At 72.2% G+C, this 52,588-nt stretch carries 50 protein-coding genes; 30 read left to right on the top strand and 20 right to left on the bottom strand.

Annotation, left to right across the window (positions count from 1 at the left end; translation table 11 throughout):
• Positions 1-252 precede the first annotated feature (252 nt).
• Genes ABT034_RS31245 through ABT034_RS31235 form a run of 3 tightly spaced genes read right to left on the bottom strand, consistent with a single transcriptional unit; the run spans position 253 to position 3,124 of the window.
• Positions 253-1,068, bottom strand: coding sequence for an ABC transporter ATP-binding protein (locus ABT034_RS31245; RefSeq protein ID WP_351220437.1), 816 nt, complete (start codon positions 1,066-1,068; stop codon positions 253-255).
• Positions 1,065-2,123 carry a FecCD family ABC transporter permease gene (locus ABT034_RS31240; protein ID WP_351220436.1) on the bottom strand — a complete coding sequence of 353 codons (1,059 nt, stop codon included), beginning with the start codon at positions 2,121-2,123 and terminating at the stop codon, positions 1,065-1,067. The genes ABT034_RS31245 and ABT034_RS31240 overlap by 4 nt, the downstream gene beginning before the upstream one ends.
• Positions 2,120-3,124: a FecCD family ABC transporter permease gene (locus ABT034_RS31235; protein WP_351220435.1), complete on the bottom strand. Its 1,005-nt coding sequence runs from the start codon at positions 3,122-3,124 to the stop codon at positions 2,120-2,122. The genes ABT034_RS31240 and ABT034_RS31235 overlap by 4 nt, the downstream gene beginning before the upstream one ends.
• 112 nt (positions 3,125-3,236) lie before the next feature.
• Here ABT034_RS31235 and ABT034_RS31230 point away from each other — a divergent pair, with 112 nt between their 5' ends.
• A complete protein-coding gene (locus tag ABT034_RS31230) occupies positions 3,237-3,869 on the top strand; it encodes an HAD family hydrolase (protein WP_351220434.1) in 633 nt (210 codons plus the stop codon).
• Here ABT034_RS31230 and ABT034_RS31225 read toward each other — a convergent pair.
• Positions 3,857-4,135 (bottom strand): hypothetical protein, encoded by a 279-nt coding sequence (locus tag ABT034_RS31225; protein WP_351220433.1) that lies wholly within the window; start codon positions 4,133-4,135, stop codon positions 3,857-3,859. The two genes, ABT034_RS31230 and ABT034_RS31225, sit on opposite strands and share 13 nt — an antisense overlap.
• Positions 4,136-4,276: 141 nt before the next feature.
• On the opposite strand from ABT034_RS31225, the gene ABT034_RS31220 reads away from it, so the two are divergent.
• On the top strand, positions 4,277-4,660 hold the full coding sequence (locus ABT034_RS31220; protein WP_351220432.1) for a cold-shock protein: 384 nt from the start codon (positions 4,277-4,279) through the stop codon (positions 4,658-4,660).
• A 25-nt stretch (positions 4,661-4,685) separates the two neighbouring features.
• Here the strand turns inward: ABT034_RS31220 and ABT034_RS31215 are convergent, their stop codons facing one another.
• The 4 genes from ABT034_RS31215 to ABT034_RS31200 form a co-directional block, all read right to left on the bottom strand.
• Positions 4,686-5,540 carry a 1,4-dihydroxy-6-naphtoate synthase gene (locus ABT034_RS31215; RefSeq protein WP_351220431.1) on the bottom strand — a complete coding sequence of 285 codons (855 nt, stop codon included), beginning with the start codon at positions 5,538-5,540 and terminating at the stop codon, positions 4,686-4,688.
• Between the two features lie 22 nt (positions 5,541-5,562).
• Positions 5,563-6,327: a futalosine hydrolase gene (locus ABT034_RS31210; protein WP_351220430.1), complete on the bottom strand. Its 765-nt coding sequence runs from the start codon at positions 6,325-6,327 to the stop codon at positions 5,563-5,565.
• Positions 6,328-6,334: 7 nt separating this feature from the next.
• Complete coding sequence (locus ABT034_RS31205; RefSeq protein WP_351220429.1) at positions 6,335-6,817, bottom strand: DUF2771 domain-containing protein; 483 nt, start codon at positions 6,815-6,817, stop codon at positions 6,335-6,337.
• A gap of 99 nt (positions 6,818-6,916) precedes the next feature.
• Positions 6,917-8,296, bottom strand: a complete 1,380-nt coding sequence (locus ABT034_RS31200; RefSeq protein WP_351220428.1) for an MFS transporter — start codon at positions 8,294-8,296, stop codon at positions 6,917-6,919.
• Between the two features lie 438 nt (positions 8,297-8,734).
• Here ABT034_RS31200 and ABT034_RS31195 point away from each other — a divergent pair, with 438 nt between their 5' ends.
• Entirely contained in the window at positions 8,735-9,664 is a 930-nt protein-coding gene (locus ABT034_RS31195) for a DUF3027 domain-containing protein (protein ID WP_351220427.1), read from the top strand.
• A 138-nt stretch (positions 9,665-9,802) separates the two neighbouring features.
• Positions 9,803-12,952, top strand: a complete 3,150-nt coding sequence (locus tag ABT034_RS31190; RefSeq protein WP_351220426.1) for a sacsin N-terminal ATP-binding-like domain-containing protein — start codon at positions 9,803-9,805, stop codon at positions 12,950-12,952.
• 18 nt (positions 12,953-12,970) lie between these two features.
• Here the strand turns inward: ABT034_RS31190 and ABT034_RS31185 are convergent, their stop codons facing one another.
• The 5 genes from ABT034_RS31185 to ABT034_RS31165 all read right to left on the bottom strand — a co-directional run bounded on the left by ABT034_RS31185 (position 12,971) and on the right by ABT034_RS31165 (position 17,634).
• Positions 12,971-13,534, bottom strand: a complete 564-nt coding sequence (locus tag ABT034_RS31185; RefSeq protein WP_351220425.1) for a dihydrofolate reductase family protein — start codon at positions 13,532-13,534, stop codon at positions 12,971-12,973.
• A 522-nt stretch (positions 13,535-14,056) separates the two neighbouring features.
• Positions 14,057-14,389 carry a DUF6422 family protein gene (locus tag ABT034_RS31180; RefSeq protein ID WP_351220424.1) on the bottom strand — a complete coding sequence of 111 codons (333 nt, stop codon included), beginning with the start codon at positions 14,387-14,389 and terminating at the stop codon, positions 14,057-14,059.
• A 15-nt stretch (positions 14,390-14,404) separates the two neighbouring features.
• Complete coding sequence (locus ABT034_RS31175) at positions 14,405-14,647, bottom strand: hypothetical protein (RefSeq protein ID WP_351220423.1); 243 nt, start codon at positions 14,645-14,647, stop codon at positions 14,405-14,407.
• A gap of 87 nt (positions 14,648-14,734) precedes the next feature.
• The gene (locus ABT034_RS31170) at positions 14,735-17,143 is read right to left on the bottom strand and encodes a cation-translocating P-type ATPase (protein ID WP_351220422.1); all 2,409 of its coding nucleotides are present in this window, start codon (positions 17,141-17,143) and stop codon (positions 14,735-14,737) included.
• 179 nt (positions 17,144-17,322) lie between these two features.
• Positions 17,323-17,634 (bottom strand): DUF2530 domain-containing protein, encoded by a 312-nt coding sequence (locus ABT034_RS31165; protein ID WP_351220421.1) that lies wholly within the window; start codon positions 17,632-17,634, stop codon positions 17,323-17,325.
• A 151-nt stretch (positions 17,635-17,785) separates the two neighbouring features.
• Between ABT034_RS31165 and ABT034_RS31160 the strand changes: the two genes are divergently transcribed.
• Complete coding sequence (locus ABT034_RS31160; RefSeq protein WP_351220420.1) at positions 17,786-19,231, top strand: NCS2 family permease; 1,446 nt, start codon at positions 17,786-17,788, stop codon at positions 19,229-19,231.
• Here ABT034_RS31160 and ABT034_RS31155 read toward each other — a convergent pair.
• A complete protein-coding gene (locus ABT034_RS31155) occupies positions 19,201-19,470 on the bottom strand; it encodes a hypothetical protein (protein WP_351220419.1) in 270 nt (89 codons plus the stop codon). The two genes, ABT034_RS31160 and ABT034_RS31155, sit on opposite strands and share 31 nt — an antisense overlap.
• A 190-nt stretch (positions 19,471-19,660) precedes the next feature.
• On the opposite strand from ABT034_RS31155, the gene ABT034_RS31150 reads away from it, so the two are divergent.
• Together ABT034_RS31150 and ABT034_RS31145 are read left to right on the top strand one after the other, a co-directional pair.
• Positions 19,661-20,104 (top strand): MarR family winged helix-turn-helix transcriptional regulator, encoded by a 444-nt coding sequence (locus tag ABT034_RS31150; protein ID WP_351220418.1) that lies wholly within the window; start codon positions 19,661-19,663, stop codon positions 20,102-20,104.
• Positions 20,105-20,131: 27 nt separating this feature from the next.
• A complete protein-coding gene (locus tag ABT034_RS31145) occupies positions 20,132-21,469 on the top strand; it encodes an MFS transporter (RefSeq protein WP_351220417.1) in 1,338 nt (445 codons plus the stop codon).
• Between the two features lie 221 nt (positions 21,470-21,690).
• Here ABT034_RS31145 and ABT034_RS31140 read toward each other — a convergent pair whose 3' ends face one another.
• Positions 21,691-22,197 (bottom strand): GNAT family N-acetyltransferase, encoded by a 507-nt coding sequence (locus tag ABT034_RS31140; RefSeq protein WP_351220416.1) that lies wholly within the window; start codon positions 22,195-22,197, stop codon positions 21,691-21,693.
• A 126-nt stretch (positions 22,198-22,323) separates the two neighbouring features.
• On the opposite strand from ABT034_RS31140, the gene ABT034_RS31135 reads away from it, so the two are divergent.
• The 4 genes from ABT034_RS31135 (at position 22,324) to ABT034_RS31120 (ending at position 28,815) form a co-directional block, all read left to right on the top strand.
• Positions 22,324-24,537, top strand: a complete 2,214-nt coding sequence (locus ABT034_RS31135; RefSeq protein ID WP_351220415.1) for an FG-GAP repeat domain-containing protein — start codon at positions 22,324-22,326, stop codon at positions 24,535-24,537.
• A 78-nt stretch (positions 24,538-24,615) separates the two neighbouring features.
• The gene (locus tag ABT034_RS31130) at positions 24,616-26,910 is read left to right on the top strand and encodes an FG-GAP-like repeat-containing protein (RefSeq protein ID WP_351220414.1); all 2,295 of its coding nucleotides are present in this window, start codon (positions 24,616-24,618) and stop codon (positions 26,908-26,910) included.
• 93 nt (positions 26,911-27,003) lie between these two features.
• Positions 27,004-27,606, top strand: a complete 603-nt coding sequence (thpR, locus tag ABT034_RS31125) for an RNA 2',3'-cyclic phosphodiesterase (RefSeq protein ID WP_351220413.1) — start codon at positions 27,004-27,006, stop codon at positions 27,604-27,606.
• 219 nt (positions 27,607-27,825) lie between these two features.
• Positions 27,826-28,815, top strand: a complete 990-nt coding sequence (locus ABT034_RS31120) for an aldo/keto reductase (RefSeq protein WP_351220412.1) — start codon at positions 27,826-27,828, stop codon at positions 28,813-28,815.
• A 21-nt stretch (positions 28,816-28,836) separates the two neighbouring features.
• On the opposite strand, the gene ABT034_RS31115 is transcribed toward ABT034_RS31120, so the two are convergent.
• Positions 28,837-29,379: a MarR family winged helix-turn-helix transcriptional regulator gene (locus ABT034_RS31115; RefSeq protein WP_351220411.1), complete on the bottom strand. Its 543-nt coding sequence runs from the start codon at positions 29,377-29,379 to the stop codon at positions 28,837-28,839.
• Positions 29,380-29,470: 91 nt separating this feature from the next.
• Between ABT034_RS31115 and ABT034_RS31110 the strand changes: the two genes are divergently transcribed.
• Positions 29,471-29,884: a carboxymuconolactone decarboxylase family protein gene (locus ABT034_RS31110; protein ID WP_351220410.1), complete on the top strand. Its 414-nt coding sequence runs from the start codon at positions 29,471-29,473 to the stop codon at positions 29,882-29,884.
• Here the strand turns inward: ABT034_RS31110 and ABT034_RS31105 are convergent.
• Both ABT034_RS31105 and ABT034_RS31100 read right to left on the bottom strand, forming a co-directional pair.
• The gene (locus ABT034_RS31105) at positions 29,868-30,581 is read right to left on the bottom strand and encodes a GDSL-type esterase/lipase family protein (protein ID WP_351220409.1); all 714 of its coding nucleotides are present in this window, start codon (positions 30,579-30,581) and stop codon (positions 29,868-29,870) included. The two genes, ABT034_RS31110 and ABT034_RS31105, sit on opposite strands and share 17 nt — an antisense overlap.
• A 95-nt stretch (positions 30,582-30,676) precedes the next feature.
• Complete coding sequence (locus tag ABT034_RS31100; protein ID WP_351220408.1) at positions 30,677-31,519, bottom strand: alpha/beta fold hydrolase; 843 nt, start codon at positions 31,517-31,519, stop codon at positions 30,677-30,679.
• 117 nt (positions 31,520-31,636) lie between these two features.
• On the opposite strand from ABT034_RS31100, the gene ABT034_RS31095 reads away from it, so the two are divergent.
• Positions 31,637-32,635 carry an SdiA-regulated/phytase-like domain-containing protein gene (locus ABT034_RS31095; RefSeq protein ID WP_351220407.1) on the top strand — a complete coding sequence of 333 codons (999 nt, stop codon included), beginning with the start codon at positions 31,637-31,639 and terminating at the stop codon, positions 32,633-32,635.
• 91 nt (positions 32,636-32,726) lie between these two features.
• Positions 32,727-33,095, top strand: coding sequence for a cupin domain-containing protein (locus ABT034_RS31090; protein ID WP_030550082.1), 369 nt, complete (start codon positions 32,727-32,729; stop codon positions 33,093-33,095).
• 75 nt (positions 33,096-33,170) lie between these two features.
• Here ABT034_RS31090 and serC read toward each other — a convergent pair whose 3' ends face one another.
• A complete protein-coding gene (gene serC / locus ABT034_RS31085) occupies positions 33,171-34,289 on the bottom strand; it encodes a phosphoserine transaminase (RefSeq protein ID WP_351220406.1) in 1,119 nt (372 codons plus the stop codon).
• A 51-nt stretch (positions 34,290-34,340) separates the two neighbouring features.
• Between serC and ABT034_RS31080 the strand changes: the two genes are divergently transcribed.
• Positions 34,341-37,199, top strand: a complete 2,859-nt coding sequence (locus ABT034_RS31080; protein ID WP_351220405.1) for an FAD-binding and (Fe-S)-binding domain-containing protein — start codon at positions 34,341-34,343, stop codon at positions 37,197-37,199.
• A 331-nt stretch (positions 37,200-37,530) separates the two neighbouring features.
• Positions 37,531-37,842: a pyrimidine/purine nucleoside phosphorylase gene (gene ppnP / locus ABT034_RS31075; RefSeq protein WP_351220404.1), complete on the top strand. Its 312-nt coding sequence runs from the start codon at positions 37,531-37,533 to the stop codon at positions 37,840-37,842.
• Positions 37,843-37,934: 92 nt separating this feature from the next.
• Here ppnP and ABT034_RS31070 read toward each other — a convergent pair whose 3' ends face one another.
• On the bottom strand, positions 37,935-38,804 hold the full coding sequence (locus ABT034_RS31070; protein WP_351220403.1) for a LysR family transcriptional regulator: 870 nt from the start codon (positions 38,802-38,804) through the stop codon (positions 37,935-37,937).
• Positions 38,805-39,034: 230 nt separating this feature from the next.
• On the opposite strand from ABT034_RS31070, the gene ABT034_RS31065 reads away from it, so the two are divergent.
• The 14 genes from ABT034_RS31065 to ABT034_RS31000 form a co-directional block, all read left to right on the top strand.
• Positions 39,035-39,943 carry an EamA family transporter gene (locus ABT034_RS31065; protein WP_351220439.1) on the top strand — a complete coding sequence of 303 codons (909 nt, stop codon included), beginning with the start codon at positions 39,035-39,037 and terminating at the stop codon, positions 39,941-39,943.
• Between the two features lie 94 nt (positions 39,944-40,037).
• On the top strand, positions 40,038-40,889 hold the full coding sequence (locus ABT034_RS31060) for an MBL fold metallo-hydrolase (RefSeq protein WP_351220402.1): 852 nt from the start codon (positions 40,038-40,040) through the stop codon (positions 40,887-40,889).
• A gap of 524 nt (positions 40,890-41,413) precedes the next feature.
• Positions 41,414-41,794, top strand: coding sequence for a VOC family protein (locus ABT034_RS31055; protein ID WP_351220401.1), 381 nt, complete (start codon positions 41,414-41,416; stop codon positions 41,792-41,794).
• 52 nt (positions 41,795-41,846) lie between these two features.
• Positions 41,847-42,191: a hypothetical protein gene (locus ABT034_RS31050; protein WP_351220400.1), complete on the top strand. Its 345-nt coding sequence runs from the start codon at positions 41,847-41,849 to the stop codon at positions 42,189-42,191.
• A gap of 719 nt (positions 42,192-42,910) precedes the next feature.
• Positions 42,911-43,072 (top strand): hypothetical protein, encoded by a 162-nt coding sequence (locus ABT034_RS31045; protein ID WP_351220399.1) that lies wholly within the window; start codon positions 42,911-42,913, stop codon positions 43,070-43,072.
• Positions 43,073-43,391: 319 nt separating this feature from the next.
• On the top strand, positions 43,392-43,577 hold the full coding sequence (locus ABT034_RS31040; protein ID WP_351220398.1) for a DUF1272 domain-containing protein: 186 nt from the start codon (positions 43,392-43,394) through the stop codon (positions 43,575-43,577).
• Between the two features lie 81 nt (positions 43,578-43,658).
• Positions 43,659-43,958, top strand: a complete 300-nt coding sequence (locus ABT034_RS31035; protein WP_351220397.1) for a hypothetical protein — start codon at positions 43,659-43,661, stop codon at positions 43,956-43,958.
• Positions 43,959-43,992: 34 nt separating this feature from the next.
• Positions 43,993-44,655: a M15 family metallopeptidase gene (locus ABT034_RS31030; RefSeq protein WP_351220396.1), complete on the top strand. Its 663-nt coding sequence runs from the start codon at positions 43,993-43,995 to the stop codon at positions 44,653-44,655.
• A gap of 92 nt (positions 44,656-44,747) precedes the next feature.
• Positions 44,748-45,587, top strand: a complete 840-nt coding sequence (locus ABT034_RS31025; RefSeq protein ID WP_351220395.1) for a TIGR03084 family metal-binding protein — start codon at positions 44,748-44,750, stop codon at positions 45,585-45,587.
• Positions 45,587-47,278: an acyclic terpene utilization AtuA family protein gene (locus tag ABT034_RS31020; RefSeq protein ID WP_351220394.1), complete on the top strand. Its 1,692-nt coding sequence runs from the start codon at positions 45,587-45,589 to the stop codon at positions 47,276-47,278. The genes ABT034_RS31025 and ABT034_RS31020 overlap by 1 nt, the downstream gene beginning before the upstream one ends.
• Positions 47,279-47,366: 88 nt before the next feature.
• The gene (locus ABT034_RS31015) at positions 47,367-48,968 is read left to right on the top strand and encodes an acyl-CoA carboxylase subunit beta (RefSeq protein WP_351220393.1); all 1,602 of its coding nucleotides are present in this window, start codon (positions 47,367-47,369) and stop codon (positions 48,966-48,968) included.
• A 17-nt stretch (positions 48,969-48,985) separates the two neighbouring features.
• The gene (locus tag ABT034_RS31010) at positions 48,986-50,980 is read left to right on the top strand and encodes an acetyl/propionyl/methylcrotonyl-CoA carboxylase subunit alpha (RefSeq protein ID WP_351220438.1); all 1,995 of its coding nucleotides are present in this window, start codon (positions 48,986-48,988) and stop codon (positions 50,978-50,980) included.
• A complete protein-coding gene (locus ABT034_RS31005) occupies positions 50,977-52,110 on the top strand; it encodes an acyl-CoA dehydrogenase family protein (RefSeq protein WP_351220392.1) in 1,134 nt (377 codons plus the stop codon). Before ABT034_RS31010 ends, ABT034_RS31005 begins: the two co-directional genes overlap by 4 nt.
• A 163-nt stretch (positions 52,111-52,273) precedes the next feature.
• A partial coding sequence (locus tag ABT034_RS31000; RefSeq protein WP_502973097.1) for a hypothetical protein occupies positions 52,274-52,588 on the top strand: 315 nt, incomplete at its 3' end.

The following is a 52,588-nucleotide window of genomic DNA, read 5'->3' as shown; positions in this document are numbered from 1 at the left end:
CACCCGGTGCGCGCCGCACTGCTTGGTGCGGGTCCGGGCACAAGGGGCGGAGGCGCCGCCGAGGGCGCCGTCCCGTGTGCCCACCCGTCCCGCCCAGCGGGACGATTGCCCACACGGGGGTGGGCGAGGGGGGCGACGGGACGATTGCCCACACGGGGGTGGGCGAGGGGGGCGACGGGGCGGTTGCCCACACGGGCGGTGGGCGACGGGGCGACGGGGCGGTTGCCCACACGGGGGTGGGCGCGGGGCCCCTCAACCCCCGGCCTGCTCCGGCACGTCCGCGCGCCACGGCTCCCCCGGCACCACCAGCGGTGACCCCGTCACCGGGTCCGGGACCACCATCGAGCGGAGCCCGAAGACGTCCCGTACCAGCGACTCCGTCACGATCTCCCCCGGCGCCCCCTCCGCCACCACCCGCCCCGCCTTCATGGCGATCAGATGGTCGGCGTACCGCGCCGCCTGGTTCAGGTCGTGGAGGACGAGGACGACGGTGCGCCCGCGCAGCCGGTTCAGGCGGCGGACCAGGTCGAGGACCTCCACCTGGTGGGCGATGTCCAGATAGGTCGTGGGCTCGTCGAGGAGCAGCAGGTCCGTCTCCTGCGCGAGGGCCATCGCGATCCACACCCGCTGCCGCTGCCCGCCCGACAGCGCGTCGACGGACCGGTCGGCGAGCGCGGTCACGTCCGTTCGGGCCATGGCGTCGGTGACGGCCCGCTCGTCCTCCTCCGACCACTGCTTCCACCAGGCCTGGTGCGGCTGCCGCCCCCGCGACACCAGGTCGGCGACGGTGATCGCCTCGGGCGCCACGGGGGTCTGCGGAAGCAGCCCGATGGAGCGGGCGATCTGCTTCGTCGGCAGCTTCGCCAGCTCCTCCCCGTCGAGCAACACCGCGCCACCGGCCGGCTTGAGCAGCCGCCCGAGCGCTCGCAGCGTCGTGGACTTGCCGCACGCGTTGGGCCCGACGATCACCGTCACCTTCCCGTCGGGGATCGCGAGGTCCAGCTCGTGGACGACGGTGCGGTCCTCGTAGGCGAGCGTCAGCTCGCGCGCGGTCAGCCTGCTCGTCATGCCTTGCCTTCCGTACGGCTCCGGACGATGAGCCAGATCAGATACGGGGCGCCGATCGCCGCCGTGAGGACACCCACCGGCAGTTCGACGGGGGAGAAGAGCCGCCTGCCGACGAGGTCGGCGAGGACGACGACCGCGGCGCCGGTGAGCGCCGAGCAGAGCAGCGGGATCTGCGCGGTCCGCGTCATCCGGCGGGCGATCTGGGGAGCGAGCAGCGCCACGAAGTCCACCGGCCCCGCGACACCCGTCGCCACGGACGCGAGGACGACCCCGACGGCGACGAGCCCGAGCCGGACCCGCCCGAGCCGTACGCCGAGTCCGGTCGCCGTGTCGTCGTCGAGGGACACGGTCCGCTGGGCGCGGGCCGCCCAGAGCACGGCGGGCAGCAGGAGGAGCAGCGTCCAGCGGATGGGCGCGGACTCGTCCCAGCCGCGCCCGTTGAGGGAGCCGGTCATCCAGATCTGCGCCTGCTGGGCGACGAGGTAGTCGCCCTTCGTCATGAACAGGGTGGTGAGGGACCGCAGGGCGATCGCGAAGCCGATGCCGATGAGGACGAACCGGGTCGCGTGCAGCCCGCCGCGCCACGCGAACGCGTACACGAGCGCGGCGGCGAGCACCCCGCCCGCGACCGACAGGTACGGCAGGACGGTGTACGAGGTGAGGCCGAAGGTCATCGCGGCCACGGTGACGGCCCCGGCGCCCTGGCTGATGCCGATGATGTCGGGGCTGGCGAGCGGGTTGCGGGCGACGGTCTGGATGAGGGCGCCCGCGATCCCGAAGGCCGCGCCGACGGCGAGGGCGACGACGAGCCGGGGCGCGCGCAGCTCCTCCACGACGAACGTCGAAGGTGACGCCTCCCCGAGCAGGACGCGGAGGACCTCGGAGGGTTCGACGAACCGTTCGCCGACGCAGAGGTACGCGACGCTGGACGCGGCCAGGAGCAGCAGCAGGCCCACGGCGACGAGGGCGGAGCGCCGGTGAAGCAGGAAGGAGGCGCGTCCGGCGCGCACGATCCCGTACCCGGCGGGCCTGGTTCTCAGGTCCACGGCGGTCACGCCGGCACCGCCTTCCGCCGTACGAGCGTGACCAGGAACGGAACGCCGATCAGCGCGGTCATCACCCCGGCGGGCACCTCGCCCGGCGGGAACACGATCCGCCCGGCGACATCCGCCACGAGCAGCATCACCGGACCGATGACGGCGGCCATCGGCAGCACCCAGCGGTGGTCGGAGCCGACGACGGCCCGCGCGATGTGCGGGACGGCGAGGCCGACGAAGGCGACGGGCCCGGCGGCGGCCACGCCCGCCCCGGTGAGGACGGTCGCCCCGACCCCGCCGACGATCCGCACGGTCGCGACCCGCTGCCCGAGCCCCTTGGCGACGTCCTCGCCGAGCGCGAGCGCGTCGAGCCCGCGCGCGACGGACACGACGAGGACCGCGCCGATCAGCAGGAACGGCCAGATCTGGCCGACGAGCTGCGCGTCCCGGCCGTCGAGGGAGCCGATCTGCCAGAACCGGAACTCGTCGAGCGCGGAGGCCCTGGTGGTGAGGATGCCGGTGGTGACGGACAACAGCAGCGCGTTGATCGCGGCCCCGCCGAGCGCCAGCTTCACGGGCGTCGCCCCGCCGCGTCCGCCGGAGGCGATGGCGTGGACGGCGACGGCGGCGAGCGCGGCGCCCGCGAACGCGAACCACACGTACCCGGTGAGGCTGTGCACCCCGAAGAAGGCGATCGCGAGGACGACACCGACGGAGGATCCCTGGCTGATGCCGAGGATGCCGGGGTCGGCGATCGGGTTGCGGGTGATGCCCTGGAGCGCGGTGCCGGCGAGGGCGAGCGCGGCGCCGACCATGAGCCCGATGAGGGTCCGGGGGACGCGGAGCTGCCGTACGACTTCGGCGTCGGGGCTCGTACCGCCGTGCAGCAGTGCGTCGAGGACCGTGGAGGGCGCGATGGGGCGGGCGCCGACGGCGAGGCTGAGGAGGACGGCGAGGAGCAGGGCGACGAGAGCCGCCGAGGTCGCGAGGACCCGTCTGGTACGGAAAGCGGCTGGCATCAGGACCCATCGGGTGGCGCGTCGGGCGGTGCGGGGTTCGGTAAGGCTTGGCTCAGTGTAAGCAGCACCGAGATTCGAACATCAGAGCCCGATGTCCCCCAGAATGGCCACTATGCATACCCCGCCCTCCGCCCCCGCGACCTCCCTCACCGTCGGCTTCGACCTCGACCTGACGCTGATCGACACCCGCCCCGGCATCAAGGCGGCCTGGCAGGCCTTCGCCGCCGAGACCGGTGCCGTGATCGACGCGGACCTCGTCGTGACCCGCCTCGGCCCGCCCCTCGAACACGAGATGGCGTACTGGTTCCCCGAGGAGCACGTCCCGGAGATGGTGATCCGCTACCGGGCGCTCTACCCCTCGTACGCCATCGAGCCCTCGCACCCGATGCCGGGCGCCCGGGACGCCGTAGAGGCCGTCCGCGAGGCCGGGGGCCGCACGATCGTCGTCACCGCGAAGAACGGCCCGCACGCCGAGCTGCACCTCGCCCACCTCGGCATCGAACCGGACGCGGTGGCCGGCGGCCTGTGGGCCGAGGGCAAGGCGGAGGCCCTGCGCGCCCACGGCGCCCAGGTGTACGTGGGCGACCACGTCGGCGATGTCCGCGGCGCCATGACGGCGGGCGCCCTCTCGGTGGCCGTGGCCACCGGCCCCTGCGCGGCCGAGGAACTGAAGGAGGCCGGCGCGGACGTGGTCCTGCCGGACCTGACGGACTTCCGCCCCTGGTGGGAGGGCTACCGGGCCTGAACCGGCGCCGCCGGACCGCCCCGCGCCTGCCGCCGCTGGGCGGCGATCGCCCGCAGCACCCCGGCGCCGGCGACGAGGAACCCGACCCCCATCAGCATGGAGACGGTGTACGCCACGGTGGGGAACGGGTCGGTGCCGAGGAACAGCGGAGCCACGGTGACCAGCGTCGCTACCGCGCCGACGGCGAAGAGGATCACACCGGCCTTGACGAGGCCGTCACCCGGAGCGCTGTCGTTCGCCGGTGCGGCGTGGGTTTCAGTACGCATCCGGCCAGGGTAGTTCCCAGGCCACAGGAACACACCGGCACCGTCTTGTCACCGGCCGCCGGACCATTAGCCTTGGTGCCGACGGGTCGGCCGACCCGCTGTTTGCCATACCCATCGACGAGTACGAGGACGAGGACAGACGTGCCTACCGGCAAGGTCAAATGGTTCAACAGTGAGAAGGGCTTCGGCTTTCTCTCCCGTGACGACGGCGGCGACGTCTTCGTCCACTCGTCGGTACTCCCTGCCGGAGTCGACGCACTCAAGCCGGGGCAGCGGGTCGAGTTCGGGGTCGTCGCCGGTCAGCGCGGCGACCAGGCGCTCACCGTCACGATCCTCGACCCTACGCCGTCCGTCGCCGCGGCCCAGCGCCGCAAGCCCGACGAACTGGCGTCCATCGTCCAGGACCTGACGACGCTCCTGGAGAACATCACGCCCGCGCTCGAGCGCGGCCGCTACCCGGAGAAGGCCCAGGGCGCGAAGATCGCCGGCCTGCTGCGGGCGGTCGCCGACCAGCTCGACGTGTAAGTCCGGCCACGGGAACTGGGTCCCGCTACGGGAAAGCGAGCGCGTCCGGGCCGAGGGGCGGTACGAGCCCCTCGGCCGCGGCGCGGGTGAGCAGCCCGCGGACCGCCGCGTAGCCGTGCTCGCCGAGGTCGGCCGTGAACTCGTTGACGTAGAGGCCGATGTGCTGGTCGGCCACCTTCGGGTCCATCTCCTGCGCGTGCTCCAGGACGTACGGCCGTGAGGCGGCCGGGTCGTCCCAGGCCATCCGCACCGAGGCGCGGGCGGCCGCGGCGAGCCGCTCAAGGGTCTCGGCGCCGAGCGAGCGGCGGGCGACGATCGCGCCGAGCGGGATCGGCAGACCGGTCGTGGACTCCCAGTGCTCGCCCATGTCGGCGAGGCAGTGGAGCCCGTAGTTCTGGTACGTGAAGCGGGCCTCGTGGATGACGAGCCCCGCGTCGACCTTCCCGTCCCGCACGGCGGGCATGATCTCGTGGAACGGCATCACGACGACGTCCCCGACCCCGCCGGGCACGCTCTCGGCCGCCCAGAGCCGGAACAGCAGATACGCGGTGGAACGCTCGCTCGGCACCGCGACCGTCTTCCCCGCGAGGTCCGCGCCGGTCCCCGCATCGCGGGTGAGGACGAGCGGCCCGCAGCCCCGGCCGAGGGCGCCGCCGCAGGGCAGCAGCGCGTACTCGTCGAGGATCCACGGCAGCACGGCGTACGACACCTTCAGGACGTCGTGGGTGTCGGTGCCGCTCTCCGCCCAGCCGTTGGTGACGTCGATGTCGGCGAAGGTCACGTCGAGGCGGGGGGCGCCCGGGACGCGGCCGTGGGCCCATGCGTCGAAGACGAAGGTGTCGTTCGGGCAGGGCGAGTAGGCGATCTTCAGCTTGGTCACGACGGCTCCAGCTCCAGCTTGGTCACGACGGCTCCAGCTCCACGAAGACGGTCTTGCCGAGCAGCCGGAAGGCGTGCCCCAGCGACTCCAGGGCCTCGCCGATGCGCCACGCGGCCCGGTCGCGGGGGCCGACGGCGTTCGACACGGCCCGGATCTCGACGACGGGGACCCCGTACCCGGCGGCGGCCTCGGCGACGCCGAAGCCCTCCATGGCCTCGGCGGCGGCCCCCGGATGGCGTTCCGCGAGCTCGGCGGCGCGGCCGGCGGTGCCGGTGACCGTCGAGACGGTGAGGACGGGTGCGACGGTGTGCGGCAGGCCCCCGGCGGCCAGGGCGGCGGCGATACGGCCGGTCAGGGCCTCTGGCACGGGGTGCGCGGACCGCCCGAAGCCGAGCTCCTCGACGGCGAGGAACCCGCCTGGGGTCTCGGCGCCGAGGTCGGCGGCGACGACGGCCGCCGAGACGACGACGGAGCCGAGCGGCGCGCGGGAGGGGAATCCGCCGGCGATCCCGGCGGAGACGATCAGGTCGTAGGGGTGGCGGGGGTCCATGAGGGACGCGTACGCCAGAGCGGTCCCGGTCGACGCGGCCACGGCGGCGGGTCCGACCCCGCCGACGAGGACATCGATCCGGCCGGAGTCAGGGCCCGGGTGACGGCGCAGCACGAGGCCCCCCGGCAGCGGAAGGAGCTCCGCGTCGCCGGGGCCGCCGAGACCGTGGCCGAGGCCGGCGGCGACGGAGTCCGCCTCCGCCGCCACGGCCGTCACGATCAGGATCCGGTGGGGCACCGGAGGATCAGGATTCCTTCTTCAGCTGGAAGTGCCAGACACCGGTCAGCTTCTTGCCGGTGTTCTCGACGATGGTCACCTGGGTGTTGTCGGTGGCCTCGGCGCCGGGCTGGGTGGAGAAGAAGGCGCTGGCCGGAATGGTCCGGTACGTCTTCTTGTACGGCTCGGGCTCGGCCTGCTGGCCGCCGAGGAAGATCGTCCAGCCGTTGTCCGCGATCTCGGGGTCCACCCCGAAGCGGATCTTGTCGTCCATCGCCACGGTGATGGACTTCTCGGCCTTCTTGTTGAGGCACTGCTGGATCTGCGACTCCTTGATGGCCTCGCCGTCGTTGTAGCAGGAGGCCTCGGAGTGGATCGAGTCGGTCCCGACCGTCACGGTCGCGAGCGGAGTCGGCTTGTCGCAGGCGGAGAGGACGAGGAGGCCGGCCGAGACGGCCCCGAGGGCGACGGCGGCCCGGCGGCGCGAGCCGGAGAAGAACGCAACGGTCATGAGCCGAAGGCTATCGGGCCGCCGGGCCCGCGCCACGCGGGGGTACGGCGTGCCGCCCTCCCGTACGAAACGGGCCCGCCCCACCCGGTGGGACGAGACCTACGCCACCCGGGCCTTCGGGCGGCCCTTCGACCCCGGGCGGCGGCGGGCGGCGGCGAGCAGGCCGCGTACCGCGAGCAGCGCACCGAGGCCGAGGATGCAGGCCGCGACGGACATGCCGAGGGTCCCGTTCAGCGGCAGCGCGATCCCGATCGCGCCACCCACCACCCACGCCATCTGCAGGGCCGTCTCCGAGCGCGCGAACGCCGACGTCCGTACGACCTCCGGCACGTCCCGCTGGATCAGCGCGTCGAGGGACAGCTTCGACAGGGCCTGGGTGAGACCGGCGACCGCGCCCAGGACGGCGACCATCACCCCGCCGAAGAACACCGCCGCACAGACCGCCGTACCGAACACCACGCTGATCATCGTGGCGATGATCACCTCGGGCCCGTGGCCCCGGTCCCGGAGCAGCGAGCCGACCGCCGTCCCGCACGCGTTGCCCACGCCCGCCGCCACACCCACGATGCCGAGCGACACGGCGGCGCTCTGCCCCGACAGCGGATGCTCGCGCAGCAGGAACGCCAGGAAGAAGATCAGGAAGCCGGACAGCATGCGCTGGGCCGAGTTCGCCGCGAGACCGCGAAGAACCGAAGGACCGACCGTCCGCAGGCTCGGCTTCTTCTCGCCGTGCGTCAGCAGGTGCGCCCGCCGCTCGCCCTTCGCCGAATCCACCTTCGGCGGCATCCGCCACGCCCAGAACGTTCCGAGCAGGAACAGCACACACGCCCCGTACAGCGGCCAGCCCGGCCCGACCATCTGAAGCCCCGCCCCGATCGGCGCGGCGACCCCCGTCGCGAGCAGCCCGGCAAGAGTGACCCGGGAGTTCGCCTTGACCAGCGAGAACGTCGGTGGGAGCAGCCGTGGCACGACCGCGCTGCGCACCACCCCGTACGCCTTCGAGGCCACCAGGACCCCGAGCGCCGCCGGATACAGCTCGATGCCCCCGGTCGCCACCGCCCCCGACATCATGATCGCGAGGACCGCGCGGGTCAGCATCGCCCCCGCCATCGCCGCCCGCCGTCCGTGCGGGATGCGGTCGAGGAGCGGACCGATCACCGGGGCGAGGAGCGTGAAGGGCGCCATCGTGACGGCCAGATAGAGGGCGACCCGGCCGCGGGCCTCGTCCGTCGGCACCGAGAAGAAGACCGTGGACGCGAGAGCGACCGTGATCATGACGTCCCCGGCGCCGTTCACCGCGTGCAGCTCGATCAGTTTCCCGAGCCCCGACTCGCCCGCGCCGTGCGCGTGCGTCGCCTTCCTGATGCCCCGCGCCGTGCCCGTGAAGGGCAGGTGCAGGGCACGACCGACCGACCGGCCCGCTCGGCGGAGCGGTCCGGCATGATCTTCGGATCGTGCGGGAGACCGTGCGGCTGCCACTCCGTCATAGTGCCCCACCGGCACGCCGGACGAACCGTGGCGCGGCGGACGAGCCCCCTCCGACCGCCACGCCGGACGAACCGTGGCGCGGCGGGCAAGCCCCCTCCGACCGTCCTCCAGCCGTCCTCCGACCTCCTCGCGCGGCCCTCCGATCCCCCCTCCCGCTGTCCATGATCCGGGCCACTTGGGGCGGGCATGTGGGCTGAGGCCCGCGAACGGGGTAGCGTGCGTAGCGCGTCACCGGCGGAAGCTCCCGGCCGCGCGCCTCTTCGGCATCCCGCAGAATGGATGACGATAGGTGTGCCCGAGACACGCGAGACAAGTCGGGTGCGCGGACGTCGATGCGGCCCCCAGGTCCGCTCCGCCCGCCGCCCGTGGCTTCGCTCCCGCCCCTCGGCCGGCGCACCCGTGAGACGGCGTAGGAGAGAAGCGAGACCTGTGAGTGCTGCGACGACGCGAAGCGGTACCCCGCGTACCCCGCGAGCCACGCGTATCCCCGACCGCCTGTGCGCCGAGGCCGTAGACCTCGCGCGGGAGGCCGCCGAGGAGGCGGCCGCGCCCGGCATCGTCGGCGCACACGTCGACGTCGTCGCGGAGGGCGACCGTGTCGTCACCCACTACTTCGAGTCCAAGGAACCCGGCTACCGGGGCTGGCGCTGGGCGGTCACCGTCACCCGCGCGTCCCGCGCGAAGAACATCACGCTTGACGAAACCGTCCTGCTGCCCGGCTCCGACGCCCTCCTCGCCCCCGAGTGGGTGCCCTGGAGCGAGCGGCTGCGCCCGGGCGACATGGGCCCCGGCGACCTCCTCCCCACCGAGGAGGACGACCTGCGCCTGGAGCCCGGCTACACGGGCGAGGACGCGCCGCCGCCGAACTCGGCGCTGTCCGAGGAGCTGACGGACCACCTCGACGTCGAGGACGCGGAGATCGTCACCCGCGTGCCCTCGCGTACGGCCATCGCCGCCGTCGCCGAGGACCTCGGCATGCGCAGGGCCCGCGTCCTCTCCCGTTACGGGCTCCACCTGGCCGCCGACCGCTGGGACGAGGCCTTCGGCCCCCGGACCGCGATGGCCCAGGCCGCCCCCGCGACCTGCGAGTCCTGCGCCTTCCTGGTGCCGCTGGCCGGCTCCCTCAAGCAGGGCTTCGGCGTCTGCGCGAACGAGTTCGCGCCCGCCGACGGCCGGGTCGTCTCCCTCGGATACGGCTGCGGGGGCCACTCCGAGGCCGCGATCATGCCGACGCCGCCGCGCCCGGCGCCCCCGGTCCTGGACTCGATGGCCACGGACGCCTTCCCCCTCCGCCCCGCCAAGGACTCCGGCTCGACCACCGAACCGGACGACTCGTCGGAGGACCTGGGCCACTCGTAGCCGCAGCCGCCCGTCCACCGATCCGGAACCGGGCCGGGCGGCAGGGCGCCGACGCGTCACGCGGCAGGGCGAGGGCGGCGCGCGCGGTACCTTCGGGCCCGGGACTTCAGGTCCCGGAAGCACCCCCCCGCCCCCAGAGTGGAGTCAGACGTGAGCGTCAGCGTCCGGACGACGACGACCGACGACGAGACCGACCCCTTCGGCACCGCCCGGCTCCGGCAGGGCGTCCTCGACGCCTGGGGCGCCTCCCCCGCCCGCTTCCGGGAGGACGCCAACGCCGAGGAGGACCTCGCCCTCGGCGGCTACCGCGACCGCCTCGTCGTCGAACTCGCCCAGAACGCCGCCGACGCCGCCGCCCGCGCCGGCGTCACCGGCCGCCTCCGCCTCACCCTCCACCCGGCGGACCAGGACGGCCCCGCCGTCCTCGCCGCCGCCAACACCGGCGCCCCCCTCGACGCCCCCGGCGCCGAATCGCTCTCCACCCTCCGCGCCTCCGCCAAGCGCGAGCAGACCCACGGCGCCGTCGGCCGCTTCGGCGTCGGCTTCGCCGCCGTCCTCGCCGTCACCGACGAGCCCGCCGTCCTCGGCCGCCACGGCGGCGTCCGCTGGTCCCTCGCCGAAGCCCGCGAACTCGCCGCCGACACCGCCCGGCACAGCCCCGGCCTCGGCGACGAACTGCGCCGCCGCGACGGCCACGTACCCCTGCTCCGGCTCCCGCTGCCCGCCGAGGGCACCGCCCCCGACGGCTACGACACCGTCGTGGTGCTCCCCCTCCGCGACACCGCCGCCCGCGACCTCGCCGAACGGCTCCTCTCCTCCGTCGACGACGCCCTCCTCCTCACCCTCCCCGGCCTCGCCGAGATCGTCGTCGAGACGGCGGAGGGCGTACGCACCCTGACCCGCTCCGACGACGACGGCTACGTACGCGTCGAGGACACGGCCACCGGCACCCACCGCTGGCGGACCGTCACCCACGGCGGCCCCCTCGACGCCGACCTCCTCAAGGACCGCCCGGTCGAGGAGCGCCTCCGCCCCCACTGGTCCGTCACCTGGGCCGTACCCGTGGACACCGAGGGAGCCCCCCGCCACCCCCGTACGACCCCCGTCGTCCACGCCCCCACCCCCACCGACGAACCCCTCGGCATCCCCGCCCTCCTCATCGCCTCCCTGCCCCTGGACACCGCGCGCAGGCACCCGGCGCCCGGGCCGCTCACCGACTTCCTGGTGCAGCGCGCGGCCGACGCGTACGCCGAACTCCTCGCCGACTGGCAGCCGATCACGACCGCCACCCTCGACCTCGTCCCCGGCCCCCTCGGCAAGGGCCCCCTCGACGGGGCGCTGCGCGAGGCGATCCTGGACCGGCTGCCGCGCGTCGCGTTCCTCGCGCCCGCCGCCCCCACCGAGGAACTCCCCGCGCTCCGCCCGATCGAGGCCGAGGTCGCGGAGGGCGCGGGCGCGGAGACGGTCGACGTCCTCGCCGAGGTCTTCCCGACGCTCCTCCCGGCGGGCCTGGAGCGGCGCCCGGAACTCCGCACGCTCGGCGTCGGCCGCGTACCCCTGACCGAGGCGATCGACCGCCTCGCCGGGGTGGACAGGCCCCCGACGTGGTGGTGGCGCCTGTACGACTCCCTCGCCGGCGTCGACCCGGACCGCCTGACCGGCCTCCCGGTCCCGCTCGCGGAGTCCGAGGAGGGCGCCCGGATCCGTACGGCGATCGGCCCCCGCCAGGTCCTCCTGCCGCAGGACAGGACCCCCGCCGAACTGACCCGGCTCGGCCTGAAGGTCGCCCACCCCGAGGCCGCCCACCCCCTCCTGGAGAAGCTGGGCGCCCTGCCCGCCACGCCCCGCGCGGTCCTGACGACCCCGCAGGTACGGGCGGCGGTCGCGGCCTCCCTCGACGCGGGCGAGATCTGGGACGAGGACGGGGACGCGCTGGACGCGGACGAACTCGCGGACACGGTCCTCGCGCTCGTACGGGACGCGGAACTCGACCCCGGTGAGGAGCCCTGGCTCGGCGCCCTCGCCCTCCCCGACGACGAGGGCGAACTCTCCCCGGCGGCCGAACTCGTCCTCCCGGGCTCGCCCTTCGCCGCCGTCATGCGCGAGGACGAACTGGCGTACGTGGACGCCGACCTGGCCGCCCGCTGGGGCGAACAGCCCCTCGCCGCCGTCGGCGTCCTCGCGACCTTCGCCCTGGTCCGCGCCACCGACCTGCTCCTCGACCCGGACGAGGTGGAACCGCGCGAGGGCGACTACCCGGAGCCGGACGACGCCGGGCTCCTCGACGCGGTCGACGTGTGGTGCGAGGACGTCCTGGACCGGCTGCCGGAGTCGCCGGTGCCGCCGGTGGCGACGGAGATCGTGGCCGTACGGGACCTGGACCTGGTGGACGACGAAGCCTGGCCGCAGGCGCTGGCCATGCTCGCCCAGCCACCCCTCCGGGACGCCCTGACCCAGCCTGTACGGGTCCTCCTGCCGGACGGCACGACGGAAAACGTCCGCTCGTACACGGCCTGGTGGCTCCGCGACCACCCGGTCCTGGACGGCCGGCGCCCGGCGGGACTGCGCGCCGCGGGCACGGATCCGCTCCTGATCGGTCTGTACGACTCCGCCGACGCGACCGGCTTTGAAGACGAGCAGGTCCTCCGGGCCCTGGGCGTACGCACGTCGGTCGCGTCACTCCTCGACGAACCGGGCGGCGCGGCGGAACTCCTGACCCGCCTGGCGGACCCGTCGAGGGAGGTGTCACCGGTCCAACTCCACGCCCTGTACACGGCCCTGGCGGACCTGGACCCGGAGCAGGTGACGCTCCCGGACGACCTGCGGGCCGTGGTGGACGGCACGCTGACCGTCGTGGACGCGTCGGAGGCCCTGGTGGCGGACGCCCCGGACCTCCTGCCCCTGGCGGGCGGCCTGCCGCTGCTCCCGGTGGCGCCGGCGCGGGCGGGGGACCTGGCGGAACTGTTCCAGGTGCGGCGCCTCAGCGAGACGGTGGAAGCGGAGGTGACGACGGAGGGCGAGGAACACGAGGTCCCGGACGCCGTCCGCATCCTCCTGGGCCCCGCCACCCCCACCACGTACATCGAGCACGAGGAACTCCGGGCGGCGGGAACGGAACTGGACTGGCGCCGCACCCCGGACGGCGTGGTCCACGCCTCCACCCTGGAAGGCGTGGCGGCGGGCCTGGCCTGGGCGGCGGGCCAGTGGCCCCGCCGCTTCGAGGTGGCGGCGCTCCTGGAGGACCCGTCGAGGACGACGGAACTGGCGCGGGACCGCTGGTTCGACTGAGCCCGTGCGGGTCCGGGCCTAGCGAGTCACGCGGTAGCGCAAGTAGTGGACTCCTGACGCGAAGGTGCGGGTCTCGACGAGTGCGAGATCCACCCGGCGCTCGTCCCGGGGAAAGAACGGAATGCCACCGCCGACGAGTACCGGGTGGACCACGACCCGGTACTCGTCGATCAGACCGGACGCGGCGGCCTCGGCGGCGAGAGTGGCGCCGCCGATCGCGATCTCGCCGTCCCCCGGCTCGGCCCGCAGCCGCTCGATCTCCTCGGCGAGGCTGCCGGAGGCGAGGCGGGCATGGCCCTGCACGGTGGACAGCGTGGTGGAGAACACGACCTTGGGGAGCGGATTCCAGAGCGCGATCCACTCGCGCGCGGAGTCGTCGAGCGAGGGATCCTGGTCGGCGGTCTCCCAGTACAGCATCGTCTCGTACAACCGCCGCCCCAACAGGTGAACGCCGACCCCCCGAATCTCGTCGATCCAGAACCGAAAGACCTCGTCGTCGGGAGCCGTCCAGTCGAAGGTCCCGTCGGGCCCGACGATGTAGCCGTCAAGAGAGACGCCCATCGAATAGGTCACGCTACGCATCAGAAGTCCTCCTGGGTAAGGGCTTCGAAAGTACGACCGCGGAGAAGAATCTCCCGCACCAACGCCCCGAATTCCGCCGTCTGGGCCCGATTGCGGGGCAGGCCGGCGCTACCGCGCTGACGGGGGAGGGGCGGGGGCGGCGCGGGAGGCACAAAGGCCCAGCCCCCGGGCGGGCTTCTGGTGCGGCCGCCCTCTTTCCGAGTGTGGCGTCCTCTACAACCGCGGCCCCGCTGGTCTGTCTGAGTGGGTGGTGGTCGTGGTGGATTTCCTGCACCAACTCGGGGATTTACGTCTCCGGGCCTCCCTTCGGGGCTAGTTACCGGGGGTAGGACGGAGTTACCCAACTGCGCCGCCTCTTTGGGGCCTCTTCCCCCCCCACCGGGAGTGACCAGCGGGGCCTGAAGCCCCGCCAACTCAACGACCGCGCACCCCGAACCCACCCGGACCGCGCCCACCCACCCCCGCCACAAACCAAGCCCCCACCCACCCCGCTGCACAGAAGAAAGCTCGGTTGAGTGGCCGTCAGAGCGACTCGTGGGCCTTCCGCGGGTGCCCGCAAATGCGGATGATCGCGCCCTCGCCGAAATCCGGACCCGTGAAGTCCTGGTACTGGCTGAAGCAGAAGTCCGAGTCGCCGCGGAATCCCGGGCATCCGCAGGTTCGGATCGGAGTTCCGGGCGAGATCCTCGCGGTGCAGATGTCCAAGGCTCCGATTCCCGCTGACGCGGGACCTGGGTCGATTCCGGACCGGGTGAGCATGTCGGCAGCCGCGACTCGTGCGTGGCGGACCAGCCGCGCCGCCTCCTTGAGGGCTTGCACCTGTTCGTCACTGAGGCCGTCGGTCGGATAGGACATCATGGCTCCCGTCGGTCACTGCTCGTCGACGCGCTCGCACACGACGAATCCGGGCTCGATCTCCGAGCATTCGAAGACCGGTTGGGGGATCCCCACCGTCAGCGTCGTGCCCATGTCCTCTTCACGACCCGCTGGGTGGTACGCGAGCGAGAAGTGCCGGTCCGCCTCGGGGTACTTCTCCAGCAGACCGCGAAATTCCGCGATCAGTCCGTCGAACTCCTCCGGGACGGTGTCGCTGCTCGTGCGCTGTTCCGCCATGGCCGCCTCCTTGGGCATAGAAGTCAGAGACGCGGTCCACCCTTTTAGTTTCTCGCCGCTCGCGCTCGGGCGCACATGCGCCCTGCCCTACGCCGGGACCCTCCTGTCCACCCACCTCCACGCCGTCTCCAGGAGCAGCCCTCCCGTCGCCGCGATCGCCACCGCCGCCCACGGCATCGTCGTGCCCACCAGCTTCAGGGCGAAGAAGTCCTGGAGCCAGGGCACGATCAGGACCAGGAGGAAGGCGCCGCCCATCGTGGCGACCAGGGTGAGGCGCCACCACGTGTACGGGCGGGCGATGATCGCCAGGACCCACATGGAGACCAGGAACAGGGTCAGGGTGGCGGCGCTCGTCTCGGCCGCCAGGGCCCCTTCGCCGCTGTAGTGGTGGCGGGCCAGGAGGTAGGTGGTGAAGGTCGCCGCCGCCGCGATGACGCCGCCGGGGATCGCGTACCGCATCACCCGCCGTACGAAGTTCGGCTTCGCGCGTTCCTTGTTGGGCGCGAGCGCGAGAAAGAACGCCGGGACGCCGATCGTCAGCGTGGAGAGGAGGGTCAGGTGGCGGGGGAGGAAGGGGTACTCCACCTGCGAGCAGACCACCAGGACCGCCAGGAGGACCGAGTACACCGTCTTCGTCAGGAAGAGGGTTGCCACGCGGGTGATGTTGCCGATGACCCTCCGGCCCTCCGCCACCACCGACGGGAGCGTCGCGAAGCTGTTGTTCAGGAGGACGATCTGGGCCACCGCCCTCGTCGCTTCCGAGCCCGAGCCCATCGAGACGCCGATGTCGGCGTCCTTCAACGCCAGGACGTCGTTGACGCCGTCGCCCGTCATGGCGACCGTGTGGCCGTGGGACTGGAGCGCCGCCACCATGTCCCTCTTCTGCTGCGGTGTGACCCGGCCGAAGACCGCGTTCCCGTCGAGGACCTTCGCCATCTCCTCCCGGTCCGTGGGGAGCTGCCGGGCGTCCACCGTGTTCTCCGCGCCGGGCATGTCGAGCTTCCCCGCCACCGCGCCCACCGAGACCGCGTTGTCCCCGGAGATGATCTTGGTGGCGACGTTCTGGTCGGCGAAGTACGCGAGGGTGTCGGCGGCGTCCGGGCGGAGACGTTGCTCCAGGACGACGAGCGCGGTTGGGTGCGTGTCGGTGGCGACCTCGGGGTCGTCGAGCTCGTGTGTCGTACGGGTCAGGAGGAGGACCCGGAGGCCCTGTTCGTTGAGGTGGTCGATCTCGGCGAGCGTCGGGTCGTCGGCCTTCAGCAGGACGTCCGGGGCACCCAGGAGCCAGGTCGAGTTCTCGCCGTCTCCCTCGCTGAACGCCGCGCCGCTGTACTTCCGGGCCGACGAGAACGGCAGCGCCTCCGTGCACCGCCACTCCACCGTGTCCGGATAGGCGTCGATGATGGCCTGGAGGGAGGCGTTGGGGCGCGGGTCGGACTCGCCCAGGGCGCCGAGGACCTTCCGTACGTACTCCTCTTCCGTACCGCCCAGCGGGCGCAGTTCCTTGACGTCCATGCCGCCCTCGGTCAGCGTCCCCGTCTTGTCCAGGCACACGACGTCGACGCGCGCGAGGCCCTCGATGGCCGGCAGCTCCTGCACGAGGCACTGCCTGCGCCCCAGGCGTACGACTCCGATGGCGAAGGCGACGGAGGTCAGCAGGACCAGGCCCTCGGGGATCATCGGGACGATGCCGCCCACCGTGCGGGCGATCGAGCTCTTGAGGTCGTTGTCCTTGACGACCAGCTGGCTGATGACGAGACCGATCGCCGTCGGGACCATCATCCACGTCACGTACTTGAGGATCGTGGAGATGCCGGAGCGCAGTTCGGAGTGGACGAGCGTGAAGCGGGAGGCCTCTTCCGCGAGCTGCGCCGCGTAGGCCTCACGGCCGACCTTGGTGGCGGCGAACGCGCCGCCGCCCGCGACCACGAACGAGCCCGACATCATCGGGTCGCCGGGTTTCTTCACGACCGGGTCGGCCTCGCCCGTCAGCAGCGACTCGTCGATCTCCAGGCTGTCGGCCTCGGCGACGACGCCGTCGACGACGACCTTGTCGCCCGGGCCGAGTTCGATCAGGTCACCGAGGACGATCTCGGAGGTGGAGAGTTCGGCGGTCACGCCGTCGCGGCGGACGGTCGGCTTGGCCTCGCCGATGACGGCGAGGCCGTCGAGGGTCTTCTTGGCGCGGAGTTCCTGGATGATGCCGATGCCGGTGTTGGCGATGATCACGAAGCCGAAGAGGCTGTCCTGGATCGGCGCGACGAAGAACATGATCACCCAGAGCACACCGATGATCGCGTTGAAGCGGGTGAAGACGTTGGCGCGGACGATGTCGGTCGCCGAGCGGGAGCTCCGTACGGGTACGTCGTTGACCTCGCCGCGCGCGACGCGTTCCGCGACCTCGGCCGAGGTGAGCCCCGCGGCGCGGTGGACGACGGGCGGGCCGGCCGCCTCGGTCTCACTGCCGTCCGTGTCGATCTTCGCCCGCTGAGTCATGTTCTCGACGGTACGACCGGAACGGGGCGTTCACCTGCTGAGGAGGGCGAAGATCCGACCGGGGGAGGAGGGGACGGGAGGGGAATGGTCCTCAGGTGCTACGCGCCCGCCGGTGCTACGCGCCCGCCGGTGCTACGTGCCCGGCGGTGCTGCGTGCCCGGCGGCCGGTGCCGCGGGTGTCATGCGCCCGGTGTCGACTCCGGGGTCTCCCGTGACGCCGTCGCAGGGGCAGTCGTCGCCGTCCGCGCCGCCTCGTGCCGCTTGATCGCCGCGTCGCGCTTCCGTACGTACCAGATGCCGATCAGGCCGAGGCCCGCGCCGGCCAGGCAGGTCCACACCCACCAGGTGAGGTCCCGGTCGTCGAACCAGCCGTAGAACGGGACCTGGACGAGGAAGAGGACGAACCAGAGGATCGTGCCGCCGATGATGGTGCCGACGACGGGCCCTTCGAGGGGCTCGGGTGCCTCGTGCTTCGGTGTCCACTTCGCCATGAGCTTCAGTCTAGGTGGCCGAGATGCGTATCTACGCGCGGAGATAGACGCCCTCTCGTTCATGTGTTCATACTGAAACGGTTTGCCTCCGGCGGGTTTCCTTCGTATGAACCGCCAAAAAAATGGACTCTCCGAAGAGGAACCCCACCCCATGAGCACCACGGCCACCGCCAAGGCCACGCCCCCCGGGGGCCCCGGCGCCCCCGTCTCGGGCCTCGACCGCTACTTCAAGATCTCCGAGCGCGGATCGACCGTCGCCCGCGAGGTCCGTGGCGGTTTCGCCACCTTCTTCGCGATGGCCTACATCATCGTGCTGAACCCGATCATCCTCGGCAGCGCCAAGGACATGTACGGGCACCAGCTCGACGGCGGCCAGCTCGTCACCGCCACCGTCCTCACGGCGGCGTTCTCGACGCTCCTCATGGGTGTCATCGGCAACGTCCCGATCGCCCTCGCCGCCGGCCTCGGCGTCAACACGGTCGTCGCGCTCCAGCTCGCCCCGAAGATGTCATGGGCCGACGCCATGGGCATGGTCGTCCTCGCCGGTGTCGTCGTCATGCTGCTCGTCGCGACCGGTCTGCGCGAGCGCGTCATGAACGCCGTCCCGGTCGGCCTGCGCAAGGGCATCGCGATCGGCATCGGCCTCTTCATCATGCTCATCGGCCTCGTCGACTCGGGCTTCGTCTCCCGCATCCCCGACGCCGCGCACACCACCGTCCCGCTCCAGCTCGGCGGCGACGGTCACCTCACCGGCTGGCCCGTCCTGGTCTTCGTCCTGGGCACGCTCCTCACCCTCGCCCTGATCATCCGCAAGGTGCCGGGCGCGATCCTCATCTCCATCGTCGTCATGACGATCGCCGCGATGGTGATCAACGCGGTCGCGACCGTCCCCTCCTGGGGTCTGACCACCCCGAAGTGGCCCGGCAACCCGGTCGCCTCGCCCGACTTCGGCCTGGTCGGTGAGGTCAGCCTCTTCGGCGGCTTCGAGAAGGTCGGCCTCCTGACCGGCGTGCTCTTCGTCTTCACCGTGCTGCTGTCCTGCTTCTTCGACGCCATGGGCACGATCCTCGGCGTCGGCGACGAGGCCAAGCTGATCGACAAGGACGGCAACTTCCCCGGCATCAACAAGGTCCTGCTCGTCGACGGCCTGGCCGTCGCCTCCGGCGGCGCGACCTCCTCCTCGGCCACCACCTGCTTCGTGGAGTCCACGGCCGGTGTCGGCGAGGGCGCGCGCACGGGTCTCGCCTCGGTCGTGACCGGCGGTCTGTTCTCGGTGGCGCTGTTCCTCACGCCGCTGGCGACGATGGTCCCGTCCCAGGCGGCGACGCCCGCGCTGCTCGCGGTCGGCTTCCTGATCCTGGCCGGCTCGGTCAAGGACATCGACTGGAGCGACTTCACCATCGCGGTGCCGGCGTTCCTGGCCATGGTGATGATGCCGTTCACGTACTCGATCACGAACGGCATCGGCATCGGCTTCATCGCGTTCAGCGTGCTGCGTCTCGCGGCCGGCCGGGGCCGTGAGGTCCCGGTGGCCATGTACGCCGTGTCGGCGGTCTTCGTCTTCTACTACGCGATGCCGGCGCTCGGCCTCACGTGAGCGTGGGGTGAGACGGCCGCCGCGCCGTCCGTCTCACCCGCCGCCTCGGCCGTCTCCTCGGCCTCCCCGTAGAACCTCTCCGTCTCGTCGACGGCGGTCTGGAACCGTTCGTCGAAGTCCTCCCGAATGAGCGTCCGGACGACATAGTCCTGGACGCTCATTCCTCTTTTCGCGGCGTGACTCCTGAGCCGGTCGAGCAGCTCACCGTCGATGCGCAGGCTGAGCACTGTCGATCCCATGCCGTTCAGGGTCGGGGCTGCCCGGGCCTCTTCGCGTCACTTTCTGGATCCGACTCACTCGTTCGGGTGATACATCGATGCCGGAGTGTGATCGGGCCTGCACTGTGCTGCCAGTCGGTAGGTGTGATCCGTGCGACGTCGGAGCGTTTCCGTTGGTATTTAGCGAGAGTAATGAGTTAGGCTAACGAACATGCCAGACCTGTCCCACGGCACCGCCGACGACGACGCGGCCGTGAACGCGCTCCGCTCCTCCGTCATGCGACTGGGCCGACGCCTCAAGCACCAGCGCGTCGACGAGTCGCTGAGCCCCACCGAGATGTCGGTGCTCGGCACCCTCGCCCTCTGCGGCTCCGCCACCCCCGGTGAGCTGGCCCGCAAGGAGCACGTACAGCCGCCGTCGATGACCCGCATCGTCGCGTTGCTCGAAGCCAAGGGACTGGTCCGGCTGGAGCCTCACCCCGACGACCGCCGGCAGAAGGTCGTCAGCCCGACCGAGCGGGCCGAAGCCATGCTCGAAGAGTCCCGCCGCAAGCGGAACGCCTGGCTGGCCACCCTCGCCGACGGCCTGGACGAGGACGAATGGGCCAAGCTGCGCGCGGCCGCCCCCGTCCTGGAGAAGCTCGCCCATCTGTAGACCCGCAGCCGAGGAGGCGAACGCACTTTGAGTACGGGACCCGGAGCAGACTCCGCACCCGTCCACAAACCCACCCTCAAGACCCGTGGGCGGGGGGAAACCTTCTCCTCGCTCCGTATCCGCAACTACCGGCTGTTCTTCACCGGAGCCATCGTCTCCAACACCGGTACGTGGATGGCCCGCATCACCCAGGACTGGCTGGTCCTGAGCCTCACCGGCTCGGCCGCCGCCGTCGGCATCACCACGGCCCTGCAGTTCCTGCCGATGCTGCTCTTCGGCCTGTACGGCGGTGTCATCGCCGACCGCTACCCGAAGCGGCAGCTGCTCCTCTTCAGCCAGGCCGCCCTCGGCCTCTGCGGTCTCGCGCTCGCCGTCCTCACCCTCTCCGGACACGTCCAGGTCTGGCACGTCTACCTGATCGCCTTCCTCCTCGGCATGGTGACCGTCGTCGACAACCCGGCCCGGCAGGCCTACGTCTCCGAGATGGTCGGCCCCGGCCAGCTGCGTAACGCCGTCTCCCTGAACTCGGCGAACTTCCAGTCCGCGCGGCTGATCGGCCCCGCCGTCGCCGGTGTCCTCATCGCCGGCGTCGGCAGCGGCTGGGCCTTCCTCCTCAACGGCCTTTCCTTCCTCGCGCCCCTCGTGAGCCTCCTGCTCATGCGGACGAGCGAACTCCACAAGGTGGAGCGCGCCCCGCGCGGCAAGGGCCAGCTGCGGGAGGGCCTGCGGTACGTGGCAGGGCGGCCGGATCTGATCTGGCCGATCGTCCTCGTCGGCTTCATCGGCACGTTCGGATTCAACTTCCCGATCTTCCTCACCGCCTTCTCCGGTGACGTCTTCCACGTCGGCGCCGGTACGTACGGCTTCCTGAACACGCTCATGGCGGCCGGCTCCCTCGTGGGCGCCCTCGCGGCCGCCCGGCGCGGCTCGACCCGGCTGCGGATGCTGGTCCTCGCCGCCGGCGTCTTCGGCGTCCTGGAGATCGCGGCGGCCCTGTCGCCGGCGTTCTGGCTGTTCGCGCTGCTGCTCGTACCGATCGGCATGATCGGCCTCACGGTCAACGTCACCGCGAATTCGGCCGTCCAGATGGCGACCGACCCCGCCATGCGGGGCCGGGTGATGAGCCTCTACATGATGGTCTTCGCCGGTGGTACGCCGATCGGCGCGCCGCTCCTCGGCTGGATCACCGACACGTACGGCGCCCGCGCGGGCTTCGCCACGGGCGGTGTGATCTCGCTGGTGGCGGCGGTCGTCGTGGGCCTCGTCCTGGCGAGGCTGGGTGACCTGAAGGTCGCCTGGGGCTGGCGGCACGGGCACCCGCAGGTGCGGTTCGTGGCGCGCGAACGGCTGGCCACCGCCGCGTAGCCCTTGGGCGGGCGGCGGCGTGGGTCTGGGTGGGGCCGGGGCCTTCTCCGGCCCCGGCCCCGGCCCCGGACCTGCCCGGGGTTGGGTGGGCCGGGGCCGGGGCCTCCGCGGGGGAGGGAGTGTCCGGACTGCGTCTCACCGCGCTTCGCGCGAGTTCAAGACGCTTTTACGTCCGGACACTCCCTCCCCCGCTCCGGCCCCGGCCCCTCCCGCCGTCCTCGTCAGACCCGTCGTTCCAGTACCTGGCCCTGCCACTCGTTCACCGTGAACTTCTCGGTGCGGGTGAAGCCTTGGCGCTCGTAGTACGCGATGAGTCGGCCCTCGCTGCCCGCGAAGCAGTCCACCCGCAGCAGCGATATCTCCTGACGCCGGGTCTCCTCCGCCGCGTGCGCGAGCAGGGCGGCCCCCACCCCGTGGCCGTGGAAGCGCGCGTCGGTCGCGAGCAGGCGTACGTACACCTCGGGTTCGTCCGCCGGCGCGATGTGCTGTCCGGGGTGCGGCGTCAGCGTCATCGTGCCCGCCGGTACGCCGTCGATCTCGGCGATCCACGGGTCGCCCTCGGACATCGTCCGCTCGACCTGCTCCACCGCCTTGGGGCGCGCGGAGAACGGCTCCGTGCCCCACTGTGCGGTGATCCCCTTGCCGTTGAGCCACACCACGGCACTGTCCAACACGCTGAGTACGGCGGGGAGATCCTGGGCCCCGCCCTTCCTGATGGCGATCTTCATCCGCCGAGGGTAGCCATCGCGGATGTTCGTACAACCCTTCGATGGAGTCGCGAGTCAAGTAGGGCGTATCCGTAGAGGTTGGGGAGGGAACACACCTTGCGTACTGCTTTGACGCGCCGTGTCTCGATGTCGGTAGGGGTCGTGCTGGCGGTGGCCGCCGCGGGGCCGCTCGTCGCACCGGCGGCCACGGCCGCCACCGTGCCGACGGCGGCGGTGGCACCGGCCGCCGAGACCGCCACCGCGCCGATCCAGGTTCCGTTCCTCGCGTCGGGCGGAGAGGTGATCGGCGCGGGGAACACCGGCTTCCTCACCCGCGACGCCGACCAGGTCGTGCGCTGGACCCGGTACGCGGACGGGGTCTCCACGGTCGTCGGAACGGGCACCGCGGTCCTCGGTTCCGCCTCGGACTCCGTGGTGCGCGCGTGGCCCAGGATGCAGCGGTACGGCACCGAGAAGGCGGAGGTGTACGACATGGCCACCGGTGCCGCCCCCGTCACCTTCGGCAGTCTCAGCGGATACGTCACGGGCGCGGTGGGGACCGCGCTCTTCGACGACGGGTGGCAATTCCATCCCTATCTCAGCACCCACGTGGGAGGTGTCCCGTCCACCAGTCGCGTGGTGGGGATGACCGAGGGCACGTCGAGCGCGTTCGCGCTCGTGGACAGCCTGCCCGGCACCGCCCTCGGGTACTACAGGGGCACCTACCCCGTGACGTCCCGGAAGTTGGTGGTCGTCGACATCGCCGGTGCTCGGGTCACCGAGACGTACGCGGTGGGCGAAGGGGCGTCGGACAGTGCCTCGATCTCGCAGGACCGCGTCGACTGGACGGAGTACGTGGGCGGGAAGACCGTCCTCGTGTCGGCGAAGCGCGGCTCGGACGAGGTCACACGCGTGCCCCTCGCCGGAGCCGGCCAGGGCTCCTTCAAGGGCTCTCTGGACGGCGGCTGGTTCGTGCTCGGCGAGAAGTGGGTCAGCCCCACGACGGGAGGAATCGTGGCCCGTTCCCTGACGGGCGGAACCTCCTTCAAGCTTCTCGATCATGCCGAGAGCGTCATGAAGGCGGCCGACGGCACCTTGCTCGCCGTCGGGACCACCGCCGATCGCGGTACGGGCGTGTACCGGCTCGCGGTCAAGGACGGGAAGCCGTCCGCCGAGCTGATCGCCACCACCGGCGAGCCGCCCGCCCCCACCACCCCGATCAGCTACACCGGCCACGCCATCCCCGCCGTCCTCAACCTCGACGGCGTCGCCAAGACCCGGATGAGCTGGAAGTTCTCCACCACCAAGGCGGATCTCTCGATCGAGCTCCGGCACAAGACCGGGGCGCCCTTCCGCACGACCGTCCGCCCCCGTACCACCGGTACCGGGGTTCTCCCTGACGGATCGTTGGGCATCGACTGGGCCGGGGAGACGGGGTGGGGTTCCAGTCCCATGGTGGCCGCTCTCAACGGAGCGTACGAGTGGAAGGTGACGGCCCGGCCCTGGAACGGGATGCCGGCCGCCACGGCCACCGGCACGTTCCAGGTGACCCGCACGCCCAAGGCGCACGACTACTCGGGCAACGGCTCGCCCGACCTGTTCGCCCGCCGGACGGACGGAGACGTCGATGTGATCGACACACGCTGGGACGACGCCACGGGACGGCTCGTCGCGGGCGAGCCCCGCAGACTGGCGTATGACTCCGAGGACTGGAACGCCTACGACCGGGTCGAGGCCGTCGGCAACATCGCGGGTACCACGGTCTTCGACGTCGTCGCCCGGGACACGGCCGGTGTTCTGTGGCTGCACGTCGGTTCGCCGTCGTCCGGCCAGCGGCCCGCGAAGGTGGGCGGCGGGTGGAACACATACGACCTCCTCGCGGGTGGCAGCGACCTGACCGGTGACGGGCGGTCCGACCTCGTCGGTGTCGACAAGGCGGGTGACCTGTACCTGTACAAGGGGACCGGTTCCGCGTCCGCGCCGTACGGGGTGCGGAAGAAGATCGGGGTCGGCTGGGGGGTCTACAACGAGCTGACCGCTGTCGGCAACGTCGCGGGTGCTCCCGCCGGTGACCTGGTGGCGCGGGACAAGGCCGGTGTCCTCTGGCTGTACCTGGGCAAGGGCGACGGCACGTATGCGCCCCGCATCAGGGTCGGCGGCGGCTGGAACGAGTACACCGATCTGGTCGGCATCGGCGACGCGAACAAGGACGGGCGCCCCGACCTCTACGTCCGCACGACGGGGACGAACACGTCCTACTTCTACGCCGGTACGGGCGACTGGCGGGCCCCCTTCGCGACGCGTGCGACCACCCAGGCCGGAGTCAACAACACCAGGGCGACGTACAACCGGGTCTTCTGACCTGGCGTTAGCCGTACAACCTTTCGATGATGTCGAGAGTCGATACGGGCAGATCCACAGCCTTGGGAGGAATACATCTTGCGTTCCGCTTCGTCTCTGCCCCGTCGTCGGCTCTCGGTGGCGGTGGGCGTCGTCATCGCGGCCCTGGCCGCCGGCCCGCTCACCGCCCCGGCGGCGTCGGCCGCGCCCGCACCGGCCGCCGCCCCGGCGCAGCCGGCCGCCGCCGCCACGCCGATCCCGGTGCCGTTCCTGGCCGCGGGAGGCACACTCGCGGGCGCGGGAACCACCGGCTTCCTGTCCTCGGACTCCTCCGGCAAGAGCCGCTGGACCCGTTACGCGGACGGGGTCTCGGCGGTCGTCGGAGAAGGCGGCGAGTACGAATTCGTCACCGGCTCGGCCTCGGACGTCCTGGCGATCGGGAAGCGCATCTACCACAGCCCCGACCATGAGGGGGTGAAGCTGTACGACATGGCCGCCGGTACCGGGCCCGTCACCATCGACTTCGGGACGGACGTCGTCGGCAGCGGCCACCTTGAGGCGGTGGTGGGCTCGACCATCGTCATGAACGAGAATGAGCGCCACCCGAGGATCGTCAGCGTGAAGGACGGCAAGGTGTCCGTCCAGCCCGTGACGGGCCTGCCCGGCGGCTATTACAGCAGCCTCTCGGTGGGGGACAGCCTTCCGGACGCCGTGTTCGGCTCCCACTACTCCTACGACCCGGGGTCGTACGGCGAGCGCGAGGACATGGCGGTCGTGGACCTCGCGACCGGCCGCGTCGTCGAGGCGTACACGCCCGTCCGCGGCGAGCGGGAGCTCAGGGGCCTGGCGGTCATCTCGCAGAGCCGTGTCGCGTGGACGGAGCGGGGGGACGGCAAGGCCGTGCTCGCGACGGCGGTCCGCGGTACGGGCGAGGTCACCCGGACACCGCTCGGTCCCGACAGCCAGGCGAAGCTCATCGGCGGCTCACTGGGCGACTGGCTCGCGTTCGGAGCCACGTCGGGCGCCGACGCGAGCGGGTACAAGTTCACCGCGCGCTCGCTGGTGGACGGCACGACCGTCGAACTGCTCGACCACGCGAAGAGCGTGACGAAGGGCCCCGACGACACCCTGCTCGCGCTGGGGACGACCGCCGCTCACGGCGAGGGCGTCTACCGGATCGCGCTCGGCGCGGACGGGAAGCCGGCCGCCGAGCTGATCGCCTCCACCGGCGAGACCGACGGGAGCACGACCCCTCTCACCTACGTCGGACACAGCATCCCGGCCGCCATCCACCTCGACGGCGTGGCCAAGACCCGCCTGGCCTGGAAGTTCTCCACCACCCATGCCGACCTGGTCATCGACTTCACGCACAAGGCGACCGGGCGTACCTATACGGAGACCGTCCGTCCCGGCACCACGGGCGCCGGGATCTTCCCGGACGGTTCCCTCGGCCTCGACTGGACCGGAGACCTGTCGACACTCGCCACGCCCCTGGCGGCCGCCCCCAACGGCCCGTACGACTGGAAGGTGACGGCCACGCCCTGGAACGGGATGCCGTCCGTCACCGCCTCCGGCACCACCGAGGTGATCCGCACGCCCAGGGTGCACGACTACACCGACAACGGCTCCCCCGACCTGCTCGTGCGCAGGGCGGACGGCTCCTTCGACGGGTTCGACACACGCTGGGACGACGCGACGGCCCGCCTCGTGCGCGTCAACTGGGGCAGCGCGGGAGGTGGGGGGAACTGGGGCGTCGACGACCTCGTCGAGTCCGTCGGCGATGTGGCCGGCCCGACAACTGCCGACATCCTCAGCCGTGACAAGGACGGCCTGCTGTGGCTGCACCTGGCGAAGGGGCAGGACTTCTTCGCGCCGCCCCGGAAGGTCGGTGGCGGCTGGAACACGTACAACCTCCTCGCGGGTGGCAGCGACCTGACCGGTGACGGGCGGTCCGACCTCGTCGCCGTCGACAAGGCCGGTGACCTGTACCTGTACAACGGGACCGGTTCGGCGTCCGCGCCGTACGGGGTGCGGAAGAAGATCGGGGTCGGCTGGGGGGTCTACAACGAGCTGACCGCTGTCGGCAACGTCGCGGGTGCTCCCGCCGGTGACCTGGTGGCGCGGGACAAGTCCGGTGTCCTCTGGCTGTACCTGGGCAAGGGCGACGGCACGTACGCGCCCCGCATCATGGTCGGCGGCGGCTGGGGCGGGTACCGGGACATCGTGGGTATCGGCGACGCCAACAAGGACGGGCGTCCCGACCTGTACGTGCGGAACGCGACGAACGAGGCGTACTTCTACGCCGGTACGGGCAGCTGGCAGGCCCCCTTCGCCGGGCGCGTGGCCACCCAGGTCGGGGCCGAGCCCGGGACGACGTACAGCCAGGTGTTCTGACGTACGGTCAGGTGCTCTGACGGGGGCGGGCAGGCCGTCGGTGCCGGGCCCGCGGTGCGCGGTCCGGGGCCGGCGGCCTGCCATGCTTTCCCCATGAGGCTCTTCGCCGCCGTCCTGCCGCCCCCGGCGCAGCTGGACGAGCTCGGACACGTCGTCGACCGGCTCCACCGGCTGCCCGGAGCCGACCGGCTCCGCTGGACCTCACGGGCCGGCCGGCACCTCACCCTCGCCTTCATGGGCGAGGTCGGCGAGGAGCTGCTGCCCGAGCTGCGCGTCCGGCTCGCCCGGGCCGCGCACCGCACCCCGCCGTTCCCATTGCGGCTGCACGGCGGCGGCCACTTCGGGCGGCGCACGCTGTGGACCGGGGCCGCCGGGGGCCTGGACGAGCTGCGGCTGCTCGCCGAGCGCGCGGACGCCGCCGCGCGCCGGGCCGGGGTCCCGATGGACGAGCACCGCCGCTACCAGGCGCACGTGACGCTGGCCCGGGCCCGGCCGGGCGAGGACGTCGACCTGCACCCCTTCCTCGACGAGCTCGGCGCCTTCGAGGGCACGCGGTGGCAGGTCGGCGAGCTGGCGCTCGTACGCTCGAACCTGCCGGTGAGCGGGGTGCCGGGGGAGCAGCCCCGGTACGAGAGGGTCGACGGCTGGCCCCTGGAGGGGCGGGGTGACGGCGGGCGGGCGCGGACGGCCGGGTAACCTCGAAGGGTGGATCCGAAGACCCGTAACCGAATCATGGCCGCCGTGCTCGTACTGATGTTCGCGATCATCGCGGTGGCCTCCGTGGCCGGTCTGTAGCCGTCACCTCCAGGCGCTCCCGCCGCCTGCCCCAGCCGTCGCCTCCAGGCGCTCCCGTCCCCTGCCCTCGTGGGGAACCCTCTTGCTTCGAGCGCACTCGAAGCAGTTGGCTTGACGCCCATGGAGTACACGCAGCTCGGACGCACCGGACTCAAGGTCAGCCGACTCGTCCTCGGGACGATGAACTTCGGACCCCAGACGGACGAGGCCACCAGCCACGCCATCATGGACACGGCCCTCGACGTGGGGCTCAACTTCTTCGACACCGCCAACGTGTACGGCTGGGGCGAGTACAAGGGCCGGACCGAGGAGATCGTGGGTTCCTGGTTCGCGAAGGGCGACGGCCGCCGCGACAGGACCGTCATCGCCACCAAGGTGTACGGGAACATGGACGCCGACGGCGAGGCCTGGCCCAACCACGACAAGCTCTCGGCGCTGAACATCCGCCGCGCGGTCGAAGGCAGCCTCAAGCGCCTCGGCACCGACTACATCGACGTCTACCAGTTCCACCACATCGACCGTGCCACCCCCTTCGAGGAGATCTGGCAGGCGATCGACGTCCTGATCCAGCAGGGCAAGGTGCTCTACGCGGGCTCCTCGAACTTCCCCGGCTACAAGATCGCCCAGGCCAACGAGACCGCCGCCCGGCGCGGCTCCGTGGGTCTCGTCAGCGAGCAGTGCCTCTACAACCTGTACGAGCGGCGCGCCGAGATGGAGGTGATCCCGGCCGCCCAGGAGTACGGCCTCGGGGTCATCCCCTGGTCGCCGCTGCACGGCGGCCTGCTCGGCGGTGTCCTGAAGAAGGAGGCCGGGGGCAAGCGGCGTACGGAGGGACGCGCGGCGGCCACGCTCGCCGACCCGGTGGCGCGGCGGCAGTTCCAGGCGTACGAGGACCTGCTCGACAAGCACGGCCTCGAACCGGGCGAGACGGCCCTCGCGTGGCTGCTGACCAGGCCGGGGGTCACCGGGCCGATCGTCGGTCCGCGCACGCCGGAGCAGCTGACGAGTGCGCTGCGCGCCCTGGAGGTGGAGCTGAGCGAGGAGCTCCTGGCCGCCCTGGACGAGATCTTCCCGGGGCCGGGGCCGTCCCCCGAGGCCTTCGCCTGGTGATCCCTCAGGGGGTTCCCGGGTTCAGGGTGCGCCCAGCCAGCTGGTGGCGTCCAGGCGGAACGCCGTCTCCGCGGGGACGACGTTCCGCAGGGACGTCTCGATGTCCCGGACGCGGTCCGCGCCGAGGGCCGCGACCCACTCCGCCCGCAGTTCGTCGAAGATCGCGGCGGAGCGGGCGAGGGCCGCGCGGCCGCGCGGGGTGAGGTGGACGAGTTTGCGGCGGGCGTCGGTGGGGTCGTCGGCGCGCTCGGCGTAGCCGAGGGCGAGCAGTCGGTCGACGGTCTTGCCTGCGGCCTGTTTGGAGACGCCGAGGCGCCGCCCGATCTCGCTGGCGGTGGCGCCCCGGCCGCCGATGGCCTGCATGGCGAAGCCGTGCGCGGGGCGCAGGTCGGGGTGGCCCTCGGCGGCGAGGCGGGTGTGCAGCCGGTCGATGAGGGTGCGGAAGCCGCCGAAGAGGAGCAGGGGGAGCTCGAAGCCCGGAGGGGAATCCGAGACGGGTTCTCTTTCTCCCTTGCCCTGATCGACAACCTGGTTTACTTTTTCTCTGTCGACATGGTCAACCATGTTGTCGATTCTATCGCCGATCGCCGATCGCCGATCGCCGATCGCCGATCGCCGATCGCCGATCGCCGATCGCCGACTGCCAGGAGATGCCTTGCCCGTAGACCTGTCCGCCCGCACCGCCGCCGCCGTCGCCCTCCTCAAGGAGTCCCCGGAGACCCTCGACGGCTTCCTGAAGCTCAGCCAGATCTTCGAGTCCACCACCCTCGACGCGCACTCCCGCGAGACCGTCATCCTGACCGTCGCCCACCGCAACCAGTGCCACCTCTGCGTCGACATGCACGACGCCAAGATGGCCGCCCTCGGGCCGGCGCCCGAGCCCGAACGCCTTGACGCGATACGGGCGTTCACCCTCCAGGTGCTCGCCACCTCCGGTGCGGTGAGCGACGCCGACCTGGCCGCCTTCGAGAAGGCCGGCTACACCCGTCGGAACGCCCTGGAAGTCGTCCTCGGCGTCGGCGCCTACACCCTCTCCACCTTCGCGAACCGGCTCACCCGAGCGGCATGAGGTCCTGGGTGGTCTGGGTGCACCCGTACGGGCTGCCCAGGCCCCACGCCTGGTGCATCGCGTCCGCGAAGGCGGCCGCCAGTTTGTGTTCGCCGGAAGGTCCCGGGTGCGTGCCGTCGTAGGTGTCCGCGCCGAGGTCGTACGACTCCGGGACCGTCGCGAGCAGGAGCGGCGAGGCGGCCGTGTCGAGGTCGGCGACCGCCTTCGCGAGGAGTTCGTTGAAGCGGGCGCACTCGGCCGCGAAGGGGGCGTCGTATCCGGCGCGGACGTTGGGTATGACCGGCATGAGCACCGCCCGCACGTGCGGGTTCGCGGTGCGGGCCGCCGCGACGAACGCCCGGACGTTGTCGTGGGTCTGGTCGCTGTTCGTGTAGAAGCCGAGGTCGATCAGGCCGAGCGAGACGAGCAGCACGTCCGCGCCGGTCGCGGCGACCGTCTCCCCGATCACGGGTGCCATGTGCAGCCAGCCCTCGCCCCAGCCGGCCAGATGGCGGCGGGCCGGGGCCGGGAAGGCGGGGTCCGCGTACGCCTCCGAGGTCGCGGCGTCGTCCTCGGGGACGTAGAGGCGCGAGCGCGGCCCGACGATCTCGTACCCGCCCGGAAGCGTGGCCTCCAGGTGCCGCCACATGCGGTACCGCCAGGTCCAGTCGCCGGCGCGTCCGATGGTCATGCTGTCGCCGACGAACAGAAAACGCATGGTCATATCATCGCGGACGCCGTCCTGGGCCTGCGACGTGATCCGGGACACGGGCCGCCGCCACCGTCGCCACGGTCACGCCCCTCCTGTGCGAACTACCCGTTCAGGAAGGAACCCACCTGCTTCGCGAACCCTTCCGCGTCGTCGTGCCACGGGAAGTGCCCCGCCCCGTCCAGGACCACGAGCGCCGCCCCGGGGAACAGCCCCGCGTACGCCGCCGCCGTCGGCACCGGCGTGTTCACGTCCCCCTCCCCGGCCACCACCAGCACCGGCCGCGCGAACTCCGCGAACACCGCACGGGTCGCCGCCGGATCGAAGACACCCTCACCCGCGAAGACCCCCGCGCCCTCGCCGTTCCGCTGCCGCTCCCCGGCGGCGTGCCGCTCCCGCGCCGCCTCGTCCCAGGTCCCGTGGAAGAACGGAGCCACTGCCCCGAAGGACTCGGCCGTACCCCGCCCCGCCGTGACGTCCTCAAGCGCCGCGTACGCAGGCCCGAACCACGGCTCGTCCTTCCGCAGCCGCGCCGCCGCGAGCCGCTCCTCCGGGGCCGTTTCGAGCCCCGGGGCCGCCGCGCCCGGAGTGACGAGCACGAGCCGGCCGACCCGCTCCGGATACCGGGTCACGTACAGCGCGGCCAGGTTCGCGCCCGCCGAATGCCCCAGGACGTCGACGGTGTCGAGACCGAGGTGCACGCGCAGCGCCTCCACGTCCTCGACGAGCCGGTCGCAGCGGTACGACTCCGGGTCCCCCGGCACCGCCGACGCGCCCGTGCCCCGCAGATCGAGCCGGATCAGCCGCCGGTGCGCGGCCAGACCGCCGAGGTCGCCGAGATAGACGGAGTCCTGGAGAGGCCCGCCGGGCAGGCAGAGGAGAGGGGCGCCGGTACCGGCCTCGTGGTAGGCGAGCAGGGTGCCGTCGGGGGCGCGGAAGGTAGGCATGGACGCGACCCTGACAGCGCCCCCGACGCAGGTCAAGCAGGTTTCAGGGACAGCGGACAAGGTCATCGCCCCCAGCGGACAAGGTCATCGCCGCCACGCCGTGGCAGGCTTGAGCCCATGCGATCTGCTCTGTGCGCCCTCGGCGCGGCGGTGGCCCTGGTGCTGCTCCCGGCCGGTCATGCCCGTGCCGAAGGCCAGGAGCCCGACCGGGACTTCACGATCGAGGACTCCCGCGTCACCGAGTCCAGCGGCATCGCCGCGAGCCGCGCCCACCCCGGCGTCTACTGGACGCACAACGACCAGGACGCGCCCCTGATCTACGGCATCGACTCCCGTACGGGAAAGACCGTCGCGACCCTGACCATGCAGGGCGTCGGCACCCCCCGCGACATGGAGGCCATCGCGGTCGGCTCCGACGGCGACATCTACGTCGGCGACATCGGCGACAACCTCGACGGCTCCTGGGACCACGTCTGGATCTACCGGTTCCCCGAGCCGAAGACGCTGAAGGACCAGAAGGTGGCGGCGAAGCAGTACGTCGTGAAGTACGCCGACGGGGCGCGCAACGCCGAGGCCCTGATGGTCCACCCGAAGACCGGCCGGGTGTACATCGCCAGCAAGAACGAGGACGGCGGCGGCCTGTACGCCGGCCCCGAGCGGCTCTCCTCGTCGGGGACGAACGTGTTCCGGCGTATCGGCGAGGTGCCGTGGGTGACCGACGGCGCCTTCTCGCCCGACGGCGACCGGCTGGTCCTCCGCGGCTACCTGATGGCCCGCGAGTACACCTGGAAGGACGGCCGCCTCGGCGACGAGGGCACCTCCATCGGGGCCACGTTCCAGGGCCAGGCGGAATCGGTGACGTACACAAGGGACGGCTCGGCGTTCATGCTCGGCTCGGAGGGGCAGAGCAGCAAGGTCGTCCGGGTGGAACGCCAGGGGGCCACACCGCCCCCCTCGGAGAAGCCCGCGGACACCCCGGGCGCGCCGCAGTCGCCTCCCTCCCCGCAGTCACCGGCCGCCGGGGGGGAGGGAGGGAACGCCACCGTGGGCTTCCTGGTCCTCGCGGGCGCCTTCGTCCTCGTCTTCGGCATCAAGCGCCTGCTGCGGCGGGGCTGACGCCCCCGCCTCCCCGTGTCGACCGGGCGCGCCGCCGGGTCGAGACTGGAGGGGAGGGGGCCGGAGGGGGCGTACGAGGCGTGGAGGAGTCATGACCGGATTCACTCGCGAGGACACTCCCGTCGCCATGGAAGGCGGCGGCCTGGACTTCCGCATGCAGGAGGCCGGAGGCGACATGAGCGTCGCCTTCATCCACCTCCCCAAGGGCACGGACATGGGTCCGGCGCTCAAGGGCCTGGAGGGCGACCTGTGCCAGTGCCCCCACTGGGGGTACCTCTTCAAGGGCCGGATCAGGATGCGGACAGCCTCGGGCGAGGAGATCTACGAGGCCGGACAGGCCTACTACTGGGGACCCGGCCACGCCCCCGAAGCCCTGGAGGACGTCGACGTCGTCGAGTTCTCACCGACCGCCGAGTTCAACGCGGTGATCGACCACGTGAAGGCGCAATCGGGCGGCTGACCCGTGCCGGACACGGCGGAGGGCCTGTCACCGGAAGTTTCCGGCGCCAGGCCCTCCGTACGCGTACGGGGAAGGTCAGAGCTTCTCGATCACGTAGTCGACGCAGGCCGTGAGGGCGCGCACGTCCGCCGGGTCGATCGCCGGGAACATCGCGATCCGCAGCTGGTTGCGGCCCAGCTTGCGGTACGGCTCGGTGTCCACGATCCCGTTCGCGCGCAGCACCTTGGCGACCGCGGCCGCGTCGATGTCGTCCGCGAAGTCGATCGTGCCGATGACCTGCGAGCGCTTCGCCGCGTCCGTGACGAACGGCGACGCGTACTTGGACTCCTCGGCCCAGTTGTACAGCGCGTCCGAGGACTCCTTCGTCCGGGCCACGGCCCATTCGAGGCCGCCCTGGCCGTTGATCCACTTCAGCTGCTCGTTGAGCAGGAAGAGGGTCGAGAGCGCCGGCGTGTTGTACGTCTGGTTCTTGAGCGAGTTGTCGATCGCCGTCGGCAGCGAGAAGAACTCGGGGACGTGCCGGCCCGACTCGTGGATCTTCTTCGCCCGCTCCAGGGCCGCCGGGGAGAACGCCGCCAGCCACAGGCCGCCCTCGGCCGCGAAGGACTTCTGCGGGGCGAAGTAGTAGACGTCCGTCTCGGTGATGTCGACCGGGAGGCCGCCGGCGCCGGAGGTCGCGTCGACCAGGACGAGCGCACCCTCGTCGGCGCCCGCGACCCGCTTGATCGGGGCGGCGACACCGGTGGAGGTCTCGTTGTGGGTGTACGCGTAGACGTCGACGCCCGCCTCGGCCACCGGCTCCGGGTGGGTGCCCGGGTCGGAGGAGATCACGGTCGGCTCGGCCAGCCACGGGGCCAGCTTCGCGGCCTTCGCGAACTTGGAGGAGAACTCGCCGAAGGTGAGGTGCTGCGACTTGTTCTCGATGAGACCGTGGGTCGCGACGTCCCAGAAGGCGGTGGAGCCGCCGTTGCCCAGGATCACCTCGTAACCCTCGGGGAGCGAGAAGAGGTCACGGATGCCGGTACGTACCTCGCCGACCAGGTTCTTCACGGGAGCCTGGCGGTGGGACGTGCCGAGGAGAGAGGTGCCGGTGGCGGCCAGGGCGTCCAGCGCCTCCGTACGCACCTTGGAGGGGCCCGCGCCGAAACGGCCGTCGGCGGGCTTGATGTCAGCGGGAATCTGGATATCAGCCACGAGGCGGAGAGTATCGGGTCGGGAAGGAGCCGGTCGCCGGATGTCCGCCCGATGAGACGGACTCTGAGACATCCTGGGCTTGTGGGAACACACGAGGAACACACGTCCGGCCCGGCCGCCGCCCTCGCCGCCGCCCTGCGCGCCGCCGTCGCGGGAGACGTCGACTTCTCCACCACGGCCAGGGCCCTGACCTCGATGGACGCCTCCAACTACCGCCGGGTTCCGGTCGGTACGGTCGCGCCGCGCGACGCCGACGACATCGCCGCCGTCCTCGAGGTGTGCCGGGCGCACGGCACCACCCCGGTCGTCGCGCGCGGCGGCGGCACGTCCATCGGGGGCCAGGCCACCGGCACCGGCGTCGTGCTCGACCTCACACGGCACATGGCCCGGCTCGTCTCACTCGATCCCGAGGAGCGGACGGCCGTCGTCCAGCCGGGGCTCGTCCTCGACCGGCTGCGGGAGGCGGCACGCCCGTACGGGCTGACCTTCGGGCCCGACCCGTCCACGCACAGCCGCTGCACGCTCGGCGGCATGATCGGCAACAACGCCTGCGGGGCGCACTCGGTCGCCTGGGGGACCACCGCCGACAACGTGCGCTCGCTGGATGTGGTGAGCTACCGAGGCGCGCGGTTGACGCTCGGGCGGGACGGTCGGGGCGCGCCCCCCGGACTCCTCGACCTCGTCGGCCGCAACCTCGCCCTGCTGCGGACCGGCTACCCGCCCGGCCTCCCGCGCCGGATCTCCGGCTACGCGCTCGACGCGCTGCTCCCGGAGCGGGGTGTGGACGTGGCCCGCTCGTTCTGCGGCAGCGAGGGCACGCTCGGGGTGATGACGGAGGCGACGGTACGGCTCGTCCCGCTGCCGCAGGAGCCGGTGCTCGTCGTCCTCGGGTACGCCGACGAGAGCGCGGCGGCCGAAGCGGCGGCGGGACTCCTGCCATGGCGGTCCCCCCGCTCGAACGAAGCCGAGAGTGGGGGAGGGCCGCTCACCGTGGAGGGCATGGCAGCGGATCTCGTACGGGGAGCGGAAGGGCTGCCCAGGGGCGGGGCCTGGCTGTTCTGCGAGGTCGAAGGGGCGGGGGCGGCGCGGGATCTGGTGCGGGCGGCGGACGCGCTGGACGCGGCCGTGGTGGCGGATGCGGCGGGGCAGCGGGCGCTGTGGCGGATCCGGGAGGACGCGGCGGGGACGGCGACCCGGCTGCCGGGGAGCGCGGGTGAGGCCTGGCCGGGGTGGGAGGACTGCGCGGTACCGCCGGCCCGGCTCGGCGCGTACCTGCGTGAATTCCGTGCGCTGCTGGCCGAATTCGGCCTCAGGGGCATCCCGTACGGGCACTTCGGTGACGGCTGCGTGCACGTCCGGATCGACTTCGACCTGTGGACGGAGCAGGGCGTACGGGACTTCCGCCGGTTCTCGGAGGCGGTGGCGGACCTGGTGGTCGCCCACGGCGGCTCGCTCTCCGGGGAACACGGCGACGGGCAGGCGCGGGCCGAACTGCTGCCGAAGATGTACGGGGAGGAGCTCGTCGGCCTCTTCGGCGCGGTGAAGGACGTGTGGGACCCGGACGGAGGGCTTAACCCGGGGATGCTCGTACGGCCGCGCCCGCTGGACGAGGGGCTGCGGTTCGCGGGACTGCCGGTGGTGGGGGTGGGGAGGGCTGCCGCCCGGTGCGTGGGGGTGGCGAAGTGCCGGGTGGAAGGGCCGAGTTCAGGGCCGGGGGTGATGTGCCCGTCGTTCCGGGCGACGGGGGAGGAGAAGCACTCGACCCGGGGGCGGGCGCGGCTGCTCCACGAAATGGCAGTCGGCGAGATCATCACGGACGGGTGGCGCTCGGAGGAGGTACGGGAGGCACTGGACCTGTGCCTGTCGTGCAAGGGCTGCCGCAGCGACTGCCCGGTGGGCGTCGACATGGCCGCGTACAAGGCGGAGTTCCTGGACCGGCACTACGCGGGACCGCTCGGTTTTCTGCGCAGGCCGCGCTCGCACTGGACGATGGGCAGGCTGCCGCACTGGCTGGACGTCTTCGGGCGGGGCCTGAACCCGATGATGCGGCTGCCGTTCGCGGCGAGGCTGGCGGGGGTGACGCCGGAGCGGACGATGCCGCGCGTGGCGGAACGGTCCTTCACGTCGTGGTTCGCGGACCGGGGATCGACGCGCCCGGCGGACCTGACGCTGTGGCCGGACACGTTCACGGACCACTTGGCGCCGGAGGTGGGCAGGGCGGCGGTCCGCGTCCTGGAGGCGGCGGGCCTTGGGGTGGCGCTGCCGCAGGGGAGGGTCTGCTGCGGGCTCACGTACGTGTCGACGGGGCAGCTGGGGGCGGCGCGGAGGGTGATGCGGCGGACGCTGGATGTGCTGGAGGGGCTGGAGGGAGTGGAGGGAAGGGCGGGCCTGGAGGGTAGGGAGGGGCTGGAGGGTCCGGTGGTGGTACTGGAGCCCTCGTGCGCGGCGACTCTCCGCAGCGACCTGCCGGAACTGCTGCCGGACGACCCGAGGGCGGCGCGCGTGGCGGCGAAGGTCCGGACGTTCGCGGAGGCGCTGGAGATGCTGGCGCCGGAGTGGGAACCGCCGCGAGTGGACCGACCGGTCACCGGCCAGACGCACTGCCACCAGCACGCGGTACTGGGGGACGCGGCGGACCGCAGGCTCAGGGAACGAGCGGGCCTGACGGGGGAACTGGCGGGCGGCTGCTGCGGCCTGGCGGGAAACTTCGGCTTCGAACCGGGCCACCACGAGGTGTCACTGGCGTGCGCGGAGGACCAGCTGCTCCCCGCACTGCGCGCCGCCCCACCGGAGGCAGCCGTCCTGGCGGACGGCTTCTCGTGCAGGACGCAGATGGAGGAGGTGGCGGGGGCGAGGGGCCGGCACTTGGCGGAGGTGCTGGCGGAGGGGGTGGAGGTGGGGGGTCTGTGAGGTTCTGGGGGCGGGGTTCCTGGCGGGACGGTGGGTGGGGGCTGGGTTCGCGGCGGGGGCCGCCCCGCCCCCGTCCGCGTAGGCTCCGGCCGCACCAGAAGCTCGCGAAGTCGGCCGCGCCGTTGCCGCCCGGCTTGTGCTTGCGCTTGCGCGCCCGCACGCCCACGTTCCTTCGCGCGGCGGACGGCGCCAACTCCTCTCTGCGCGAGACAGCAGCGCCTGGGAGGTCTCACTCGGTGTACAACGGGAGCTCCTTGCCCAGACAGCGCGGTCGGGCAGCACGGTTGCGGCGCGCGGCGCCGCTGTTCCCACGGTTTAGCGGAGGATGCTCATGTCCACGTCCGAGTCCACGTCCGGGTCCCCGTTCAAGGTCAACGAGTACTTCGACGGCACGGTCAAGTCGATCGCGTTCGAGCAGGAGCAGGGCCCGGCGACCATCGGCGTCATGGCTCCGGGGGAGTACGAGTTCGGTACGGCCGCCCCGGAGACGATGCACGTGGTCAGCGGCGCCCTGACGGTGAAGCTGCCGGACGTCGGCGACTGGGAGACCTTCGCGGCGGGCACGCGGTTCGAGGTCCCGGGCGACAGCAAGTTCCAGCTGAAGGTCGAGGTCGCCACCGCGTACCTCTGCGAATACCGCTGACCGGTCGGTTCGGTCACGCGGTCGTTGTTCGTTCGGGGCGCCTGGCGGGACTCCGTCACGTACGGCATCCTCCGCGAGGAGTGGGCCCGCCCTCAGCCCCCGCCCCCACCCCCGCTGACGATCTCCTTGGCCATCGCCACGAGCGCCCCGGTTGCCGGGTGCGGGAACGCGTCCCGCCACGCCAGGACCACCGGCAGCGCGGGCGCGTCGGGCAGTGGGCGGTAGGTGACGCCCGGGTGGGGGTGCAGGGCGGCGGTGGAGGCGGAGGAGACGCCGACGCCCCGGCCCGCCGCGATCGCCGTGAGCCAGTCGTCCGTGTTGGCGACGGTGACGGTGGCCGCCGGGCGGGCGGCCGGCGGCCAGAGCGTGAGTGTGGTCGTACCGGAGACGGTGTTGAGGACGACGGTTCCGCCGGCGAGGTCGTCGAGGGTGAGCCGGGGCCGGTCGGCGAGCGGGCCGTCGGCGGGTACGGCAGCCACCCGTTCCTCGGTGGTGAGCTCCTCGGTGACCAGGCCCGGCGCGTCGACCGGGCCCCGGAGCAGCGCCGCGTCCACCTCGCCCCGGGTGAGGCCGGCCGTGCGGTCGTCGATGCGGAGGAGTTCGAGCGGGGTGTCGGGGTGCTCGCGCTGCCAGCGCCGGAGCAGGGGAGTGGTGTACGGGCCGAACGCCGACCAGGCGTGCCCGAGGCGCAGGGGCCGGTGCCGGAGCCTCGCCGGGTCGACGGCGGCTTCGAAGGCGGCGAGGGCGGCCGCGGCCCGGCCCTGGAACGCGCGGCCCTCGGCGGTGAGGGCGAGGTGGTGGGTGGAGCGGTCGACGAGCCGGGCGCCGAGGTGCTGTTCGAGGGCGGCGAGGGTGCGGGAGACGGCGGGCTGGGTGAGGTGGAGCCGGGCGGCCGCCCTGGTGAGGCTGGACTCCTCGGCGATGGCGAGGAAGCAGCGGAGGTGGCGTAGCTCGATGCTCATGCGTCCGGAGCATAACCGCAGCGCAATCGGCATTTCCGGTGCCGCGCGGGGGCTCGTAGCGTGAGAGGGGAGGAGTAGGGAAGGGGAGCTTCCGATATTCGGTAGTGCAGTGTGATGCACTATGCGTACAGTGTGTTGGACTTGATGTGGGCGGGCGTGTGCCGGTGTGCGTGTGCCTGCGGTGTGTGGAGGAGCGCTCGGTGGACAGTCCGGTCAAGGATGCGGCCCTGATGGCGGCCCCCTCGGGGGCCCCGGCGGTGGCCGCCGTCGGCGCGGAGGCGCCGGGCGGCCCTCGCCGGGGGCCGGCGGGGCACCGGTTCGGCCCGGTGGCGCTCGTCGTCGCGGGCGGGCTCTCCGTACAGTTCGGCTCCGCCGTCGCCGTCCTCCTCATGCCACGCGCGGGCGCGCTCGGGGTCGTCACCCTGCGGCTCCTGCTCGCCGCCGCCGTCCTGCTGATCGTCTGCCGGCCCAAGGTCCGCGGCTACGGGCGCGCCGACTGGGGGACGATCGTCGCCTTCGGCGCCGCCATGGCGGGCATGAACATCCTCTTCTACCAGGCCGTCGACCGGATCCCGCTGGGTGTCGCCGTGACCCTGGAGGTGCTCGGCCCGCTGATCCTCTCCGTGGTCGCCTCACGCCGGCTCGTGAACCTGCTGTGGGCCGGGCTCGCCCTCGCCGGCCTCGTCCTCCTCGGCGGTGGCGGCTTCGACCGCCTCGATCCGCTCGGCGCGGCCTTCGCGCTCGCGGCCGGCGCCATGTGGGCCACGTACATCGTGTTCAGCGCGCGTACGGGCCGGCGCTTCCCGCAGGCGGACGGGCTCGCGCTCGCCATGGCGTTCGCCGCCGTCCTCAGCCTGCCGTTCGGCATCGTGGAGGCGGGCGGCAAGCTCCTCGTACCGTCGACGATCGGCCTCGGCCTCGTGGTCGCGCTGATGTCCTCGGTCCTGCCGTACACCCTGGAACTCCTCGCCCTGCGCCGCCTGCCCGCCCCGACCTTCGCGGTCCTGATGAGCCTGGAACCGGCCATCGCGGCGGCCGCCGGCTTCCTCGTCCTCAGCCAGGCCCTGTCCGTCCTCGACGCCCTCGCCATCGCCCTCGTGATCGGGGCGAGCATGGGCGCGGTCCGGACCCAACGCTGATCAGCGTCACGCGTGGTGCGTTTGACGGCGGCCCGGCACGGGGTTGCACTGGAGGCATGGACGCTGCGGCGGCTCCGTCCGAGGGAGAGCAGCGATGACGACCATGGAAAGTTTCGCCCTTCTGCAGCCGTACAAGATCGCCGAGGAGACGTTCGTCATCCCGTGGGCCCTTGAGGCCCCACCGGTCGGCCACTTCCCGATGAACTCGATGGTGATCCGGGGAGCCGAACCGATCCTCGTCGACACCGGGGCGCCCGCGGTGCGCGCCCAGTGGCTGGAGGCGGCCTGGTCCGTCGTGGACCCCCTGGACGTACGGTGGATCTTCCTCACCCACGACGACCGCGACCACGCCGGCAACCTCCTGGCGGTCCTCGCGGAATGCCCGAACGCGACCCTGCTGACGACATGGTTCTCCGTCGGCCGCATGGCCGAGGAGTGGGAGACCCCCATCAACCGGTGCCGCTTCATGACCGACGGCGACACGATCGACGCGGGCGACCGCACCCTGGTCGCCAAGCGGCCGCCGCTGTACGACAACCCCACGACCCGCGCCCTCTTCGACCCGAAGACCGACGTCCTGTGGTCCGTCGACACCTTCGCCACGAACGTACCGACCCCCATGCCCGAAACGGCGGCGCTGTCGCCGGACGAATTCCGCGACGGCCAGTTCTTCGGCGGAAGGCTGGTCTCCCCGTGGGTCGCCCTGCTCGACGCCCAGAAGTTCGGGACGGTCGTCTCCGACTTCCAGCATCTGGGCGCCGAGGTCATCGCCGGCTGCCACTGCCCGGTCCTGCGCGGCCCCCAGATTCCCGAGGCCTACGACCTGCTCCGCCGGCTCCCCGACATCCCGCCGTGGACGGAGTTCACCCAGGCCGACCTGGACCAGTGGATGGCGGCCGCCGAGAGCTCCGTTCCGCCGGAGCAGCCGCGGCCTTCGGGGACGTGAGACGGGGACGTGGGATGGGGGGTGTGAGGCGGGGACATGAGAGGGGGGCGTGAGGCGGAGTAGAACTCAGGCAGCCCCTTCGCCGGCGGCCGACGAGCCGCTTCCGCTTCCGCTCCTGCCCCCGCTTCCGGTCCCGCTTCCGCCCCCGCCGAGGCGTCGGCGGAGTTTGCCGGCGCGGCGTGGGTCCCGGGCGCGCCTCGGTGCGACGGCGAGACCTGTCTGAGGCACGACCGGCAGGTCGAGGAGTGCCACTGGGACGCGGTCACGATCCGCGAGACCCGGCTGCGTGACCTCCATGCGCCGCCGGCACCCCGTACGACGCGGTCACCCTGTGCGGAACGGTCGCCGGCCGGCAGGAGAGCACGTGCTCCCCGGCGACGGGCGTCACCCGCCCCTGAACCCGGGTACGCGCTCCAGCGGACCAGGTGCGTGTGCGCCGCCGGGCCGGTGATGCCCGTGCGCCTGGTCCGTAACCCGCGCCGGCGGCGGCCACCGGTGCCCGTCTGGCGCCTAGGATCCGGCGCATGATCGCTGAACTGCAGTGCGTCGTGCTCGACTGCCCCGCTCCCCGTGAACACGCCGAGTTCTACCGGGCCGTGCTCGGCGGGGAGGTCGACCGGCCCGACCGTCGCTGGTCCCTCGACGAGGCCTGGTCCACCCTGCACACGCCTGGTGGGCTCGTCCTCTGCTTCCAGGGCGTCACCGACCACCGCCCGCCGACGTGGCCGGACCCGGAGCGCCCCCAGCAGTTCCACCTCGATTTCGGCGTCGCGGATCTGGACGCGGCCGAGGAGCAGGTCCTCGCGCGGGGCGCGACCGTCCTGGACGAGGGGGACGGCAGGAGGAGCTGGCGGGTGTACGCGGACCCGGCGGGCCATCCGTTCTGCCTGGTCGGGCACCATTGAGCGACGAGCCACCCGGGGACGCGGCGGATCATGGCTTCGTAAGCTCCAGCGCATGCACAGCACGCTGACCGAACACGCCCGGTGTCTTTATGGAGATGAGTTCCGTCCTGCTCCGGCATGCGGTCAGGAGCATCGCGAGCACTACTTCGTGGAAGAGCTGACGTTCGCTGACGCGGACGCGATCCTCTCGATGCTGCGGGAGCTCTGCCCGAACCTGGTTGACGGCTTGCTCCCGGTGTGGATTCGCAACCTCGCCTATCGGCTTGTACTGCTGCAGCGGCCCGACGAGCCGGATCTCCTGCTGGAGGCTGCGGGGAACCTGTGGCTGCACGGTCCGGACTGGGACGACATCGCGGCGGAACTCACGAAGAGGGCCGAAGAATTGGAAGCCCGCTGACGGAACCCGTTCGTCTCTGGCGGGAGGTGCTCGCCCTGGACGAGGGCGGTCCCCGATCGGTCTTGATCGTGCGACGGAAGTGGTCCGGCGTCTCCGCGCAGACGCTTAGCAGTAAACCCACCGGGGGTCCGAGCACGGGTGCGTGGACGTCTGGGCATGTGGGATCGCCTCCTCGGCATCCCGCGTGTGCAGGTCGTAGCGCTGGAATCCGATCAGGGGCAGGGGTACCTCCACACGCATGGCTGCGCGGCGAAAAGGGACGATTTCGGCGACAGATTGGCTGCGTCCGGCGGCCAAGGGGCCCGGCACCCCTTCGGAGTTTCGCGTTGATCACGCGATCGCCCTTGAGGCCTGCGGGTGGATCGCAACGTAACCGCACGTCAGACGCTGCCCTACTGCACTGGATTCGAAGCCGCCAAGAGTCATCCGTCGTGGCACTGTCCATAACGTCAAACTTCCACCCCGGCTTTTGACGCGCACGGTTCATGACGGCGCGTGGGGCGGGAGCGATACGCTTTTTCCGTAATCAGCGCGATACGCCTTGGGGGCGGTGAAGCTCTCTGGGATTGGCTCGAAGCACACCACCACGCCAAGTGCTCCTGATCACGGCCCCCGAACTCGCTGTGTCCTTTCTTCCATCGCCGTCGCGCAACGGCGCGCGACAGGAGCCAGAGGACATGCAAGCCGTATGGCCGAAGCCAGCGAGAGGACTGCGAACCATGACGACGACTCGCAACATGGACTCAAAGAGTGCGACCCACCCCGCGCTCGAACTCCGGGTCGGCGGACTGCACCTGATCGTCCAGCGCATCCCAGGGTGGCTCGTCGCCCTCGTCACCACCGCCGGCGGGGTAGCGGGCACATGGTGGGCACAGCGTTAGGCTGCGCGTCCGAACTCCGTGCCTGTCGGGAGGCGGTGGCGACCCTGGTCGTCCGCGTCGCGATGCCGTTCGGGACCGGTGGTCCCCTCGGTCCAGGCGGACAACCGGACGACGCGTACGCCGCGAAGCCGTACCGCCCCGCGCTCCGCCATGCGACCCCTCCCTCCACGCTTCACCGGAGACCCGGCCGGCCATCCGTTCTGCCTGGTCGGGCGCTGACCCGATTCCGTTGATCTTTGTCCGGCGGGGGTGTGGAGGGCGTCGGGGGCGGGCGCGGACCATGGGGTGTCCGCGGGATGACGAGGGAAGGGGGCCGACGATGGCTCTGGAGATGCGAGACCGGTGCGAGCGTTGTGAGACGGCGGCGTTGTCGGCGGACGGGCCCGCGCGGATCTGTTCGTACGAGTGCAGCTTCTGCGTCCCCTGCGCCGACGCCATGGCGGGGGTCTGCCCCAACTGCGGCGGTGAACTCGTGCCCCGTCCGCGGCGCGTGGGCGCGGTCTAGGGCTGCGGTTACTGTGGTGCGGTAGTGAGTGCCGCGTTCGGAGTGGCGCCGATCTCTGGGGGATCAGTGGGTCGCAGCAGCATGCCCGTGGAGAACGGGGGCGACATCGACCTCTGTCTCTTCGTCGAGCCGTCCTGTGAGGACTACTGGATGAAGCCGGGGGAGGCGTTCACGGTCCACTCCGCGGCGGAGGGGATCGACGTCTGGTTCGAGACCCGTGTCTCGAAGGGCTGCGTCATCGTGTGGCTCTACGAGGACGGCGATCCGTACAAGGTCGTCGGCGAGCACAGGGTCGTCGACGAGAACGGTACTCCGCTGGATTCCGGCCACCAGCGGCCCGTCGGGCAGCGGTGGACGGCGGGCGGCCCGATCATCGACTGACCGACCTGCCCGGCCCCTGCGGGAGGATCGCGGCATGACTGGGATCATGTTGATGTCGGACCCGAAGGTCGCCGCCGTGCCCGTCGCCGAGCGCGGCGAACCCCTCGTGGACGTGCGCGGACACGGCGCGCTGCTCGTCGATATGCGCAAGCAGGACCCGGCCGGCGCCTTCGCCCATCTGCGGGAAGGCGTGCTGGAGCGGTTGCTGAAGGCGCAGGCGGCGCTGCCGGACGGGCTGCGGCTGCTGTTCGTCGAGGGGTACCGGCCCCCGTCCCTCCAGCGGCGGTACTTCGAGGAGTACGCCGGCGGGTTGCGAGCCGCCCACCCCGACTGGCCCGACGCCCGGATCCACTCGGCCGCCAGCCGGTACGTGTCGCATCCCGACATCGCCCCGCACAGCGCGGGCGCGGCCGTCGACCTCACCCTGGCCGACGCCGACGGCCGCGAGCTGGACCTGGGCACCCGGTTGAACGCCGACCCGGAGGAGAGCGGGGGCGCCTGCTACACCCACGCCCCCGGCATCGGCGAGGAGGCGCGTGCCCGCCGGGAGCTGCTGGGTGAGGTGCTCACGGCGGCGGGGCTCGTGAACTACCCGACCGAGTGGTGGCACTGGTCCTTCGGTGACCGCTACTGGGCCGTGCTCGCGGGGCGGCCCGCGGCCCTGTACGGCCCCAAGGAGCTCGGACCGGAAAAGTAAAGCAAGCACGCTTGATTGTTTCTGGCGCCACTGCCATGCTCCTCGACGAAGGCCCGTGACCGCGAACGCCCGTCCCCCGAGGGGAGCGCACCGTGTCCGACCCTGTCGTCGTGCTCGACGACCTGCGTGACGAGAGCAGCGAACTCAACCGGTTGGTGGGCGAGTTGCGTCCCGAGCGGTGGGGTGCGCCCAGCCCCGCGCCCGGCTGGACCCTCGCCCATCAGATCGCGCATCTCGCCTGGACGGACCGCGCCGCCCTCCTCGCCGCCACCGACGCCGAGGCCTTCGCCGCCGAGACCGCGAAGGCGCTCGCCGCGCCCGACCGCTTCGTCGATGAAGGCGCCGAGGAGGGGGCGAAGCTGCCGCCCGCCGAGCTGCTCGTCCGCTGGCGCGAGGGCCGCGAACGGCTCCAGGGTGTACTGCGCGCGGCGCCGCCCGGGGCGCGATTCCCCTGGTACGGGCCGCCTATGAGCGTCTCCGCCATGGCCACCGCTCGGCTCATGGAGACCTGGGCCCACGGTCAGGACGTCGCCGACACCCTCGGGGTTGTCCGCCCGCCCACCGCCCGCCTCCGGCATGTCGCCTGGATCGGCCACCGCGCCCGGGACTACGCCTTCCTGGTACGGGGCCTCCCCGCACCCGCCGAGCCCTTCCGGGTCGAACTCCGCGCCCCCGACGGGACGTTGTGGGCGTACGGCCCCGAGGGCGCCGGCCAGAAGATCACCGGGTCCGCCCTCGACTTCTGCTTGCTCGTCACCCAGCGCGTCCACCGCGACGACACCGCCCTGGTGGCCGCAGGCCCCGACGCCGAACACTGGCTCACCATCGCCCAGGCCTTCGCAGGCCCGGCGGGCCCGGGCCGGGCCCCGACCGGGACGGCACCCGGCGCCGCCCGGGCCTCAGGCGCCGCCCCCACCCCCGAGGACGCCTGATGGTCCTCCGTATCGGCAACGCCTCCGGCTTCTACGGCGACCGGTTCGACGCCGTCCGCGAGATGCTCACCGGCGGCGGGCCCGGCGGCGGGCTCGACGTCCTCACCGGCGACTACCTCGCCGAGCTGACCATGCTCATCCTCGGCCGCGACCAGCTCAAAGACCCCGCCGCCGGATACGCGAAGACCTTCCTGCGCCAGATGGAGGAGGGCCTCGGCCTCGCCCACGAGCGCGGGGTCCGGATCGTCGCCAACGCCGGCGGCCTCAACCCCGCCGGGCTCGCCGACGCCCTGCGCGCCCTCGCCGCGAAGCTCGGCCTGCCGACGCGGATTGCGCACGTCGAGGGCGACCGGCTGCCCGCCACGGACGGCGTCCTCGCCGCCAACGCCTACCTCGGCGGCGCCGGCATCGCCGCCTGCCTCGCCGCCGGAGCCGACGTCGTCGTCACCGGCCGCGTCACCGACGCCGCCCTCGTCACCGGGCCCGCGCAGTGGCACTTCGGCTGGGGCCCGGAGGAGTACGACAAGCTGGCGGGCGCGGTCGTCGCCGGGCACGTCCTGGAGTGCGGCACCCAGGCCACCGGCGGCAACTACGCCTTCTTCCGCGAGCACGACCCGAAGCTCTTCCGCCGCCCCGGCTTCCCGGTCGCCGAGCTCCACGCCGACGGCAGCGCCGCCATCACCAAGCACCCCGGCACCGGCGGACTCGTCGACGTCGGTACGGTCACGGCGCAGCTCCTGTACGAGACGGCCGGCGCCCACTACCCCGGCCCCGACGTGACCGCCCGGCTCGACACCGTCCGGCTCGCGCAGGAGGGCCCCGACCGGGTCCGGATCGCGGGCGTCCGGGGTGAGGCGCCGCCCCCCACGCTCAAGGTCGGGCTCAGCAGGCTCGGCGGCTTCCGCAACGAGGTGGTGTTCGTGCTCACGGGCCTCGACATCGAGGCCAAGGCCCAGCTGGTACGCGACCAGGTCGAGGACGCCCTCGTGAAGTCCCCTCCGGCCGAGGCCCGTTGGGAACTTGCCCGCACCGACCGGCCCGACGCCCGCACCGAGGAGACCGCGAGCGCCTTGCTCCGGCTCGTCGTCCGCGACCCCCGCCCCGAGGCCGTCGGCCGGGCCCTCACCGGCGCGGCCGTCGAACTGGCCCTCGCGAGCTACCCCGGCTTCCACGTCACCGCGCCACCCGGCAGGGGCGCCCCCTACGGCGTCTTCGAGACCGCGTACGTACCGGCCGCCGAGGTCCCGCACACGGCCGTCCTCCCGGACGGGACCCGCGTCCCCGTCCCCGTACCGGCACGGACACGCGAGCTGGAACCCGTACCCGAACCGGACCTTCCCGAGCCGCTCCCCGCAGGCCCCGTCCGGCGCATGCCCCTCGGCCGGGTCGCAGGGGCCCGCAGCGGGGACAAGGGCGGGGACGCGAACGTCGGCGTCTGGGTGCGTACGGAGGAGGAGTGGCGCTGGCTGAGCCACGCCCTCACGGTCGACAAACTCAGAGAACTCCTCCCTGAGACAGCCGGCCTGGCCGTCACCCGCCACGTCCTCCCCCACCTCCGCGCGCTCAACTTCACCGTCGCCGGAATCCTCGGCGAGGGCGTTGCCTCCCAGGCCCGCTTCGACCCCCAGGCGAAGGCCCTCGGCGAGTGGCTGCGCTCCCGCGAAGTCGACGTACCGGAGCGGCTGCTGTGACTGCGGCCGGCTGCGGCCCCGGAGCGGCCGGAGTCACCCCGACCGCCACCCCGCCCCTCACCCCGATCGACCTCCCGGAAGGGCCCCCGTGACCGTCCTCGCCTCCGCCCTCGACACGGGCGGGACCGACTTCCAGGCCAATCGCGCCGCCATGCTCGACAAGCTGGCCGCGCTCGACGCCGAGCACGCCAAGGCCCTCGCGGGCGGCGGCGAGAAGTACACAGCCCGGCACCGGGCGCGCGGCAAGATGCTCGCCCGTGAGCGGATCGAGCTGCTCGTCGACCCCGACTCGCCCTTCCTTGAGCTGTCGCCGCTCGCCGCCTGGGGCAGCGACTACACCGTAGGGGCCTCCCTGATCACCGGCATCGGGGTCGTCGAGGGCGTCGAGTGCCTGATCACCGCCAACGACCCGACCGTACGCGGCGGCGCCTCCAACCCGTGGACGCTGAAGAAGGCGCTCCGGGCCAACGAGATCGCGTTCGCCAACCGCCTTCCCGTCATCTCGCTCGTCGAGTCCGGCGGCGCCGACCTCCCCTCCCAGAAGGAGATCTTCATCCCCGGCGGGGCGCTGTTCCGCGACCTCACCCGCCTCTCCGCCGCCGGCATCCCCACCATCGCGGTCGTCTTCGGCAACTCGACGGCCGGCGGCGCGTACGTCCCCGGCATGTCCGACCACGCCGTGATGATCAAGGAGCGCTCGAAGGTGTTCCTCGGCGGGCCGCCGCTGGTGAAGATGGCCACGGGGGAGGAGAGCGACGACGAATCCCTCGGCGGCGCCGAGATGCACGCCCGCACGTCGGGGCTCGCCGACCACTACGCCGTCGACGAGACCGACGCGATCCGCCAGGCCCGCCGGATCGTGGCCCGTCTGAACCACCGCAAGGCCCACCCCGATCCGGTCACGATCGCCGAGCCCCCGAAGTACGACGAGGACGAGCTGCTCGGGATCGTCCCCGGCGACCTCAGGACGCCGTTCGACCCGCGCGAGGTGATCGCCCGGATCGTCGACGGCTCCGACTTCGACGCGTTCAAGCCGCTGTACGGGCCGAGCCTGGTGACCGGATGGGCCCGCCTGCACGGCTATCCCGTCGGTGTCCTCGCCAACGCGCAGGGCGTCCTCTTCGGCCCGGAGTCGCAGAAGGCGGCGCAGTTCATCCAGCTCGCCAACCAGCGGGACGTCCCGCTGGTCTTCCTCCACAACACCACCGGCTACATGGTGGGCAAGGAGTACGAGCAGGGCGGCATCATCAAGCACGGCGCGATGATGATCAACGCGGTGTCGAACTCCCGCGTCCCCCACCTGTCCGTCCTCATGGGGGCGAGTTACGGCGCCGGGCACTACGGCATGTGCGGCCGGGCGTACGACCCCCGGTTCCTGTTCGCCTGGCCGAGCGCGAAGTCCGCCGTCATGGGCCCGCAGCAGCTCGCGGGCGTCCTGTCGATCGTGGCGCGGGCGTCCGCCGCCGCGAAGGGGCAGCCGTACGACGAGGAGGCGGACGCCGGTCTGCGGGCGCTCGTCGAGGCGCAGATCGAGTCCGAGTCCCTGCCGATGTTCCTCTCGGGGCGGCTCTACGACGACGGGGTCATCGACCCCCGCGACACCCGCACGGTCCTCGGGCTGTGCCTCTCCGCGATCCACACGGCACCGGTCGAGGGCGCGCGCGGCGGCTTCGGCGTCTTCCGAATGTGAGGCCCCAGATGACCTCGGTGATTTCCTCTGTCCTCGTGGCGAACCGGGGCGAGATCGCCTGCCGGGTCTTCCGCACCTGCCGCGACCTCGGCATCTCCACCGTCGCCGTGTACTCCGACGCGGACGCCGACGCCCTGCACGTCCGGGAGGCCGACGCGGCGGTACGGCTGCCGGGGGCGGCGCCCTCGGAGACGTATCTGCGCGGCGACCTGGTGGTGGGGGCGGCGCTCGCGGCGGGCGCGGACGCCGTGCACCCCGGCTACGGCTTCCTCTCCGAGAACGCCGGTTTCGCGCGGGCCGTGATCGACGCGGGCCTGGTGTGGATCGGGCCGCCGCCGGAGGCGATCGAGGCGATGGCGTCGAAGACCCGGGCGAAGGAGCTGCTCGGGATCGCCCCGCTCGCCGAGGTCACCGAGGCGGATCTGCCCGTCCTGGTGAAGGCGGCGGCGGGCGGCGGCGGCCGTGGCATGCGGGTGGTACGCGAACTCGGCGCGCTGGAGGGTGCGTTGGAGGCGGCTTCCGCCGAGGCGGAGAGCGCGTTCGGGGACGGTGAGGTGTTCGTCGAGCCGTACGTGGAGAACGGCCGGCACGTGGAGGTGCAGATCCTCGCGGACGCGTACGGCGAGGTCTGGGCGCTCGGCACCCGAGACTGCTCGCTCCAGCGCCGCCACCAGAAGGTGATCGAGGAGTGCCCGGCGCCCGGTCTGCCCGCCGCGCTCGAAGCCTCGCTCCTCGACACGGCCGTCAGGGCGGCGAAGGCCGTCGGCTACGTCGGCGCGGGCACGGTCGAGTTCCTCGTCGAGGGCGGCCGGGCGCACTTCCTGGAGATGAACACCCGCCTCCAGGTCGAACACCCGGTGACGGAGGAGGTGTACGGGGTCGACCTCGTCGCCCTCCAGATCGCCGTCGCCGAGGGCCGTGAGCTGCCGCCGGGGCCCCCGGCCGGGCGCGGCCACGCGATCGAGGCCCGCCTCTACGCGGAGGACCCGGCGCGGGAATGGGGCCCGCAGACGGGCGTCTTGCACCGATTCGACGTCCCCGGGGAGGTGGGGGCCGGGGCGCGGGGCGGGCTGCGGGCCGGGGCGCGGGCCGGGGTGCGAGACGGGGTGCCGGCCGGGGTGCGGGTCGGGGTGCGAGACGGGGTGCCGGCCGGGGTGCGGGTCGACACCGGGTACGTCTCCGGGGACACCATCGGCGTCCACTACGACCCGATGCTCGCCAAGGTCGTCGTCCACGCCCCGACCCGAGCCGAAGCGGCCCGCAAGCTCGCCCACGTCCTCGAACGCGCCGTGATCCACGGGCCCGTCACCAACCGGGAGCTGCTGGTCGCCTCGCTGCGGCACCCCGAGTTCCTGGACGCGGAGCTGCTCGACACCGGGTTCTACGGGCGGAATCTGGACGCCCTGACCCGGCCCCTGGACGGCGAGACGCACGCCGCCGTCGCCGCCGCGCTCGCGGACGCAGCCGGGAACGCCGGCAGGTTCGGCGGCGGCTGGCGCAACCTCGCCTCGCAGGACCAGGCCAAGGCGTACGGGGAGCACGAGGTCCGCTACCGGCCGACGCGGGGCGGCGGCTACGAGGTCACGACGCCCGAAGGGGTACGGGTGGTGAGTGCCGCGCCCGATCGCGTACGCCTCGAAGTGGGCGGAATCGTACGGGACTTCGGCGTCGCCCGGTACGGCGACACCGTCCATGCCGGCCCGCACCGGCTGGCCGCCCGCCCCCGCTTCCCCGACCCCACCGCCCCCCAGGAACCGGGCTCCCTGCTCGCCCCCATGCCCGGCACCGTCGTCCGGGTCGCGGACGGTCTCGCCGTCGGCGACCGGGTCACCGCCGGACAGCCGCTGCTCTGGCTGGAGGCCATGAAGATGGAGCACCGCGTCACCGCCCCCGCCTCCGGCACGCTCACCGCGCTCCACGCCGCCCCTGGCCGCCAGGTCGAGGTCGGAGCCCTGCTCGCCGTCGTACAGCCCGCTGTCCCGACCGAAGCACAGGAGGACACGTCCGCATGAGCACCATGATCGAGAGTGAAGAGCTGACCGCGCTCCGCGCCGCCGTCTCGGCCCTCGGCCACCGCCACGGCCCCGGCTTCGACCGGGCGGCCCTGTGGGCGGAGGCGGGGAAGCTCGGCTACCTGGGGGTGAACCTGCCCGAGGAGTACGGCGGCGGGGGCGGCGGCATGGCCGAGCTGTCGGTCGTCCTGGAGGAGGCGGGCGCCGCCGGGGCGCCGCTCCTGATGATGGTCGTGTCGCCCGCGATCTGCGGCACGGTCATCGCCCGCTTCGGCACGGAGGAGCAGAAGCGCGCCTGGCTCCCGGGCCTCGCGGACGGGTCGCGGACGATGGCGTTCGGCATCACCGAGCCGGACGCGGGCTCCAACTCGCACCGCATCACGACCACGGCGACCCGCACCGAGGAGGGGTGGGTCCTGAACGGGCGGAAGGTGTTCGTGTCGGGCGTCGACATCGCCGACGCGACCCTGATCGTGGGTCGGACGTCGGACGCCCGCACGGGCACGCTCAAGCCCTGTCTGTTCGTCGTCCCGCGTGACGCGCCGGGCTTCCGGCGGCGGCACATCGAGATGGAACTCGACGCGAACGAGAAGCAGTTCGAGCTGACGCTCGACGACGTGCACCTGCCGGCCGACGCGCTCGTCGGCGACGAGGACGCGGGCCTGCTGCAGCTGTTCGCGGGGCTCAACCCCGAACGGATCATGACGGCCGCGTTCGCGATCGGCATGGGCCGGTACGCCCTCGCGCAGGCCGTGAAGTACGCGAAGGAGCGCCAGGTCTGGAAGGCCCCGATCGGCGCCCACCAGGCCATCGCGCATCCGCTGGCCCAGGCGCACATCGAGCTGGAGCTGGCGCGCCTGATGATGGCGAAGGCGGCGCAGCTGTACGACGCGGGCGACGACGTCGGGGCGGGTGAGGCGGCGAACATGGCCAAGTACGCGGCGGCGGAGGCGTGCGTGAAGGCCGTCGACCAGGCCGTCCACACCCTCGGCGGCAACGGCCTCACCCGCGAGTTCGGCCTCGCCCGCCTGATCACGGCGTCCCGGGTGGCCCGGATCGCCCCGGTGAGCCGGGAGATGATCCTGAACTACGTGGCGACCCACTCCCTGGGGCTCCCCAAGTCGTACTGACCCGGCTACTGACCCGGCTCGCGGTCGTCGACGGCCTTGCCGGGCGGGCTCCCGGCTTCCGGTCGCGTCTCGATTTCCGTAACGCGGACACCGGTTGTGAACATCCTGTGTACGATCTCGGCTCTTCGCACACGCTCAGTTCACGCTCCCAGGAGACACGCCCGTGCAACCGCCGCCGCCCCCGCCCCCGCCCCCGCCCTCGTATCCGTACGCGTACGCCCCGCCGCCCCCGCCCGCCCGGCGCTGGTGGCAGCATTCCGCGCTGATCATCGTGCTGCTGGTGTTCTTCCCCCCGGCGGGCATAGCCCTGGTCTGGCTGAGCCGCTGGGGGCAGACGAAGAAGATCGTCGCGACCGTCCTGGCCGGTGTGTGGTTCCTGTTGTTCCTCTCCGGCTCACGCCGCCGAACCCCTAACGACCAGGGCCCCCGAACCGACTCTGTCCAGCGCGATGGGCGCGTTCCTCGAATCGGGCCCCGT

It is taken from the genome of Streptomyces sp. NPDC002773 (assembly GCF_040295605.1).
Classification (GTDB): Bacteria; Actinomycetota; Actinomycetes; order Streptomycetales; family Streptomycetaceae; genus Streptomyces.
The sequence above is the reverse complement of the archived record's forward strand: the minus strand, read 5'-3'. Positions and strand labels throughout refer to the sequence as shown.

Bases quoted from the DNA above. Each gene is read 5' to 3' on its own strand.
- ABT034_RS31245 (WP_351220437.1), bottom strand. From the start codon at position 1,068: ATGACGAGCAGGCTGACCGCGCGCGAGCTGACGCTCGCCTACGAGGAC.
- ABT034_RS31235 (WP_351220435.1), bottom strand. From the start codon at position 3,124: ATGCCAGCCGCTTTCCGTACCAGACGGGTCCTCGCGACCTCGGCGGCT.
- ABT034_RS31230 (WP_351220434.1), top strand. From the start codon at position 3,237: ATGCATACCCCGCCCTCCGCCCCCGCGACCTCCCTCACCGTCGGCTTC.
- ABT034_RS31225 (WP_351220433.1), bottom strand. From the start codon at position 4,135: ATGCGTACTGAAACCCACGCCGCACCGGCGAACGACAGCGCTCCGGGT.
- ABT034_RS31205 (WP_351220429.1), bottom strand. From the start codon at position 6,817: ATGACCGTTGCGTTCTTCTCCGGCTCGCGCCGCCGGGCCGCCGTCGCC.
- ABT034_RS31185 (WP_351220425.1), bottom strand. From the start codon at position 13,534: ATGCGTAGCGTGACCTATTCGATGGGCGTCTCTCTTGACGGCTACATC.
- ABT034_RS31180 (WP_351220424.1), bottom strand. From the start codon at position 14,389: ATGTCCTATCCGACCGACGGCCTCAGTGACGAACAGGTGCAAGCCCTC.
- ABT034_RS31175 (WP_351220423.1), bottom strand. From the start codon at position 14,647: ATGGCGGAACAGCGCACGAGCAGCGACACCGTCCCGGAGGAGTTCGAC.
- ABT034_RS31170 (WP_351220422.1), bottom strand. From the start codon at position 17,143: ATGACTCAGCGGGCGAAGATCGACACGGACGGCAGTGAGACCGAGGCG.
- ABT034_RS31165 (WP_351220421.1), bottom strand. From the start codon at position 17,634: ATGGCGAAGTGGACACCGAAGCACGAGGCACCCGAGCCCCTCGAAGGG.
- ABT034_RS31160 (WP_351220420.1), top strand. From the start codon at position 17,786: ATGAGCACCACGGCCACCGCCAAGGCCACGCCCCCCGGGGGCCCCGGC.
- ABT034_RS31155 (WP_351220419.1), bottom strand. From the start codon at position 19,470: ATGGGATCGACAGTGCTCAGCCTGCGCATCGACGGTGAGCTGCTCGAC.
- ABT034_RS31150 (WP_351220418.1), top strand. From the start codon at position 19,661: ATGCCAGACCTGTCCCACGGCACCGCCGACGACGACGCGGCCGTGAAC.
- ABT034_RS31140 (WP_351220416.1), bottom strand. From the start codon at position 22,197: ATGAAGATCGCCATCAGGAAGGGCGGGGCCCAGGATCTCCCCGCCGTA.
- ABT034_RS31135 (WP_351220415.1), top strand. From the start codon at position 22,324: ATGTCGGTAGGGGTCGTGCTGGCGGTGGCCGCCGCGGGGCCGCTCGTC.
- thpR (WP_351220413.1), top strand. From the start codon at position 27,004: ATGAGGCTCTTCGCCGCCGTCCTGCCGCCCCCGGCGCAGCTGGACGAG.
- ABT034_RS31120 (WP_351220412.1), top strand. From the start codon at position 27,826: ATGGAGTACACGCAGCTCGGACGCACCGGACTCAAGGTCAGCCGACTC.
- ABT034_RS31115 (WP_351220411.1), bottom strand. From the start codon at position 29,379: ATGGTTGACCATGTCGACAGAGAAAAAGTAAACCAGGTTGTCGATCAG.
- ABT034_RS31105 (WP_351220409.1), bottom strand. From the start codon at position 30,581: ATGCGTTTTCTGTTCGTCGGCGACAGCATGACCATCGGACGCGCCGGC.
- ABT034_RS31100 (WP_351220408.1), bottom strand. From the start codon at position 31,519: ATGCCTACCTTCCGCGCCCCCGACGGCACCCTGCTCGCCTACCACGAG.
- ABT034_RS31095 (WP_351220407.1), top strand. From the start codon at position 31,637: ATGCGATCTGCTCTGTGCGCCCTCGGCGCGGCGGTGGCCCTGGTGCTG.
- ABT034_RS31090 (WP_030550082.1), top strand. From the start codon at position 32,727: ATGACCGGATTCACTCGCGAGGACACTCCCGTCGCCATGGAAGGCGGC.
- ABT034_RS31080 (WP_351220405.1), top strand. From the start codon at position 34,341: ATGAGACGGACTCTGAGACATCCTGGGCTTGTGGGAACACACGAGGAA.
- ppnP (WP_351220404.1), top strand. From the start codon at position 37,531: ATGTCCACGTCCGAGTCCACGTCCGGGTCCCCGTTCAAGGTCAACGAG.
- ABT034_RS31070 (WP_351220403.1), bottom strand. From the start codon at position 38,804: ATGAGCATCGAGCTACGCCACCTCCGCTGCTTCCTCGCCATCGCCGAG.
- ABT034_RS31065 (WP_351220439.1), top strand. From the start codon at position 39,035: ATGGCGGCCCCCTCGGGGGCCCCGGCGGTGGCCGCCGTCGGCGCGGAG.
- ABT034_RS31060 (WP_351220402.1), top strand. From the start codon at position 40,038: ATGACGACCATGGAAAGTTTCGCCCTTCTGCAGCCGTACAAGATCGCC.
- ABT034_RS31055 (WP_351220401.1), top strand. From the start codon at position 41,414: ATGATCGCTGAACTGCAGTGCGTCGTGCTCGACTGCCCCGCTCCCCGT.
- ABT034_RS31050 (WP_351220400.1), top strand. From the start codon at position 41,847: ATGCACAGCACGCTGACCGAACACGCCCGGTGTCTTTATGGAGATGAG.
- ABT034_RS31045 (WP_351220399.1), top strand. From the start codon at position 42,911: ATGACGACGACTCGCAACATGGACTCAAAGAGTGCGACCCACCCCGCG.
- ABT034_RS31040 (WP_351220398.1), top strand. From the start codon at position 43,392: ATGGCTCTGGAGATGCGAGACCGGTGCGAGCGTTGTGAGACGGCGGCG.
- ABT034_RS31035 (WP_351220397.1), top strand. From the start codon at position 43,659: ATGCCCGTGGAGAACGGGGGCGACATCGACCTCTGTCTCTTCGTCGAG.
- ABT034_RS31030 (WP_351220396.1), top strand. From the start codon at position 43,993: ATGACTGGGATCATGTTGATGTCGGACCCGAAGGTCGCCGCCGTGCCC.
- ABT034_RS31020 (WP_351220394.1), top strand. From the start codon at position 45,587: ATGGTCCTCCGTATCGGCAACGCCTCCGGCTTCTACGGCGACCGGTTC.
- ABT034_RS31005 (WP_351220392.1), top strand. From the start codon at position 50,977: ATGAGCACCATGATCGAGAGTGAAGAGCTGACCGCGCTCCGCGCCGCC.